Here is a 56,907-nt window from a genome sequence, read left to right as displayed (position 1 = left end):
AACCAGGTCATGCAGGGTGTCGCGCGGCAGGTCTCGCTCGATCCCAACGACGGGATGGACCTCTGAGCGTGGCGATCATGAAGATTCCGAAGAAGCAGCGTCTCTCAGTCTATCTCGATCCGGACATCATGAAGGCGCTCGCCGCTTATGCCGCGCGTCGCGATCAATCGCGATCTCTGATCGCTGAAGCGGCCATCGCATCCTTCCTCTCGCCCGACGCGGCCGAGCGCCAGGAAGCCGCGACCACCAAACGGCTGGATCAGCTCGACCGGCGCATGACGCGCATGGAACGCGACCTCGGCATTTCGGTGGAAATGTTGGCTGTGTTCGTCCGCTTCTGGCTCACGACCAATCCGCCGTTGCCGGAGCCGGCTCAGGCGGCCGCGCGCGCACAGGCGGGTGAACGCTACGACGCCTTTGTCGCCGCGCTCGGGCGGCGACTCGCAAAGGGGCCGAAGGTGCGTGAGGAGATTTCCGAGGACGTCACCGCGGTCGCAGGCACGGAATAACCATCGCGAGACGCGTCGCAAGAGTAGAGCAGTTCCGCCGCGTCCCTGTCTTTCTACGCCAGAGCACTACGACCCCATTCCGCTTGTTGTCATGCCCTGATTTCTGCCTCTTCTACTGATCCCCGATCCAGGGCCGCGTGTTTGCGGTCCCACGCAGAACGGGGACGACATGGCGGTTTCTCACCAGCAATCAGAGGCGATCCTGCGAGGCGCGCGCATGTTGCGCACGGCCCTCGGCCCCGCCATCGCCGGATTTCTGGAAGACCCGTCGATCGTCGAGGTGATGCTCAATCCCGACGGGCGGCTCTGGATCGACCGGCTCTCCGAGGGGCTCTCCGACACTGGAGAGCGGCTGTCGCCCGCTGATGGCGAACGCATCGTTCGCCTCGTCGCGCATCACGTCGGCGCCGAGGTTCATTCCGGTTCGCCGCGGGTTTCGGCCGAGTTGCCCGAGACGGGGGAGCGCTTCGAAGGCCTTCTGCCGCCCGTCGTCGCCGCGCCGGCATTCGCGATCCGCAAACCTGCCGTCGCCGTCTTCACGCTGGCTGACTACGTCGCCGCCGAGATCATGTCCGCTGAACAAGCGGAACTGCTCCGTCGCTCCGTCGCGGACCGCCGCAACATCCTCGTCGCCGGCGGCACCTCGACCGGCAAGACCACCCTCACCAACGCCTTGCTCGCCGAAGTGTCGAAGACCTTCGACCGCGTCGTGCTGATTGAGGACACGCGCGAGCTGCAATGCGCCGCGCCGAACCTGGTCGCCATGCGGACGAAGGATGGCGTCGCATCGCTCTCCGATCTCGTCCGCTCCTCGCTTCGCTTGCGCCCCGATCGCATTCCGATCGGAGAGGTGCGCGGCGCCGAGGCGCTGGATTTGCTCAAGGCCTGGGGGACGGGCCACCCGGGCGGCATTGGCACGATCCACGCCGGCACAGCGCTCGGCGCGCTGCGCCGCCTCGAGCAGCTCATTCAGGAAGCCGTCATCACCGTCCCGCGCGCGCTGATCGCCGAGACTATCGATCTCGTCGCCGTGCTCAGCGGCCGCGGATCGACCCGTCGCCTCGCCGAACTCGCCCGCGTCGAAGGCCTTCAGCCCGACGGCGACTACCGCGTCATCCCCGCAACCCAGCCCGCTCCAGGAGATTCCGCATGATCCGCCATGCCCTGCGCACGCGCCGTCATATCGCGACCGCCGTGTCCGTCACCTTTGTCAGCATGATGCTGGCCCCGGCTGCTTACGCTTCCGGCTCCTCCATGCCGTGGGAAGCGCCGCTGCAGTCGATCCTCGAATCCATCGAGGGGCCGGTCGCCAAGATCATCGCGGTGATGATCATCATCATCACCGGCCTGACACTGGCCTTCGGCGACACGTCGGGCGGAGCCCGAAAATTAATCCAGATCGTGTTCGGCCTCTCGATCGCCTTCGCCGCGTCGAGCTTCTTCCTGTCGTTCTTCTCCTTCGGCGGCGGGGCGCTTGTCTGATGGCGAGCCTGATCGACAGCGCCAGCGACGTGCCAGGTTACACCGTCCCGGTCCATCGGGCGCTCACCGAACACATCCTGCTCGGCGGCGCGCCGCGCTCGATCGCTATTCTCAATGGCACGCTGGCGGCGGCGCTCGGCCTCGGCCTGCGCCTCTGGCTGGTCGGTCTCGGGCTCTGGGCGATCGGCCATTTCGCCGCCGTGTGGGCGGCCAAGCGCGATCCGCAATTCGTCGATGTGGTGCGCCGTCACCTGCGCATTCCCGGCCACCTGAGCGCGTGAGGCCCCGATGATGAACCTCGCCGAATATCGCCGGTCCTCAACCCGCCTCGCGGACTTCCTGCCCTGGGCCGCGCTCGCGGGCGAGGGCATCGTCCTCAACAAGGACGGCAGCTTCCAACGCACCGCTCGATTTCGCGGTCCCGACCTGGATTCCGCGGTGCCGGCCGAACTCGTCGCCGTCGCCGGCCGGCTCAACAACGCCTTCCGCCGCCTCGGTTCGGGATGGGCGATTTTCGTCGAGGCGCAACGCCATGGCGCCGGGGCCTATCCGGCGAGCCGCTTTCCCGAGGCCGCGTCAGCCCTGGTCGACGCCGAGCGCAAGGCCGATTTCGAGGAAGACGCCTCGCACTTCGAGTCCAGCTACTTCCTGACCTTCGTCTATCTGCCGCCGGCCGAGGACGCCGCCCGCGCCGAGAGCTGGCTCTATGAAGGGAAGGCCGACAACGGCCTTGACCCTCATGAGGCGTTGCGCGGCTTCGCCGATCGCACCGACCGCGTGCTTCAGCTCATCGAGAACTTCATGCCGGAATGCGCATGGCTCGATGACGGCGAGACGCTGACCTATCTGCATTCGACCGTCTCGACCAAGCGCCATCGCGTGCGCGTGCCCGAGACGCCGATGTATCTCGACGCGTTGCTGGCCGATCAGCCGCTCACCGGCGGACTGGAACCGCGCCTGGGCGACACGCATCTCCGCATCCTGACGATCGTCGGTTTTCCGACCGCGACCACACCCGGGCTGCTCGACGACCTCAACCGGCTGGCCTTTCCATATCGCTGGTCGACGCGCGCCGTCCTCCTCGACAAGACCGACGCCACCAAGCTGCTCACCAAGATCCGGCGGCAATGGTTCGCCAAGCGCAAGAGCATCATGGCGATCCTCAAGGAGGTGATGACCAACGAGGCTTCGGTGCTTGTCGACACCGATGCGGCGAACAAGGCGGCCGATGCCGACCTCGCGCTGCAGGAACTCGGCGCCGACTATGCCGGTCAGGCCTATGTCACCGCGACGGTCGCCGTCTGGGACGCCGATCCACGCATCGCAGCCGAGAAGCTGCGCCTGGTGGAGAAGATCGTTCAGGGCCGCGATTTCACCGCGATGGCCGAGACCATCAACGCCGCCGACGCCTGGCTTGGCTCGTTGCCGGGCCATGTCTACGCCAACGTCCGGCAACCGCCGATCTCGACGCTCAATCTCGCCCACATGATTCCGCTGTCGGCGGTGTGGGCGGGGCCGGAACGGGACGAGCATTTCGGGCAACCCCCCTTGCTTTATGGCAGGACCGAAGGCTCGACCCCGTTCCGGTTTTCCCTTCATGTCGGCGATGTCGGGCACACGCTCGTCGTCGGACCGACGGGCGCCGGCAAATCCGTGCTGCTGGCGCTGATGGCGCTCCAGTTCCGGCGCTATCCCGGTTCACAGGTCTTCGCCTTCGACTTCGGCGGCTCGATCCGTGCGGCCGCGCTCGCGATGGGCGGTGACTGGCACGATCTCGGCGGTGGCCTGACAGAAGGGGCCGCCGACAGCGTCTCACTGCAACCGCTCGCCGGCATCCACCACGTGCCGGAACGCGCATGGGCGGCTGATTGGATCGTCGCGATCCTGCAGCGCGAGGGCGTGACGATCGCGCCGGAGGTGAAGGAATATATCTGGACGGCGCTGACCTCGCTGGCGAGCGCGCCCGTGGGCGAACGCACGCTCACCGGACTCGCCGTCCTCCTTCAATCAAACGACCTCAAACAGGCGCTTCGGCCCTATTGCGTCGGCGGCGCCTATGGCCGGCTGCTCGACGCCGAGAGCGAGCATCTTGGCGAAGCCTTCGTGCAGGCGTTCGAGACCGAGGGCCTGATCGGCACGGGCGCCGCGCCCGCCGTGCTCGCCTATCTCTTCCACCGCATCGAGGATCGCCTCGACGGCAGCCCGACGCTCCTCATCGTCGACGAAGGCTGGCTGGCGCTCGATGACGAGGACTTCGCCGGCCAGCTCCGCGAGTGGCTGAAGACCCTTCGCAAGAAGAACGCCTCCGTCGTCTTCGCCACCCAATCGCTCTCCGACATCGACAGCTCGGCGATCGCCCCGGCCATTGTCGAGAGCTGCCAGACCCGGCTGCTGTTGCCGAATGAGCGCGCGATCGAGCCGCAGATCACCGCGATCTACCGTCGCTTCGGACTCAACGATCGCCAGATCGAGATTCTCGCTCGCGCGATGCCGAAGCGCGACTACTACTGCCAATCCCGGCGGGGCAACCGGCTATTCGAACTCGGTCTGTCCGACGTGGCGTTGGCGCTCTGCGCCGCCTCCTCGAAGACCGATCAGACCGCGATCGAGCGCGTCGTGGCCGAGCACGGCCGCGAAGGATTCCTGTCGGCTTGGCTGCGTCTGCGCGGCGTCGCCTGGGCCGCCGACCTCATTCCCAACCTCAACAACCTGGAGACCCAGCCATGATCTTCCGTCGCTCACGCGCGGCGCTTCTTGCCGCATCCATCCTTTCGATCCCCGTGTCGCTGTCGCCCGTGTTGGTCCAGCCGGCGTCCGCGCAATGGATCGTCTACGACCCGACGAACTACGTGCAGAATGTTCTCTCCGCCGCCCGCGCGCTGGAGCAGATCAACAACCAGATCAGCTCGCTTCAGAACGAAGCGACGATGCTGATCAACCAGGCGCGAAACCTCGCGAGCCTGCCTTACTCCTCGCTCCAACGCCTGCAGCAGTCCGTGCAGCGGACGCAACAGCTCCTCGGTCAGGCGCAGCGTATCGCCTACGACGTCCAGCAGATCGATCAGGCCTTCACATCCACCTACGGTAATGCGTCGATGTCCGCCTCCGATCAGCAGCTCGTGGCGCAAGCCCACGAGCGCTGGCAGAACACGGTCGGCGGCTTGCAGGACGCCATGCGGGTGCAGGCCGGCGTCGTCGGCAACATCGATACCAACCGCGCCGAGATGTCGGCGCTCATCGGCCAAAGCCAGGGCGCCACCGGCGCCTTGCAGGCGTCGCAGGCCGGCAATCAGCTCCTCGCCCTCCAGGCGCAGCAGCTCGCCGATCTTACGGCCGTCGTCGCCGCGAACGGACGGGCTCAAGCGCTGTCCGAAGCGGAGCGCGCTGCGGCTGCCGAGCAGGGTCGCGAGCAGCGCCGCCGCTTCCTGACCCCCGGCAGCGGCTATCAGCCCGGCAACGCTCGCATGTTCCCGAATGGCAACTAAGGCCCCTCAAGAGGATCAGGTCATGGACGGCAAGCTTTTAGCGCGCGTCGGCGCCATCGTCTTCGTCGCCGTCGCTATCACCGCGACGGCGATCGAGCTGACCCGGAAAGAGGAAGAACCCGTCCAAGCGTCACGGCCAAGCGAACACACGCCGGCCGATCCGCTGCGCGAGGCGCAGCGGCGGTGTCAACTGTTGGGTGAGGCCGCCGCGCGCGATCCCGAATGCCTGCGCACCTGGGCCGAAACCCGCGACCGATTCCTCGGCGTTTCGCCCGCACCCGCGCCAGCGTCGCCGCAACCCAACGACGGGCGGTGATCCATGGGCGGCACCGGCGTCATCGACCAATTCCTCGAGGTCTTCACCCGCTACATCGACGGCGGCTTCGGCCTGCTCGGCGGCGAGGTGGCGTTCATCGCCACGACGCTGATCGTCATCGATGTGACATTGGCCGCGCTGTTCTGGAGCTGGGGCGCCGACGACGACATCATGGCGCGCCTCATCAAGAAGACGCTGTTCGTCGGCGTCTTCGCCTACATCATCGGCAACTGGAACAACCTCGCGCGGATCGTGTTCGAGAGCTTCGCCGGGCTCGGGCTCATGGCGTCAGGCACCGGCTTTTCCGTCGAAGACCTGATGCGCCCCGGTCGCGTTGCGCAGACCGGCCTCGACGCCGGCCGGCCGCTGCTCGATTCCATCTCCGACCTGATGGGCTGGATCGCCTTTTTCGAGAACTTCATCCAGATCGCCTGCCTGCTGTTCGCCTGGGCGCTGGTCGTCCTCGCCTTCTTCATCCTGGCCATCCAGCTTTTCATCACCCTGATCGAGTTCAAGCTGACCACCCTTGCGGGCTTCGTCCTGATCCCGTTCGGTCTGTTCGGAAAGACGGCGTTCATGGCCGAGCGCGTGCTCGGCAATGTCATCTCGTCTGGCATCAAGGTCCTCGTGCTCGCCGTCATCATCGGCATCGGTTCGACCTTGTTCAGCCAGTTCACCGCCGGCTTCGGCGGCCGGACCCCGACCATCGACGAGGCGATGGCCATCGTGCTCGCCGCGCTCTCGCTGCTCGGGCTAGGCATCTTTGGACCCGGCATCGCCAACGGCATCGTCTCAGGCGGGCCGCAGCTTGGCGCGGGCGCGGCGGTCGGAACCGGACTCGCGGCGGGCGGAGCGCTGCTGGCGGCCGGCGCAGCGGGTGGACTGGCCCTGCGCGGCGGCGCCGCCGCTCTTTCCGGAACTGCTGCCGCCGCGCGCGGTGGTGCGGCGATGGCCGGAGGCGCTTCGACTGCCTACAGCCTCGGCGCTGCCGGTCAGTCGGGCGCGTCCGCCGTCGGTTCGGGACTTGGCGGCGTTGCTCGCGCCGCTGGCGCGGCCGCCACCTCACCGCTGCGTCGCGCGGCCTCCCGAGCAGCAGACGGCATGAAGTCGAGCTTCTCCGGTGGCGCCAAATCCGCGTTCGCCGCCACTGGCGGCACGTCGACCATGGGCACGATCGGCGGAAGCACGGCCGAGGCGGCGCCACCCGCGGCGGCTGAAGGGCCGCCGGCCTGGGCCCAGCGCATGAAGCGCTCTCAGGCCTTGAGCCACGGTGTGACGGCCGCCGCCCACGCCGTTCGCAGCGGCGACAGCCATGGAGGCGGCTCCTCCATCAACCTCTCTCAAGGCGATCGCTGATGTTCAAACGACCTTCTACTCACTACGGCAAAATGCCGGAACCCGAGACACCTTATCAGCGCGCCGCTCAGGTCTGGGACGAGCGCATCGGTGCCGCGCGCGTCCAGGCGAAGAATTGGCGCTTCATGGCGTTCGGTTCGTTGATCCTGTCCGCCAGCTTCGCGGCGGCGCTGGTCTGGCAATCGGCGCGCGGCACGATCGTGCCGTGGGTGGTGCAGGTCGACAAGCTCGGCCAGGCGCAGGCCGTGGCGCCAGCGGTCGCCGATTATCGTCCGACCGATCCCCAGATCGCCTTTCATCTCGCGCGCTTCATCGAGCAGGTGCGCTCGATTCCGTCCGACGCCATCATCGTCCGCCAGAACTGGCTGCGCGCCTACGACTTCACGACCGACCGCGGCGCGATGGCGCTCAACGACTACGCGCGGTCGAACGACCCCTTCGCCAAGGTCGGCCGGCAACAGATCGCCGTCGACGTCTCCAGCGTCATCCGGGCTTCGCCCGACAGCTTCCGCGTCGCATGGGTCGAACGCCGCTACGAGAACGGCCAGCTCGCCGAGACGACCCGCTGGACCGCCATCCTCACCATCGTCGTGCAGGTGCCCCGCAACGCCGACCGGCTGCGCGCCAACCCGCTCGGAATCTACGTCAACGCCATCAACTGGTCACGGGAGCTTGGGCAATGAAGCCGTCTTTCCGTAAAGCCGGCAAACCGGCTTTTCGCACTTCCACATTTGCGATTCTGCTTTGCACGTCGGCGCTTGCCGGCTGCGCCACGGCCAACAGGCCGCCCGAAATCTCCTATGACAACGCCGTGCCGGCGGCGCTGAGCGCCGATCCTCCCGCTCCCGTGCGCGTGGTCGAAATTCCGAGGCCGCTCCCGCTGCCCGGACAATTGCAGCCCGTTGAACCAGTACGCCGAACGCCGGAGCCGACCGAGCCCACGGCGCGCGTCAACCAGGCAAATGCCGCTGCGCGCGTTCAGCCGGTCCGCGACGGCTTCATCAATGCCATGCAGGTCTATCCCTATACGGGCGGCGCGCTCTATCAGGTCTACACCGCCGTCGGCCAGATCACCGACATCGCGCTTCAGCCAGGCGAGCAGCTCGTGGGCTCCGGCCCGGTCGCCGCCGGCGACACTGTCCGCTGGATCATCGGCGACACGGTGAGCGGTTCGGGCGCGACCAGCCAAGTCCATATCCTGGTGAAACCGACCCGCGCCGACTTGATGACGAATCTCATCATCAATACCAATCTGCGCACCTATCACATGGAGCTGCGCTCGACCGAGCGCACCTATATGGCGTCGGTGTCCTGGCAGTATCCGCAGGATCAGCTCATCGCCCTGCGGCGCCAGAACGCGCAGGCCGAGGCTAGCAGTCCCGTCGCCACCGGCGTCGACCTCGCTAACATCAACTTCCGCTATGTCATCGAGGGCGACCGTGCGCCGTGGCGGCCGCTGCGCGCCTACGATGACGGGCGACAGGTCTTCATCGAGTTTCCGCGCGGCATCGGTCAGGGCGAAATGCCGCCGCTGTTCGTCGTCGGCCCGGAGGGCAACACCTCCGAACTCGTGAACTACCGCGTCCGCGCCAACTACATGATCGTCGACCGCCTGTTCGCCGCCGCCGAATTGCGCTTCGGCGCTGGCGACCGCCAGAAGCGCGTCCGCATCGTCCGCACCGATGGGAGGCCGGCGTCGTGAGCGAGCCCGAACCCCGAAAAGAGGAAGGCGAGGCGCCGCTGACCGGGTCGGCCGCCGACGCGGCCGCCCCGACGCGGCTCCGCGGCGAGGCGCCGCGCGTCACGCGGCTCTCCCGCAAAGTGCTTGCCGGCCTCGGACTCGTGGCGAGCGTCGGCATAGGCGGCGCGTTGATCTATGCGCTCCAAACCCGCGACGCGGGAAGACCGGCGGACGAACTTTACTCGACGGACAATCGGTCGACCGCCGATGGCCTGGCCGGACTGCCGCGTGATTACAGCGGCGTTCCCCAGCTCGGTCCGCCGCTCCCGGGCGATCTCGGCCGACCCATCCTCGGCGCGCAAAATCGTGGCCAGCCATTGCCGGGACAGCCCGATCCCGGCCTTAGCGCGGAAGAGCAGCGGAGGCTGCAAGAAATAGAGACCGCCCGCGTCAGCAGGCTGTTCAGCGGCGCCGAGAATCGGCCCATGGCCTTGACGGGCCCCGGCGCCGCGACGATCGCGCCGCACCCAGCGCCCGACCTCACCGGCCTCGGCCTCGCGCCGCCGCCCGCGACTCCATCGGCCCGGGATCGCCAGCTTGCCTTCCTCAACGCGGCCGCCGATCGGCGCACGGTCGCACCGGATCGCGTCGCCGCGCCGGCGTCGCCTTACATCCTTCAGGCAGGCGCCGTGATCGCCGCCGCGCTCATCACCGGCATCCACTCGGATCTCCCGGGCCAGATCACTGCGCAGGTGACTGAGAACATCTACGACAGCCCGACAGGCCGCATCCTGCTGGTGCCGCAGGGCACGCGCGTCATTGGGCAGTACAACAACAGCGTCCAGTTCGGTCAAAGCCGCGTGCTCCTGGTCTGGAACCGGCTGATCTTCCCGAACGGGCGCTCGATCGTTCTCGAGCGTCAACCGGGCGCCGACGTTGAGGGCTATGCGGGCCTTCAGGATGGCGTCGATTATCATTGGTGGGAGCTGGCGAAGGCGGCGGGACTGTCGACGTTGCTGAGCGTCGGCGCCGAACTCGCCACCAACGACGACGACCGCTTGATCCAGGCGATCCGCGACGGCGGGCAGGACACCATCAACGATGCCGGCCAGCAGATTGTGCGCCGCCAGCTCAACATCGCACCGACGCTGACGATCCGGCCGGGCTTTCCGGTTCGCGTCATCGTGACGCACGACCTGGTCCTCGAACCCTACGGAGGCTGAGCGATGGGCAAGCTAAAGCTTGGACCGCTTGAAGACGACAAGCCGGTCAAGATTTCGGTGGAACTGCCCGCCGCTCTTCACCGCGATCTCCTTGCGTATGCGGAGATCCTTGGCCGCGAAAGCGGCCAAGCTGTGGAGCCGGCTAAGCTGGTCGCACCGATGGTCGCGCGTTTCATGGCGACGGATCGGGGGTTCGCGAAGATGCGCCACGCGGCCCGTTCCCGTTCGCAACGGGCGGGCAGCGCTCCTCCAAAAGCCGAATGAAGTTCCGGAGCGCCGGGTTTTCGTTGCCGTCCCGCCAATAGGCGCAATACCCGATCCGGGTAGAGCCGTTGCCGTTGCGGGCCTCGCGATAGACGACGCCGGCATAGCTGGCGCCCATGCCCGCTTCGCACATGAGGCTCACGCCGCGACCGGCGCCGACCAGACTCTTGATATTCTCCGGACTCACATCGTGCCGGACGACGTCGGGCTGGTCGCCTGGCGAGGAGAGCTTGGCCACGAGTACGTCCTGGATTTCCGGTCCCGGATCGCGCTCGCTTAGCAGGAATCGTTCTCGCTTCAGGTCCGTCCAGTAGATAATTTCGTTTGCGATAAGCGGATGATCCTCGGGCAAGGCGACGATGATGCGCTCGCTCCACAAAACCATCGAACGATTGCAATCAGAAACTGGCTCCCCCGTGACGATGGCGATGTCGACCGTGCCGTTCTGAATTCGATCGAACAAACGCGAGCGTGATCCTTCGATGGTGCTGATCTCGACCTGAGGAAAGCGACGGCCGTACTCGACAAGGCTCGCGCGGAGATTGCCGGCCGAGAGGGAAGTGTAGAAGCCGATCGTCAGGTATCCAGCCTCGCCGCGGCCTACAGCCTTCGCCCCGTCGACCACGACCTGCAGTTCATGGAGGATCCGGCGCGCGCCATTGACAAAGTCCCGGCCAGCCGCGGTCGGCCTGACGCCGCCGTTCGTCCGTTCGAACAGCGCGATCCCGAGCTGCTCCTCAAGATGCCTGATTCGTCGGCTGAGATTGGATTGCTTGAGGGTGAGCGAATCCGCTGCCTTACGAAAGCTGCCACAGCGCTCCGCGACTTCAGCGTAGCGTAAATGTCTAAGCTCAATCGACACCTGGTCCAGTTTCCTCGCCGTCGACTTTTCTCAATCAAACAACGGCTTTCCGCCATTGACAAATTTTCTTGTCGAGGGCATTGACGGGTAAATTTGTCAACCTGAGAACAGCATGTTGGACGTTGAAGTCATTGATCGACCGAGCGCAGCGGTGGCCGCGCTGGAGCCAACGCGGAGCCAGCTTCTCTCGGAATTGCAGGAGCCCGCATCGGCTGCGACGCTCGCGACACGGCTCGGCCTCAAGCGACAGAGGATCAACTATCACCTGCACACCCTAGAACAGCATGGGCTTATCGAAGTAGCCGATACACGGATGTGGGGCGGGCTGACCGAGCGCCTCATGGTGGCGAGGGCCGCCGCCTATGCCGTGTCGCCCGAGGTGCTTGGTCCCGTGGCCGCCGACCCGGCGCGGAGCAAAGACCGTCTCGCCGCGAGCTATCTTATCGCGCTCGGCGCCCGAATCGTGCGCGAGGTCGGCGACCTGTGTCGGCGCGCCCGCCAGGCGGAAAAGGACCTCGCCACCCTCGCGATCGATACCGAAATCTGCTTCACCTCGGCGGCCGACAGGGCCGCGTTCACGCGCGAGTTGACGCAGGCAGTGGCCGAACTGGCCAGCCGCTACCACGACGGCGCGGCGCCCGGCGGGCGCCCGCATCGGCTGGTCGTCGTCGCCCATCCCATGCCAAAACCCGAAAAGGACGCATAATGCCTGTCAGGAAAGAGCCGTCGGGGCGCCGCTCCGTTCAAACCGAAGTCGAGGTGCCCGGCACGCCCGAGGCGGTCTGGGAGGCGATTGCAACAGGGCCTGGGATTTCGGCTTGGTTCGTGCCCACGACCATCGAAGGCCGAGTTGGGGGCAAAACCATCCAGCATTTCGGGCCCGATCCGAGCATGGATTCGGTAGGGGAGATCACCGAATGGCAGCCGCCGCACCGCTTCGTTGCCCAGACAGAAGAGGCAATGGGCACAGTCGCCAGCGAATGGACCGTCGAAGCCAAGGCGGGCGGCACCTGCACGGTGCGGATCGTCCATTGCTGGTTTGCCGATAGCGACGACTGGGATTCGCAGTTCGACGGGCACGCAGAAGGCTGGGTGTCGTTCTTCAAGATCCTGCGGTTCTATCTCCAGCACTTCCCCGGCCAAGAGAGCGCGCTGGTACAGGTCGCCGCGCAGTTCGACGGCGCGGTATCCGAGGCGTTCGAGCGTCTGATGAAGCCGCTGGGGGTGAAGCACGGCACGGAAGGGCAGTCAGTCAAGACAGGTGGTGACGCACCGGAGATGGGCGGCACGGTGCTCGAAGCGCAAAACACGCCCGAAGGGTTCAGCGTGATCCTGAAACTGGACACGCCCGCGCAGGCGATTGCGCATATGATTGGGTTTTCGATGGGCGGGCCGATCTATATTTCGGTGCGGTTCTATCTCTACGGAGACGAGGCCGCCGGTATCGCTAGAGAAGTTGAGGTAGCCTGGAAGACGTGGCTCGACGCGCGATTCCCGCCAGCCTGAAATGTTGCGAAAGCGGGGCACACGGCGCGGCGGTCCCGGGAGCCGCGCCTTGTCGGTCTCGCCTTCGAGGCGGGCTATTCCGACCAGGCGCATCTCACGCGCAAGGTGCGGCGCCTGTCGGGCTTCTCGCCCGTGACGGTTCTGCGGCAACTCGACGGCTGAGCTGGCCGTTTCGTTCAATACGTCCACCATCACGTCCGCATAGACTGCCTTCCTCGAAGGAGCCCGATCCCTCGAAGGAGGCGGATATGACCATTTGCACATCTCGCATCATTCACGTGTCCATCGACCGCGACTGGCGCGAAGTCTGCGACTTCGCCTCCGTCCTGGAGAATTTTCAACGCTGGGCGGCAGGCCTCGGCAGACGGTTCGAGCGATCGGGCGAGGAATGGATGGCGGAGGACCCCGATGGTCGGCCTATCCGCATACGCTTATCCCAGCCGAACGACTTCGGCGTGCTGGACCACATCGTCTTTGTCGCGAAGGTAGAAACCCATAACGCGGTGCGCGTGGTTCCCAATGGAACCGGCGCGGAGGTCATGTTTGTGCTTCTGTAGAAGCCGGACATGACGGAGGAGGTGTTCGCCGCCGACGCCGCCGCGGTAGACCGCGACCTCCATACCCTGAAAGCCCTGCTCGAACGCTGATTGCCCAAACCTCGAACGGAGAAGATCATGACCAAATCCAGCAACGACAAGCGCATCGACTATGTCGAGTTTTCCGTCGACGACATCGCGCGCTCGCGCGACTTCTATGGCAAGGCGTTCGGCTGGTCCTTCAAGGACTACGGGCCGGACTATTGTGAGTTCAACGACGGCCGTCTGACCGGCGGTTTCGCACTCGGCAGGCCGGGCAAGGCGGCCGGCGGCCCGCTGGTGATCCTCTTCGCCAAAAACCTCGACGAGACCCAGCGCCAAGTCGAGGCATCCGGCGGGAAGATCGTCAAGCCTACCTATGCCTTCCCCGGCGGCCGCCGCTTTGAGTTTTCCGATCCGGACGGCTACGAATTGGCGGTTTGGTCCGACAAGTGAGTGAGCGGGAGGGGATTACTACCCCGGTCTAGCCGACGGGCAGGGTTGCCGTCATCAGATTGCGGTCCCACGCGCCGAACTTCGTGGAGTCCAACGCACATGCCGTTCCTGCATCGCCCCAGACCGCGGCATTGGGATCGTCAAGGTCGCATTTGCAACCCGTGCGCACGCCTCCCTCGACGCCGACGGATGCCGTCGCGCATTCCGCCGCTCGGGCCCGAGGTCGCCGAGCGTGTGGGGGCATTGACGCTTCCCGATCCTTCGGGCGAAACCACTCGCTGGACCGCCGACATGACGGCGCAAACCGCCGGAATCAGCGCCAGCGCCGTCAGGCTCATCTGGAAGATGCACATGGAACCGCCTGATCTTCCCGAACGGACGCTCGATCGTTCTCGAGCGTCAGCCCGGTGCCGATGCCGAGGGCTATGCCGGCCTTCAGGACGGCGTCGACTATCATTGGTGGGAACTGGCCAAGGCGGCGGGGCTTTCCACGCTGCTGAGCGTCGGCGCCGAGCTTGCCACCAACGATGATGACCGCCTGATCCAGGCAATCCGCAACGGTGGTCAGGACACTATCAACGATGCCGGTCAGCAGATCGTGCGCCGTCAGCTTAACGTCGCGCCGACGCTGACGATCCGGCCGGGCTTTCCCGTGCGCGTGATTGTCACCCGGGATTTGGTGCTCGAACCCTACGGAGGCTGACCGATGGCGAAGCTCAAGCTCGGGCCGCTCGAAGACGACAAGCCGGTGAAGGTCTCGGTTGAACTGTCGGCGGCCGTGCATCGGGACTTGGTGGCTTACGCAGAGGTGCTAGCCAAGGAGGCGGGGCGCGCGGTTGGCGATCCGGTCAAGCTGATCCCGCCGATGGTCGAACGGTTCATGGCGACGGATCGGGGGTTCTCGAAACTCCGCCACGCGACCCGTTCCCGTTCGCAACCGGGGGGCAGCGCTCCTCCAAAAGCCGAATGAAGTTCCGGAGCGCAGGGTTGTCGTTGCCGTCCCGCCAATAGGCGCGATACCCGACCCGAGTCGAGCCGTTGCCGTCGCGGGCCTCGCGATAGACGACCCCGGCATAGGTCGCCCCCATGCACGCCTCGCACATGAGGCTGACGCCGCGGCCGGCACCAACGAGGCTCTTGATGTTCTCAGGGCTGACATCATGCCGGACGACGTCGGGCAGGTCGCCTGGTGAGGAGAGCTTAGCCACGAGGATGTCCTGGATCTCCGGACCGGGATCGCGCTCGCTCAGCAGGAACCGTTCGCGCTTCAGGTCGGTCCAGTAGATGATTTCGTTCGCGGCGAGCGGATGATCCTCGGGCAAGGCGACGATGACGCGCTCGCTCCAGAGGATCATCGAGCGACTGCAATCTGAGGCCGGCTCTCCCGTGACGACAGCGATGTCGACCGTGCCGTTCTGGATCCCTTCAAATAAGCGTGAGCGCGATCCTTCGACCGTGCTGATCTCGACCTGAGGAAAGCGGCGGCCGTACTCGACGAGACTTGCCCTGAGATTGCCGGCCGAGAGGGACGTGTAGAACCCGATCGTCAGATATCCGGCCTCGCCGCGGCCAACGGCCTTCGCTCCATCGACGACAATCTGCAGCTCATTGAGAACCCGGCGAACGCCATTGACAAAGTCCCGGCCTGCCGGGGTCGGCTTCACTCCACCATTCGTCCGTTCGAACAACGTGACCCCGAGCTGCTCCTCCAGATGTCTGATTCGTCGGCTGAGATTGGACTGCTTAAGGCCGAGCAAATCCGCCGCCTTGCGAAAACTGCCACAGCGTTCCGCCGCTTCAGCATATCGCAGATGTTTAAGCTCGATCGACACGAGAGCGCTCGTTTCGCTGCGCGGAAACAGCGCTGTCTAAGGACGCACCGCGTGCCGCATGCATCGGAAGCGCTCGGTAGACGTCGTCTACGCATTTCACCATCTCTGTGACGCTCCTCACGCAACTCGATATCGCCCCCGACCCGATGGCTACCGGACTCGGGGATTAACGTAGCCGCTCATCTATGGCGGCTTGGGCCTTCGCTCTCAAAAGCAAACAGAGTATCTCCAGGTCATTCAGAAGGTGCTCTGGATCGCGGTCTACTGCGGTCCGAAGAGCCTCCTTCAGCCAATCGCTCATGCCAGGATGGGCGAGCACCCACGCAATTTGCTTTTCGGCCTCTAGGAGAGGCTCAACGGGAGATTGGGAAGCGGCCATTCTGCTCTCCCTTCGTTCCCCTGGTCACGGGTTGCACTCCCCACAATGTCCCGGATCCGCAGTCGCCGCCTTCACCGCGCGCTCTTCCCGGTAACCGCACCCCTCACAACTATAGACATCAGCTTTCAGCGCGAGCGTTGGGCCTCCGCACCATGAGCATGGCAGGCCGGATAGCCGTTTGGTGATGGCAAATCCGGGTCGAGCGCAGATCGGGCACAGGCTCCGAAACCGGCGGACAAGGTCCAGCGTCGCGCGTTTGATGGTGCGCATGCGCGTGGGGTTGCGATGGGCGCGCATATCGGTCTCAACGAAGGCGGCGCCGCAGATCGTGATCACCTCCTCAATCGCCCTTTGCAGTTCGACCCAAGCGTCAATGTCCTTGATCAGCGCGCGCCTGGGCATCGGCTGCTGATCGACGCAGCCCATGACGATCACCCCATGTCCGGGAAATCGCGCGCGTTCGGCGAACGCACTGGCGCCGGCCAGGTCCGTAACGACCGTGTGGCCAAAATTCGTCGACAGGCCCGCATAATGACCGATCAATTCGAGACCGCTGACGCGGTCCTTCATTACGACAATCTCGCGGCCGAGCGGGACGAAGGGAATTTGGGGATGCGGCCCGAAGCTGCCTTCGCTTGCGACTGCCACACGTGCATGCGGTACGTGTTCGAACGCCGCGGCGATCTTGGCACGTGCGGCATCGAGCTGCGAACCGGTCCGCTCGATCTCACGGCTGAAGGTTCCGAAGCGGTCGGTATCGAAGGCCGAGGGCACAACGCAATCGAGGCCGAGCGCCTCAGTCAGCAACGGGGCGATCACACGCTCCTTGCCGTGCTTCGTGGCGATCACTGTCCGTGCGCCCGCCAGATGAAATTGGTCGCCGCCGACCTGATCGGGAAGCGCGTGGGCGGAGGTGTGGCGGGGATCAGACGACATGGAGGCTGAACTTCGCGTCGATTCGGAAATGGCTATCCGCTGTGCTGTACATTTTTGGCGAATGCTCCCTAGTTATCGGTTCCTTTGAGGGCGCGGCCGAGTTGCAGGAGATGGAGAACCCGATCGGCCAGCGCCTCGGCTGGCACGTCGTAAGAAGCGAGGCGCAGCTCCGGCGCCTCAGGCGTCTCGTAAGGCGCGTCGATGCCGGGGACATTTGCGATTTGTCTCGCTCTGGCCTTCGCATAGAGTCCCTTGGGATCGCGGGCTTCCGCCACCGTCAGCGGCGCATCGACGAAGATCTCATAGAATGGATGGCTGCCGGCGATCTCACGGGCGAGCGCCCGGTCGCGCGCGTAGGGTGAAATCACGCAGACCAGCACGATCAGCCCGGCATCGGCCATCAGCTTGGCGACCTCGGCCATGCGGCGGATGTTCTCGACCCGATCCACCTCGGTGAAGCCCAGATCGCGATTGAGCCCGTGCCGGATATTGTCGCCGTCCAGCACAAATGGATGGAAGCCGGCGGTCATCAGCTTGCGGTCGACAATGTTCGCAATCGTCGACTTGCCAGCCCCAGACAGGCCGGTGAACCAGAGGATCGCCGGACGCTGCCCCTTCGCTACGGCGCGTGCATCGGGAGCGGTATCGAAGGCTTGCCACGGGATATTGCCGGCGCGCCGCAGCGCGAAGTCGATCATCCCGGCACCCACCGTGGCATGGGTGATGCGATCGATGAGCACGAAGCCGCCCATGTCGCGGTTCTCGGCATAAGGGTCGAAAGCCACCGGGCGGTCCGCAGCGAAGTTCACGACCGCGAGTTCGTTCATTGCGAGCTGACGGACAGCCAGATGCGCACGCGTGTCGATGTCGATTCGATGCTTTAGCGCTGTGATGCTCACCGGCACTTCGTCCGTGCCGAGCCGCATCAGATACTGGCGGCCGGGGATCATGGGCGCCTCGCCCAACCACAGCAGATGCGCCTGACACTGATCCGCGATAGCGGGCGGCCTATCGGCCGCAGCCAGCACGTCCCCACGGCTTACGTCCAGGTCGCGGTCGAGCACCAGCGTGACGGACTGCCCGGCGGCGGCCTGGGCGGGATCACGCTCCGGGATGATCCGAGCGACGACGGCACGCGCGCCGGAGCGGGCTACAAGCACCGAGTCTCCCGGGCGCACGCTACCGCTCGCAATCCACCCGGAGAAACCGCGAAAATCCTGGCCGGCGCGACTGACCCACTGCACCGGCATGCGGAACGGTCCGATCTCAACGGCGTTGTCGACGACGACCGACTCCAGCCATCCGATGATCGTAGGGCCGTCGAACCAGGGCATCGCGGCCGAGCGGCCCAACACATTGTCGCCCTTGAGTGCCGAAACCGGGACGGCAACCGCGTCGGTGAAGCCGAGTGCTTCGGCGAGGTCGGCAATCTCGGCAGCATGACGCGCGAACGCAGTGCGGTCGAAGCCAACCAGGTCCATCTTGTTCACCGCCACGGCGACGTGGCGGATGCCCATCAAGGCGAGGATATGAGCATGACGCCGCGTCTGGGTAAGGACGCCCTTGCGTGCGTCGATCAGCAGCAGGGCGGCATCCGCCTGCGATGCGCCAGTGGCCATGTTGCGCGTGTATTGCTCGTGGCCCGGACAGTCCGCGACGACAAACTTGCGCTTGTCGGTTTCGAAGAAGCGCCAGGCGACGTCAATGGTGATGCCCTGCTCGCGCTCGGACATGAGCCCGTCGAGCAGCAGTGAGAAGTCGAGATCACCCTCCGGCACACGGCCTTTGCTGTCATTGAACAGGCGCGCGAGCTGGTCCTCGTAGACGCAGTCGGCGTCGTAGAGGATTCGCCCGAGCAGCGTGGATTTGCCGTCATCGACGCTGCCGCACGTCAACAGGCGAAGCTGCGACTTGGCTTGCTCGGCGGCGATGACGCGGGCGATTATGGCGTCCGGGCTTTCCTCTTCCGGAATCTGACGAGGCGTGTCGCGCATCAGAAATATCCTTCCTGCTTCTTGCGCTCCATCGATCCGGGTTGATCGTGGTCGATCAAACGTCCCTGACGCTCGCTCATGCGCGTCGACCGCATCTCGAGCAGGACGTCGGCGAGCGTGGCGGCGGTGCTTTCGATCGCCCCGGTATAGGGGTAGCAGCCGATCGAGCGGAAGCGGACCGATCGGAGTTCGGGGCGTTCACCGGGCTCGAACGGGATACGGTCGTCGTCCACCATGATCCAGGTGTCCTGGCGACGGATGACCGGACGGAGCTTCGCGAAATAAAGGGGGACGAGAGGGATGCCCTCGATCCAGATATAGGTCCAGACGTCGCGCTCGGTCCAGTTGGACAGCGGAAATACGCGCATCGATTCGCCGGGGGCGAGGTGCGTGTTCCAAGCGTGCCAAAACTCGGGCCGCTGGGTCTTGGGCTCCCAGCGATGGGCGGTGTTACGGTGTGAAAAGATGCGTTCCTTGGCGCGCGACTTCTCCTCGTCGCGGCGGGCGCCGCCGATGGCGGCATCAAAACCCCAGCGCGCCATCGCCTGCTTTAAGCCCTCGGTCTTCATCGCGTGGTTGTAGACGGCCGAGGAAGCGGTGAACGGTGTGATGCCGGCGCCCGCCGCTTCTCCGTTCGTATGAATCAGGAGCTCGAATCCAAGCAGCGCGACGGTGCTGTCGCGGTGGGCGATCATTTCCCGGAACTTCCATCCGGTATCGACATGCAGCACGGGAAACGGCAGCGGTGCAGGGGCGAATGCCTTTTGCGCCAGATGCAACAGGACCGAGCTATCCTTGCCGATCGAGTAGAGCAGCACGGGCCGCTGAAAACAGGCGGCAACCTCTCGGATAATGGCGATGGACTCGGCCTCAAGCCGACGTATGTGCGAGAAGTGCAGTTCATTGCGGCTGTGAGCGTCGACCAGTGTCATGCCAGACCAGAGCCTCCGAGACTTGAATTCGTTAGGCCGCAGCGCAGCTTGCGACTTCCCAACGTCGTCACGTGCCATCGCGGGAACCTCACGCGGCGGCGCGCTTGGCCGAGACGGCAAGACACTTGCGTGCAGCCGAAAAGGCGGCAGATAGGCTTTCTGTCGTGGCGGACCTCAGATATCGGCATAGGTGTGTGTCTCTGCGGCGGCGCCAGGGTGGGTGACCGCGCCTTTCGAGGCCGGCCCCACAGTCTGCGCAAATTTCCAGAGCGCGCCCGACTGGAAGTCGTGACGACGCGGTCGCCAATCCTTGCGCCGAACCTCCAGCTCCTCGGCCGAGAGCTCTACGTCAAGCGTGCCCGCCTCGGCATCGATGGCGATGATGTCACCGTCCTTCAGCAATGCGATCGGGCCGCCAACGGCCGCTTCCGGATCGACGTGCCCGATGCAGAAGCCGCGCGTGGCGCCGGAGAAGCGCCCGTCGGTGACAAGCGCCACCTTGTCGCCCATGCCCTGACCGTAAACGGCTGCCGTGGTCGCCAGCATCTCGCGCATGCCGGGACCGCCTTTCGGCCCTTCGTAGCGAATGACGATGACCTCCCCCGGCTGGTATTCACGCTTCTGGACGGCGTCGAAGGCCGCTTCCTCGGAGTCGAAGCACCGGGCCGGCCCGCGGAATTTGAGGTTCGTCATACCAGCCACCTTGACGATGGCGCCCTCCGGGGCGAGCGTACCGCGCAGACCGGCCACGCCGCCGGTGGTGGTGATCGGGTCGGAGATCGGGCGAACGATGTCCTGGTCGGTCGGGAAGGCCACGTCGGCCAGGTTCTCGGCGATCGTCTTGCCTGTCACCGTGATACAGTCGCCGTGCAGATAGCCGCCGTCGAGCAGCGCCTTCAAGAGCACCGACACACCGCCGATCTCGAACAGATCCTTGGCAAGGTAACGCCCGCCGGGTTTGAGATCGGCGATGTAGGGCGTGCGCCTGAAGATCTCGGCGACCGCATGCAGGTCGAAGTCGATGCCCGCCTCGTGCGCGATCGCCGGCAGATGCAGCGCCACATTGGTCGATCCGCCGGAGGCCGCCACCACGGCGGCGGCGTTCTCCAGCGCCTTGCGGGTGACGATGTCGCGCGGCCTGAGCTCGCGAGCCAGCAGGTTCATCACCGCCTTGCCAGACGCTTCCGCGAAGGCGTCACGGTTCTCGTAGGGTGCCGGCGCACCGGTCGAACCGGGCAGTGCGAGGCCGAGCGCCTCGGAGACGCAAGCCATGGTGTTGGCGGTGAACTGGCCGCCGCAGGAGCCTGCGGACGGGCAAGCGACACATTCGAGCGCGTGAAGCTCGTCGGCGGAGATCTGGCCGGCCTGGTAGCTTCCCACCGCTTCATAGACGTCCTGCACGGTCACATCCTTGCCGCGGAAGCGCCCCGGCAGGATCGTACCGCCGTATATGAACACGCTCGGCACGTTGAGGCGGACCATGGCCATCATCATGCCGGGCAGTGACTTGTCGCACCCGGCAAGGCCTACCAGCGCGTCGTAGCAATGGCCGCGCATGGTGAGTTCGACCGAATCGGCGATCACCTCGCGGCTCACCAGCGACGACTTCATGCCCTGGTGGCCCATGGCGATGCCGTCGGTCACGGTGATGGTGGTGAATTCGCGCGGGGTGCCGCCACCCGCCTTGACGCCGAGTTTGACAGCCTGCGCCTGGCGGCTGAGCGTGATGTTGCACGGCGCGGCCTCGTTCCAGCAGGTGGCGACGCCGACAAAGGGCTGGGCGATCTCCTTTTCGGTCAGCCCCATGGCGTAGAGAAACGAACGATGCGGCGCCCGCTCAGGGCCCAACGTCGTGTGGCGGCTCGGCAGTTTGGATTTGTCGTAGTGATGTGCCATGGGGTCGGCCTCTCGCTTTATGCTTCGATCAATTTCTCGCAGGCTGCCGGTTCGAGGAGGCGCCAACGAGCCACGCTCTCCGGGCGGAACACACGCACGCGATCATCGTCTCCAACCGGCAGCGATTCTGGCGGTTGCCACGGCGATTGCACGAGCGTGACTGTCTCGGTGTTCGGCGGCAGGCCGTAAAACCGGGCGCCGTTGAGTGACGCGAAGGCCTCGAACCTATCGAGGGCTCGTTCCTCCTCGAAAACCTGGGCGTAGAGTTCAAGGGCAACGGGCGCGGTGAAGATGCCGGCGCAGCCGCATGCCGATTCCTTGTCCTGGATCAGGTGCGGCGCCGAATCCGTGCCGAGGAAGAACCGGGGATCGCCGGAGGTCGCGGCGTCCCTTAATGCGAGGCGATGGCCCTCCCGCTTGGCCACGGGCAAACAGTACATATGCGGCCGGATGCCACCTGCGAACATCGCATTGCGGTTGATCATGAGGTGGTGCGCCGTGATGGTGGCGCCGATGGGACCCTCGGCGTGCTGCACGTAGTCCACGGCTTCGGCGGTCGTAATGTGCTCCAGGACGATCCGCAGCGCGGGGAAATCGGCTCGCAGTCGGACAAGCACCCGGTCTATGAACGCCTTCTCCCTGTCGAAAATGTCCGTTTCCTGATCGACTACCTCACCATGGATCAGGAGCGGCATGCCGATCGCCTGCATTTTTTCCAACACCCGGTAGACCCGGCGAATGTCGGTCACGCCGGCGGCGGAGTTCGTGGTGCTGCGCGCCGGGTACAGCTTGACCGCCGAGACAATCCCTTCGACGAAGCCTTGTGCGACGTCTTCGGGATCGGTCTCTTCGGTGAGGAAACAGGTCATCAGCGGTTCGAACCTGGAGCCGTCGGGCAAGACGCGCCGGATCCGATCGCGATAGGCGGCCGCCTGGGCGGCCGTCGTCACCGGCGGATCGAGGTTCGGCATGACGATGGCGCGTCCGAAAGCGCTCGCCGTCCACGGCAGCGCCATGCGCAGCAAATCGCCATCGCGAAGGTGCACATGCCAGTCATCGGGTCGACGGAAAGTTATGGTATCCACCGCGTCATCCTCGCTCCACGTCCTGTCAGACCATTCGTCTGTCCCAAACTCCACTGCCCAAGCATTCAGTCGGTCTCGCGCGTCTGCATGATGGCTCGACTGTGGAATTCGCACAGCTTGCGGCGCACTTCCTCGCGGCTGATCGAAACCCCACAACGGTTCAGGTCGCCAAACAGCTTCTCGACCACGCCGTCGCACCTCGGCTCGCCGAGGTCGGCCTGGTGAACCGCCGCCACGTAGCTCTGAATCGCATCGTCCGGGATCTGCATCAGGCGGCTGGCCCACAAACCCGCGAGCATGTTGCGATAGGCGATGACGTTGTCGCGGGGATCGGCATCGATGCCCGAGGCGGGCGCGGTGGAGGAAGCGGTGGCATGCTTCATGGCAGGAACTCTTGCATCGATGTTCATCGATCATCACCGGCAGAACGGGCGTGGGAATGCTTTTCGACGAAAGGCGGAGGCAAATCCGTTCGGCCGCGACCATGAGTTTCGTCGTGCGCGGCCGCACGTGTCTTCCAGAGCGAGAACAGCACACCGCCTGCGATGAGGGACAGGGTTACGCCAAGCGAGATCGCCGGGTCGAGTTTGCCGACGATCTGGTTCCAGAAAATCTTGGCTCCGATGAAGACGAGCACGATGGCGAGCGCGTACTTCAAGTACTCAAATCGGTGAACCATGGCGGCGAGGGCGAAGTAGAGCGCGCGAAGGCCCAGGATCGCCATGATGTTGGCCGTGTACACGATGTAGGTGTCGGTCGTGATGGCGAAGATCGCCGGCACCGAGTCGACCGCGAAGACCAGATCGGCGATGTTGATCATGACCAGCGCCAGGAACAGGGGTGTCGCGTAGCGCGCGAGCTTGCCTGTCTTCGGGTCTGGTTTGCGGACGAAGAAATGCGAACCGTGCAACTCGTCCGTCACCCGCATGCGCTTGGACAGGAAGCGCACGATCGGGTTCTTCGACACGTCCTTCTCGCCCTCGCCGACGACGAGGATCTTGATCCCCGTGGCGATCAGGAAGACACCGAAGATGTAAAGCACCCACTCGTACTGCTGCACGAGCGCTGCGCCGAGCCCGATCATGAGACCGCGCAGGACCAGCACCGCGAGAATGCCCCAGAGCAGCGCCCGGTACTGGTATTTGGCGGGGATGGCGAAGTAGCCGAAGATGAGCGAGATGACGAAGACATTGTCGATGGAAAGCGCCTTCTCCAGGGTGTAGCCCGTGAAGTACTCCATGCCCGAGGTCGGACCCATGGACCACCATATCCAGACGCCGAACACCACCGCGACCGCGATGTAGAACGCGGACAAGATCAAGCTTTCGCCGACACCGAGTTCCTTGTCCTCCTTGTGGAGAACGCCGAGGTCGAAGGCGAGCAGCGTCCCGACCACGACGAGGAACATGAGCCAGAGCCAGGTGGCTTTGCCGAGGAAATCGCTGGTCAGGAAATCGGCAAGCAGTTCCATGTGTAGTCCTTACTTTTCGGGTGTTCGGAGCACCCGTTGAATGGGTTTCGGGCTGCCCATTGCGCTTCTGCTCGACCGCCAACGGGCCCCGGGCCTTTTAGGAGCGCTTGAGACGGTGGCGAGCGGCCCCAATTGCGATTGCGCCAATGGCTTTTGCTGGCGCTGTCGTCATCGTGCTCGCCGGTGCGCTGACGTGGATGCGCCATCTCAATGTGAGAGGAGCACTGGCAGCGGTGGGTTGGCGACGATGGACCTCGTCGCGCCACCCAGGATGAAGTCGCGCAAGCGGGAGTGCCCGTAGGCCCCCATTACGAGCAGGTCTAGGGCGTGCGCGGTTGCATACTCTTCGAGAGCCTGGCCGATCGTCCGGCCGGCGGCGTCTTCCTCTTCAAGGACAGCCTCGATGCCATGACAGGCGAGATGCTCCGCGAGTTCCCCTCCCGAGCTTCTCGTATGGGGCAGCTTCTTCTGTGTGATCGTCACCACCCGCACGGTTTTGGCGCGCTGAAGGAGCGGGACAGCATCCGCCACGGCTCGCGCCGCGGACCGGCTGAAGTCCCAAGCCACTCCAACGACATCGAGGGAAAAAGAACTGCTGTTTTTTGGCGTTTCCGGGAAGACAATCGTCGGTCGCCCCGAGCCGAGTATCACGCACTCGGCGACTTGTTGCTGTAGGTCCGCGTGCCTGCCGATCGGGACCATCGTGACATCGTGCATCCTGGCGCGTTCCGTCACGATGTCCGGGAGGTGTAGGGTGGTGCATGACACAATGATCTGCCGGTGTGTGACGCCACGCTTCGTCGCCATGCTTTCGAACGCACCGATCAGATTCTGGGCATGCGCCGCGCTCCTCCGCCGCGCCGCCGCAATCATGCCCGGGATGTCGAGCAACCTGTCCGCAACTATGTTGCTGGTTAGCGGGATCTCGACTTTGAAAGTCAGCGCCGAGATGCCCGCGCCTAACGCCGCAGCGAAGTCGATCGCTTGTTCGACGGCCGCAACCGGGGTCGGATCGGGATAGCTGCTCACGTGAAGCAGGGCGTCGTTGAATGCCATTCTCTCAAATCCCAGTTGGGTCCGGATGGTTCGGGACGGCATCGCCCTCGTGCCGTCGTTGTCCGTCAGTCCGCACGGCGTCTGCTCCTTCCGTGCGTTTGCCTGTACCTTTGCCAAGCGCAGAGCCGCCTGGTGGCATCGGGGAAGGAAGCCGCTGCGCTCGATTTCAATGGCCGAAGGTTCCGACGCGATCTGACCAACGATGCCGCGGTCGGGAAGCTGATCTGCCAGTTTCAAGACGACCGTCTTGCCGATCGCCGTGATGCAGTTGGCGCGCGAGCATCATCGGTCGGTCCCTGTCGGGCGTCTGAATAACGATCATCAATCCTCCATCCACCCGGACTCTATGCACGTGCGGAGTGTGGACTTGATTGATCGTCAAAAAAAGCAGATTAATAGCGGTGCTTTGATCGAAAAAAACTGCGGATCGGAGAACAAGCAGCCACACTGCTCTGGACGGTCAAGAACCAGCATCGAGCGCGGCGCCTCGCGCCCGCACACCATCAGCGCCCAAAACGGAACGCTCAAGGAAGTCCTCGCAGCCAAGTCTCCTCGACCAGCCTATAGCTGTTGACGATTTTTCGCGTTTACGTGCGCGTTTTCGACCGTCGCGCAGCGGTGGATGCAACACCTCAGTGCGACAGGAGCACCGGCGACGGCGGGTGGGCGATGATGGTCTTCGTCGCGCCACCCAAGATGAAGTCGCGCAGCCGGGAGTGCCCATAGGCTCCCATGACGAGGAGTTCGATTTCGCGGGCGCTCACATAATCTTCGAGAGCCTGCCCGATTGTCCGTCCGGCGGCGTCTTCCTCCTCAAGGACCGCTTCGATGCCACGAAATGCAAGATGCTTCGCCAGATCAGCGGCCGAGCGCCTCGTCTCGATCGTCTTCTCCTGTGTGATCGTCACCACCCGTACCGTTTTCGCGCGCTCCAGGATCGGCAGCGCATCCGCCACGGCCCGGGCAGCCGGCCGGCTGAAGTCCCAAGCCACGCCAATGACGTTGAGAGACAAAGGATTGCTGCGTTTCGGCGCCCCGGGTAAGACAATCGTCGGTCGCCCGGAGCCAAATATCACGGTCTCCGCGACATACTGCTGAAGCCCGACCTCCTCACCTACCGGGATCATTGTGATATCGTGCATCCTGGCGTGCTCGGTCACGAGGGCTGCCAGCTGCGAAGTCGAGCACGACTCTACGGTCTGTTGGTGCGGAACGCCACGCTTCGTCGCCGTGGCTTCGAAAACACTGATGAGTTTCTGCGCGCTCGCCGCACTCCTTTGCCGTTCGGACGCGACCATCGCCGGAATGTCGAGCAGCGCATTCGCGAGCACGTTGCTGGTGCTCGGGATCTCTATTTTGAAAGTCAGGGCCGAGATGTGCGCCCCCAACGTCTCAGCGAAACCGACCCCTTGCTCGATCGCCGCAGCAGGGGTCGGTTCGGGATAGCTGCTCAACTGGAGCAGGACATCCTTGAAAGCCATTCTCTTACTCCTCAATTGATCTGGCGCTTCCGATAGACCGCGTCATGCGGATCCTTGTTTGCGTTTTGCAGCGCCGCGATCCGCTCTTCCAATGGCGGGTGGGTCATGAACAGGCGCTTCAACCCGCTGCCTACGCCGCCTGCGATGCCGAAGGCTGCCATTCTGTCGGGAAGCGGTGCCGGGTGCAGCGCGGCCAGGCGGCGGAGGGCGGCGATCATGTGCGGTCGGCCGGCGAGCTCGGCGCCGCCCTGGTCGGCGCGGAATTCCCGGTGGCGCGAGAACCACATGACGATGATCGATGCGAGGACGCCAAGCAGTACTTCGGCGACAATCATGGTGACGAAGAAAGCGGGACCGTGACCGTTCTGGGTTCTGAACACTACCCGGTCGACGGCATGTCCGATCACTCGGGACAGGAACATGACGAAGGTGTTCACCACGCCCTGGATCAGCGCCATCGTCACCATGTCGCCGTTGGCGGCGTGCGACACTTCGTGCCCCAGCACCGCCTCGGCTTCTTCCCGGCTCATCCGCTGCAGCAGCCCGGTGGACACGGCGATGAGCGAGGAGTTCTTGCTCATGCCGGTAGCGAAGGCGTTGACCTCTGGCGAATCGTAGACCGCAACCTCGGGCATCTTGATGCCGGCGGCCTGGGCCTGGCGGGCCACGGTTTGCACCAGCCATTGTTCCGTCGGTGTGCTGGGCTGGGCGATGACTTGGGCGCCGACCGCCCTCTTGGCGGTCCATTTCGAGAGGGCGAGGGAAATGAAGGCGCCGCCGAAGCCGAAGACGGCCGCGAAGATGAGCAAGGCGTTGAGATTGAGGCCCTGTTCATTGAGGTAGGGTTCGACCCCCAGCAAGCGCAGGGTGACCGACAGTACAAGCACAACCGCCAAATTGGTTGCTAGGAATAGCGCTGTGCGTTTCACCCGGCGCTCCTCACGAAATGCCCACTCGGCCAGAATCTTCGTAGCCCCACGCGCCCCGCTTGGCGCAGCGGCGAGAGATCAATCGACTCGCCGCTGGGCCTGAAGCGATGATGCTCCACCTCTGCCGTCGCCGTCCGGCCATCTTTCTACGACGAAGTCCGGCCATCGCGTGGCGCATACGGCGCCTTTCTTCAGTCGAAAAGGTCGGACAAGAAGGACCTCTTCGGCTTCTTGTGGCCGTAGCCGCGATGATCATCGTCATCGTCGTAGTGCCTTGGCTCTCGACGTTCGCGCGACCCGGTCGTGCGGGCTGCAGACGACGCATCTTCGGTGTTGCGAGCAATGATCTTGTCGAGCTCGCCCCGGTCAAGCCACACTCCGCGACAGGTCGGGCAATAGTCGATCTCGACACCTTGTCGGTCGGACAATACCAGCCCGGTCCGGCAGATCGGACAAGGCATGGCTGCGACAGCTTCTTCGGTTCGCATGGCTCAAACCCTCTCCTGCCGACCGAAACGGACCAGCAACTGCAGGCGATCTTTCACCGCGAGTCTGAGCTTTTTCAGCCGGAGCAGTCTGATGCCGTCGGGAAAACGCCGCTTGTGCTCGTGTCGAATTGCATCATCGAGCTTGCCGTGGACGACTGTCAGTTTGTATATCAAAGCACTCATACTCATAGCCTTCTCCAGTTGGTTGTCCAAACGCGGCGTCCGCCGCATCAGTGCCGCTCGCGTCGGTGGACGCGTCACGACCTCACGGAGCGCGTCCAGCTAAGGTATGTCGCGCGCATACCGTGGGCGGCGGGCCAGTGTTCGCTTGGCCCGGTCTGCAGCGTGATTGGCCGCGACGTCAAAGTCCGCCTCGGTTTCCTCGACGGCGATGTCGGACAACCCGTTCAGCCGAATGCGCAGATGGCAGCGTTTGTCTATGCCGCCTTTCGATCCGTTGATATCCGACAGGCCAACAACGACGCCGCGAATGCGGTTCTGACATCGGGACAAGGCGAACGCCAACCTCTGCTCCAAGTGCTCGCGCAGGTCGTCGGTGAGTTCGGCGTCACGCGTCTGAATCGCGATCTTCATCAATGCTCCTCGAGTTTCGACGCACTTGCGGAATATGGGCTTGCTCACACATCAAAAAAAGCAGAATAATCAGCATGCTTTGTTCGAAAAATTCTGTGAGAAGGATGGCAAGCTGTGTTGAACTACAAGCAGCTGCATTATTTCTGGAGGGTCGCGAAGGCAGGCAGCATTGCGCGAGCCGCCGAGCAGTTGCGTCTCGCGCCGCAGACCATCAGCACCCAGATCGGCACGCTGGAGGAAGCGCTCGGAACCGAGCTGTTCCGCCGCGTCGGGCGCCGGCTGGAGCTGACCGCAGCGGGACAGCTGACCCTTTCCTACGCTGACGATATCTTCCAGATCGGAAGAGAGCTGGAGGAGACGGTGCGCAACCGCCCCGGCCGCACCGACATGCTGTTCCGGGTCGGGGTGGCCGATGTCGTTCCCAAGTCGATCGCCTATCGCCTGCTGGCTCCGGCACTGAGTAGTGCCGGGCGCGTGCGGCTGATCTGCCGGGAAGACAAGCTGGATCGGTTATTCGCGGAGCTCGCCATCCACAAGATGGATCTCGTGATCGCCGACCGGCCACTGCCCTCCGAACTAGGGGTGAAAGGCTACAGCCACGCTCTCGGGCGCACACCAATCGCCTTCTATGCCGTGCGTGCACTTGCCGAACGCTATCAGGAGGGCTTTCCGCAATCCCTGGACGGCGCACCCGTGCTGATCCCGAGCGATGGCGCAACAATGAGGGGCGCGCTCACGCGGTGGTTTAGTGAACATCAGATCGAACCGCTCATTGTCGGCGAGTTCGACGACACCGCATTGATGAAGGCCTTCGGTAAGGCGGGTGCTGGCATTTTCCCTGCACCAACAGTACTGGCCGACGAGATCCGCAGCCAATATGAAGCTGATATCATCGGCCGCGCCGACAGCGTCGCAGCAAAATACTACGCCATCTCCGTCGAACGCAAACTGACCCATCCGGCAGTCGTGGCGATCAGCGAAGCAGCGAAGACGGACCTGTTCGTCGACGACAAGCGCTAGCCTCTGTCTCGTCTTAAGCGGATCGTTCGCCGCAATCGTTCACGACGAAGACAAAGATAGATGCCGTCATGCGCGGCGAGCGCCTTTGCGGGAGCGTTGGGCGTGCGCTCGTCTTCCGCTCACCATCCCGATCAGTTCGGCGATTGTGCAATGGCTTTCGACCGGATGGCGGAGGAACAAATCCTCATGGACGAGGTAGCGATTGGCGCGACCTTCACGCATGCGGCTGAGATACCCTGCCTCCTCCAATTCGGCGACGATGCGCTGCACGGCGCGCTCGGTGATCCCGACCCGGACTGCAACCTCGCGCATTCTCGCCGCCGGCTGCTCGACCAGGCAGAGCAGCACATGGGCATGGTTGGTCAGAAAGGTCCAGCTGGCAGATGAGGTATCAGATTTGGAGTTTGCCATTGCCTGCATCCACGAGAGCCCCTATAAGGAAAATGCGACACAGATTTCGTGTCTTTTGTATCGTGTTATGAAGTTCGCATGCAAGGCAGTAGCGGTTAATCATGTCCTGGTCACCCGCGTCCGGAAGGCGATGCCGCGACCTGATTGGGGTCATACCGCCGGACGCCATAGGGCAATGAAGGGGTGCTGCCGGTGTCAGACTTCGCCAACTGCTTCTTGCTCCTGGTCCGGTCCAGTGATGACGTTTCCCGCGCTTGCCGGGAGGCTGGAGAGTTTCTGGCATTTCGGCGCGCGCGGCTCCCGACAGAGCATGCGGAACAGGGCGGCAGGCTCGTCGGAATATGGATAGACCCCGTGATGGTGGACGCGCCACCGGAAATATGCGGAGTCGGATTGGCTTCTCGCCTGTGCCAATTCCAGGTTCGCGAAAGCGTCGGCATGAGTGGAATATGGTGCCTATGCTGGCTTGATGCTGATCATGCAGGGAAATCATCCGACCTTGTTACTACACGCGAAATGCTGGTGTCCGCCCTGATCGCTGACCGGCCACCACACCAACAGCCCAGGACTCTGCAGTTTATTCCTGTCTTCGATGCGGACGACAACTGCCATTTTGCTCTGCTCCATACCGAGCGGCTTCGAGAGCTGTTCCCGGGCGTGATCGCTCAAGCAATGACGTGGACCACAGCAACTGGAGCGTGGGCCGTGCTCGCTGGACTAAGCGAACGCGACTGAGCACCTTGAATTCCTTTCTCACATCTTGCCCAGCATACAATAGGAAGAGTCCTTGTGGATACGTTGCTCCAGCTTGCCATCGGCAACCTCCTGTCACCGATGGTGCTGTTCTTCGGCCTGGGTGTCGCCGCCGGCTGGCTCAAATCCGATCTCGCCATCCCCGAGGCGATCAGCAAGGGTCTGTCGCTCTATCTGATGCTGGCCATCGGCTTCAAGGGTGGCGTAGAGCTCGCCTCGAATGGTGTCGCCGGTACGATCGCGGTCGCGCTGGTCTTGGCGCTCGCACTCAGTTTCAGTCTGCCCGTGCTTGCTTATGCCTTACTCCGCACCGCCACGCGACTCGATGTGCCGAACGCAGCCGCAGTCGCGGCGCACTACGGTTCCGTCAGCATCGTGACGTTTGTTGCGGCGACCGGCTTTCTGGGATACCGGGCCATACCTTACGAGGGCTATGTGGTGGCGATGCTCGCCCTTATGGAGACGCCGGCCATCGTGACCGGGCTGCTTCTTGCGCGTCGCTCTAAGCCCGCCGGACCGACCGCGTCCCGCTCGCCTTTCCTTTCAAGAGAGGTCGCCCGGGAGGTGTTCCTGAATGGCGGCGTCGTGTTGCTCGGCGGCAGTTTCGCGATCGGCTGGATCACAGGTGACAATGGCATGACCGTGATGGCGCCGGCGGTCGTGGATCCCTTCAAAGCCGTGCTTGCGGTCTTCCTTCTCGACATGGGCCTGCTTGTCGGCCGCCGGCTGCACGACTTCAGAGCGGTGGGCTGGCCGGTCGTGGCGTTCGGCATCTACATGCCCCTGATCGGGGGCATGATCGGGCTGTTGGCAGCTTACGCCATCGGCCTGTCTCTCGGCGGCATGACGCTTGTCGCCGTGCTCGCCGCAAGCGCTTCCTATATCGTGGTTCCCGCGGCGATGCGCGTCTCACTACCTCAGGCCAATCCGGCAATTTATGTCCCGCTGTCGCTGGCCATAACCTTCCCGTTCAATCTGATCGTTGGCATTCCGCTCTATCATGCAGCCGCGCAATGGATCGCAGGCATGTGACGCAAAGGAAGTATCCCATGGTCCAGCTCTACCGAAAGAAGAGAATCGATATTGTAGTTGAGGCCGCCCGCGCCCGCGCGATCATTGAGATGATCCAGGCGGTCGGCGCCAAGGGCTACACCATCGTGCCCGACGTCTCCGGCCGCGGCAACCGCGGCGTCCGGGATGAAGGACATCTCTCGGACGTGTTCCGCAACATGCTCATCATCGTGATCGCTGCCGAAGAGATCGCGAATCTGATCGTCGAACAGTCGCAGCCGCTCCTCGAAAACTACGCCGGGATCGTGGTGGTTTCCGACGTCGAGGTTATTCGCGACGAGCATTTCTAAGCAAGCAGTTGCGGGGCATCCCTTCCAAATGCGCCACGTTTGATCACTCAAGTGGATGGATCAAACAGGGTAGGCCGTTCGCGGCAAGCACCTCTCCGGCAAGATAGAGCGAACCCGTGATGAGGATTCGCGGTGCCGGATCGAGGCCAAGAGAAGTGGCGGCGGCGAGCGCCTCACCTACACTGTCACAGTTCTCCGCCGGAATGCCGATGCGGCGGGCAATTTGTACGATCTCCTCGCTTGGCAAAGCCGTGTCCTGCCGGACTGGCACTGCGATGACGGCGCGGGCGAGCCCGGCGAACTTCATGAGAAAGCCTTGGCAGTCCTTGTTCGCGAGCATGCCGACGATGAGTATGAGCGGCCGCGCATCGCGCCTATCAAGATCGGCCAGAGCGTTCGCCACCGCAAGGCCGCCGTCAGGGTTGTGGCCGCCATCCAGCCATAGTTCAGCGCCTTCAGGCGCGAGTTCTGCGAGCCGGCCGCGGGCGAGACGCTGCATGCGAGCAGGCCATTCGACGCTGGTGAGTCCCTGCTCAATGGCCGTGTCCGGAATCCTCAGCGCATGAATGCAGCGCAGCGTTGCTATCGCCGTGCCTGCGTTATCGAGCTGATGACGGCCAAACAGACGCGGCGCAGGCAGCTCCATGACTCCGTTACCGTCCCGAAAGACCATGCGGTCGCGATCAGGCGTCGCACTCCAGTGCTTGCCACCAATCCGCAGCGGCGCGCGGAGACGCTCGGCGTGTCGCTCGATCACCGAGAGCGCCTGCTGCGACTGCGGTGCGATTATCGCCGGCACACCGCGTTTGAGAATGCCCGCTTTCTCCGCTGCGATCAGCTCGATCGTATCGCCCAGAAATTCGTGATGGTCATGCGAGACAGAAGTGATCACCGTCGCAATCGGGCGGTCCACCACATTCGTCGCGTCGAGCCGTCCGCCGAGGCCAACCTCAAGCAAGAGCACATCCGCGGGATGGCGCGCAAACAGCAGAAAAGCCGCCGCCGTGGTGATTTCAAAGAACGTGATCGGATCGCCGGCATTCAGGCGCTCGCAGGTCGCAAGGGCATCCACCAATTCGTCATCCTCAACCAGCACGCTGCCACCCGGCCGTGCAAGACGGATACGCTCGTTGAAGCGAACCAGATGTGGCGAGGTGTAAACATGCACGCCGAACCCGGCCGCTTCCAGGATCGCACGCAGAAAGGCGACCGTCGAACCCTTGCCATTGGTGCCGGCAACATGAATCACCGGAGGCAGGCGGCGCTCAGGATGGTTCAGCCGATCGAGAACGCGCCACATGCGGTCGAGCGAGAGATCGATCCGCTTGGGATGGAGCGCGAGCAGGCGCGCAAGGACGATATCAACTGGAACCACTCTGACTCACATTCGCCCGCCAATTAACAGGTCCTGAGCCTAGCGAATTCTTCATTGACCTTGACCAAGTGAGAAACCTGGCTCCCCATCAAAGTTGTAAAGATGCTCGGTCTTGATGAAGTCGACACCCGTGTAGGTGAGATTCTTGAGCAGTTCCACGATCATCGCTTTGTTGAATTGCTTGCCCGGCCGCGCGAGATACCGGCAGCGCCAGTGGTCGGTGCAGAAGGTCTCCGGCAGACCATCCGGCCAGACCTTGACGCCCCGATTTGTAATCATGGTGAGCGCGAACAATTCGTTGGCCGCCGCCTGCATTTCGCGGGCGAGTTCGTCCACGGGCTTGGTTGCATGGACGAAGACGTCGATCCCGACCAATTCCTTCTTAGCCGGCTTCGTTGGCCGGGCCTGCGGCACGGCGAAAGGCTTTGACGCAGCGCCATGCGCGACACACAACGTCTTCGGCGTCTGGTCAAGCCGCTCGATCACAGCATCGGCAAAGGCGGCTGTGCCGACCTTCTGCTTGGATATGCCTTCCTTGAAAACATCATAGGTATGAATGCCGTCCTCGATCGTCTTGAGCCAGGCATTGTGCACGCGCCTGGCGACCTTGGGTTGGCCGATATGCGCCAGCATCATGACACCGGCTAAGAGAAGGCCAGAGGGGTTGGCCACATCCTGGCCGGCTCGCCGCGGTGCGCTGCCGTGGATCGCTTCAAACATGGCGCATTGCTCGCCGATATTGGCCGACGGCGCGAGGCCGACGGAGCCTGCGATCTGGGCAGCTACGTCGCTCAGCACATCGCCATAGAGATTAGGCATCACGATCAGGTCGAAGGCCTGCGGCGTATCGGCCAGCTTCGCTGCGCCGATGTCGACGATCCAGTGCTCGTTCTCGATGCCGGGATAGTCAGCGGCGATTTCGTCGAAGACCGTGTGGAACAGGCCGTCGGTCATCTTCATGATGTTGTCTTTCGTGAAGCAGGTGACCTTCCGGCGGCCGTGCGCGCGCGCGTACTCGAAAGCGTACCGGACGATCTTCTCGCAACCCGGCCGCGAGATCAGCTTCAGGCACTGGTAGACTTCGTCGGTCTGCCGATGCTCGATGCCCGCATATAGATCCTCCTCATTCTCGCGAATGATGACCACATCCATGCCGGGATGCTTCGTCGCGATAAAGGGTTGATAGGCGACGCAGGGCCGGACGTTGGCGAACAGGCCGAGGGTCTTGCGCACCGTCACATTGAGGCTCTTGTAGCCGCCGCCCTGCGGCGTCGTGATCGGCGCCTTGTAGAAGACCCTGGTGCGCCGCAGGCTATCCCAGGCTTCCGGTCCGATCCCGGAGGTGTTGCCTGAAAGATAGAGGCGCTCTCCGATATCGATCGGTTCGATGGCGATGTCCGCCCCGGCCTGAACCAGGACCTTGAGACTGGCTTTCATTATCTCCGGCCCGATGCCGTCGCCGAAGGCGACTGTGACCGGAACGGTGCCACGCCTCCCGGACGGGTTCTCCAAGTCGGTAAGGCCTTCCGACATGAGCCGAGTGCTCATCATCGATCCTCCTAATTAGTGCGTCTCTGAACGGGGGCAGGATAGGGGCCAAGGATGAATTGTTGAAATTGATTGTTCTCGACTCTAAGATTGCGATCGTCAATGACAGCATGGATGCGTGCATGAATATCCATCCCGACCTCTTGCGTGCTTTCGTGACCGTTGTGGAATGCGGAGGGTTCTCGCGGGCCGCCGAGCGCCTGCGGCGCGGCCAATCGGCCATCTCGCTGCAAATGAAGCGCTTGGAGGACAGCCTCGGGGCGAAGCTGCTCGAACGGACGCCGCGGCACCTCTCGCTGACGAGCGAAGGAGAGCTGCTGCTCGACCACGCGCGACGTCTGCTGCGCCTGAACGACGAGCTGGTCGGGCGCTTTACCGAGCGCGAACTTTCGGGCGTCGTTCGCCTCGGGGCACCGGAGGACTTCGCGACCAGCCACCTGCCGAGCGTGCTGGCCAAGTTCGCGCGCGCCCATCCCAGGGTTGCCCTGGAAGTGACCTGCGAGCTGACGCTCGAGGTGTTTGAGCGCTTCCGAGCTGGCGGCCTCGACATCGCACTGGTCAAGCGGGAGCCTTCAGGCGCGATGGGCGGCATCCGCGTGTGGCGGGAGCCGCTGGTCTGGGTCGCCGCCGACCGGCAGATCGCAGAGACAGAGGGCCCGCTTCCGCTCATCGTCTCGCCGCGGCCGTGCGTCTACCGCAAGAGGGCAACCGATTCGCTCGACACGATGGGGCGCCTTTGGCGTGTCGCCTATACGTGCGGCTCCCTGGCCGGCACGCACGCAGCCGTTCGTGCGGGCCTCGGCATCACCGTGCTGCCAAAGGAGATGGTTCCAACTGATCTTACCATTCTCAACGATGAAGCTCTTGGACTTCCCGACCTGAAGGACACGGAGATGGCGCTGATCGAGGCGCCTGACTTAAGCCCCGCTGCTGCCCGGCTACGAGACACGATCGTTCGAGAGCTTGAACATTGACCCGCGCTTCCATTTCGATCCCGCGTCGCGCCCGTAGCTCGATGTCATGGTTTCGCTGATCGACTTCTCAAGAGTCCGCGCTTGGGCTACTGTGCATTCGGGGTGATCCGCTGCGCTGAAGCGTAGATCGGTATCTGCCCCAATCTCGCGACGGGCGGGGAGGAGGCAACGATGAATTTCTCGGACAGCAAGCTCTGGTTAGGTTTGGTCGCCTTAGCCGTGGTGTTGATCGTGATCGGCTATGCCACCGGCTGGTTCGGCTTCGGCGGCTCACCGCAACCCGCGCCGCAGCAATAGGACCCCGCCTCGACCCTTGGCAGATGCCGTTTGACAACGGCCTTCGTCGTTGATCGAGAAGTTTCTCGTTGCCATTAGGTGCGGCCTGAGCGTCCAGTAGTTCGTCGCGACCGATAGCAAGAGCGGCCGCCAAAAGCGTATCCTGCGCCAAGGTCAAGGATTGCACTGGTTGCACAGTCCAGGATCGGCCGTGGGACGTTCTGCAACCGCCCGCTCGATGCGATGTCCACACGTGACGCAGCTCAAGACCCTCCGCCTTGATCACCTGGATCGGCTCGCCGCACCATTCGCAGGGTAGCCCGGGCACGCGCTCGGTGACTGGGAGGACGATCGGATGCACATGCGTATGGCATCGCATCGTAGGGTTAGCGGTCGCAGCCTGGCGTAGGTGGCGCACCCGGCACGATTCGAACGTGCGGCCTCCACCTTCGGAGGGTGGCGCTCTATCCAGCTGAGCTACGGGTGCATCAATTGCTAAGTAGCGTAGCGACGTTCGATCGGTCAACCGAATGCGCGCTCGATCGATTTCGCCGCACGCGATTCCTATGCATGCATTGCGCGAGCGCACGCTCGCTACGAAGCACTGCGATGTGCCACGCCACAGTACGCGTCGAACTGCTTCCGTAGTGCTTCCGCGAGTATTTCGAGCGCCACGAGAACGAAAAACGATCTTGTTAAGTGCCCGGAAATATGAGAGAAAATGGCGCACCCGGCGAGATTCGAACTCACGACCTCTGCCTTCGGAGGGCAAAGCTAGCGCGTGCTCCGGCGTCGATCAGGCGACCCGGACGAGCAGCTTCCCGGTATTGCCGCCAGTATAGAGGAGGTTGAGCGCATCGGGTGCGTTCTCCAGCCCTTCGATCATGTGCACCGGCATTTTGATCCGGCCTTCGCGCAACCAGCCGGCAAGATCGTGCAGCGCGGCAGGAATGAGATCCACATGGTCAAGGATCACAAAGCCCCGCATCGTGAGGCGGCGCATGATGACGTTGCGGAACATGTAAGGGCCGGGCACGGGCTCGCGGCTGTTGTAGGTCGAGATAAGACCGCAAACCACGACCCGCCCAAAGTCCTTCATGTGCGTCAACGAAGCATCGAGACTATCGCCGCCGACGTTTTCAAAGCACAGATCAATGCCGTCAGGGCATAGCTGCCCCAGCCGCTCGCTCACGTTCTCGGCGCGATAATCTATGGCTTCGTCGAAGCCCAAGTCATCCCGCAGCAGCGCGCATTTCGCGGCTGAGCCGGCAATGCCGATCACCCGCGCCCCGGCGATGCGCGCGATCTGGCCCACCATCATGCCCACTGCACCGGCAGCGCCGCTCACCACCACGGTATCGCCCGATTTCAGAGCGCCGATATGGTGCAGACCCACATGCGCGGTCGGCCCTGCAATGCTCATGGCGGCGAATGCCTCGGCCAAGTCTACGCCGCCGAGCGCGGGAAAAGGAGAAAAACCGGTGCCGTCGCTGACGATCAGGCTGGACCAGCTATGCAGGCCGCTGGCATGGCAGCCCACGGGATAGTCGGGGTGGCGGCTGGCGATGACTTCGCCAAACACGAAGCCGCGCATGGGATCGCCGATATGCACCGGCTCCATGTAAATATCCCAGTTGCTGATCCACACGCGGTTGGTCGCATCGAGCGAGAGATACAGCGTTTTCAGCAGGAACTCGCCCTCCGCGAGATCAGGCACGGGATCTTCGCGCCATTCAAAGGTATGGCTATCAACCTTCTCCGCGGGTTGCTGCCGGAAATACCAGCGCTGTGCCATCAATTGCCGATTCATATTCCCTCCCTTTGGATGGACTTCACACGCGGCCAGCCATGCTTTCATACAATGTCACGACACAGGCGCCGCCCAGGCCGATATTATGTGCGAGCGCCAGACGAGCACCGTCCACCTGCCGGGCACCCGCCGAACCACGCAACTGGCCGAAAAGTTCATGACATTGTGCGAGCCCGGTTGCACCCAGTGGATGCCCCTTGGCGAGAAGCCCGCCGGATGGATTGACGACCACCTTGCCGCCATAGCTGTTATCGCCATCGCGGATGAAACGTTCAGCTCCGCCTTCAGGCACCAGCCCCAGCGCCTCGTAGCTCAGCACTTCGTTGCTGGTGAAGCAATCATGCAATTCGACAACGTCCACATCCTCGGGGCCTATCGCCCGCGACTCATAAACCTGAAGCGCCGCGCGCCTGGTCATGCCCGTTCCGACGGTCGCGCCGAGGTCATCGCCCACAAAGCTGTCCGCAGCGTCAGTTGTGACGGCTTGAGCCGCGATTCTCACATCGTCCGCTATTCCGTGCCGCCGCGCAAAATCCGGCGAACACAAGATCGCGGCCGCTGCTCCGCAGGTGGGCGGACAGCATTGCAAGCGCGTAAGGGGACCATAAAGACGTGGAGCCGCCAGAACCTCTTCGATGCTGAGCGGTTCCCGGAATAAAGCCAGCGGGTTGCCGGCCGCATGGCGACGGGCCTTGCACACGATCGCGGCAAAGACATCATCCGGGGTTCCATGGCGTTCCTGATAATCAAGCGCTGCGCCTCCGAACAGGCGCAGCGCCATGGGCGCATCGGAAGGACCGAAGCGGCTGTCGATTACGGACAGCAATTTTTCAAGCGGATCGGTGCGATCATTCCACTGAGATTGAAGAGCCCCCCGACGCATCTGCTCAAATCCGAGAGCGAGGACACACTCGGCGGCTCCGGACACTATCGACTGCCGCGCCAGAAACAGCGCCGAAGACCCGGTCGCGCAATTGTTGTTGACGTTGAATATCGGGATCGCCGTCAATCCGGCCGGATAGAGGGCGGCCTGTCCCGAAGTGCTGTCGCCATAGACATAACCGGCATAGGCCTGATCGAGGTCACCATAGCTCAGCCCGGCTTCCTTCAGCGCCTCACTGACGGCCGCCTCGGCCAGTTTCACATAGTCCGGCGAATTGGCGGGCGAACGAAAGGGCGTCATGCCCGTTCCCGCTACGATGATGCTGCTTCTTGTCACGGACGCCTCCCTTGCCGGCTTCATGAGGAAGGCGAGGGGAGGGGTGCCCACCCGAAAGGGTGGGGCAAAGAAGGGCGCACAAGCGGAAATGTCTTTACCGTGAGGCAAACCCTACCCAATCAGGTGTCGAGGAACCGCGTGTCGGAGAGGACAAGAGTGGATCTGCGACGGGAAAAGCTGCTCGAGCGCATCAGCGGCGCAGCGCAGGCGCAGCTCGTGCTGGTCCATGCGCCGGCCGGATATGGGAAATCCACCCTGCTGCGCCAACTCGCTCAGCAGGAACTGGAAGCGGGCGGCAAGGTCGGGTGGATCACGCCGATGTCGCAGGATGCGGATATCTCTCGTCTCGTGCAGCTGTTTTCCGCAGCCTGTGAACGCCTGTTGCAGGAAGGGGACACTGCCCCGCCGACTCGCGATCTGCCCGCGCTGCTGGGTGCGATAAAAGGCCCGGCGCTGTTCCTGCTCGATGAATATGATCATTTCGCCGGGGCGGAAACGGATACATTCCTCGCCCGGCTGATCGAGACGTTGCCGCCAGGCATTCGCATCGCCATTGCATCGCGGATCATGCCCGATCTGGCTGCGGCGCGCCTGAAGCTGAGCGGGCGGGCGGTGGTGCTGGGGAGCGTTGACCTGCGCTTCGATCTGGGTGAAGCGCACCTGTTCTTCGCCGAGCGCCCCGGCCTGGGCGCGGAGGAAGTGCGCAGGCTGCACAGCCGCCTGGATGGGTGGCCTGCGGCATTCCAGTTCATCAGCCTGGCGCTGCAATCGCCGGGGTGCCCGCCGAGCGACGCGCTGGGCCGCGCGATGGCGAAGGACATGGTGGAATATCTTGCGCAGGAGGTTTTCGCTCTCCAGTCAGAAAAGGTGCAGCGCCTGCTGCTCGATGCGTGCCTGCCCGACCGTATCAGCGCGTCCCTGCTCACCCATATCATGGTCGATGCCGAAGAGGAGCTGCCGCTCGATGCGCTATGGGCGGCCGGGCTTTTTCTCGATCCGGTGGATGGCGACCGGCACTGGTACAGGTTCCACCCATTGTTCGGTGATTTTCTGCGCGCGCGTTATCGCGGCAACGTCTCGACCGGAGAATTGGCGCAGCGCCACCGCCTGATCGCCGACTGGTTTGCCGCCAACGCCATGACGGAAGCGGCTGTCGATCATTATCTTGCCGCCGATGCCCAGGCGGAGGCCGCTGATCTGCTGAGCGCCATCGCCCGGCGGCTGGTCAGCGAGGAGCGGCTGGGTCTGCTGCTGTCGCTGATCGAGCGGCTGGAGCCGGAAATTTTCCTCGCTCGCCCCTCGCTCGTTTCACATGCGATCATCGCCTATGGCTTTCGCCGCAATTTCGGGCGGGCGCATCATCTGCTCGACTGGATACAGCGGCACGAGCCGGATGTGCCGCCAGAGGTTCAGGCCGAACGGGAAGTGCAGCGGTGCTATATCCTCGCCGCCGAGGATCATGTCGAAGATATGGGCGCCCGCGCACGCGACGCCGCCAAATGGCTGGGGCCGGACAGGCCGTTTTTCCATGGCGTTGCCTTGAACGCCTATGCGTTCTGGCTGACGGCACAAAGCCAGTTCACGGAGGCTGCCGATTTGATGCTGCGCGCGCGCCCGCTGCATGAACAGGCCGAAAATTATTTCGGCGGCAGCTACGCCGAATCGATATTGGCCAGCACCAAAATGTCGCAGGGGCTGGCCGAAGAAAGCTGCGCGCTGCTGTCGCGCTCATTGCAGAGGGTAGAGCAGGAAGCCCCAAGCGGGACATGGGCGGGCGCCGTCATCGCCGCCCATCTGGGCGATGCCCGCTACGAGATGAACCGGCTGGCGGAGGCGCGCACGGTCATCGAGAAATATCTCCCGTTCATCCAGCAACAGTGCATCGTCGATCCGCTATGCCTGAGCACAGTCGCGCTCGCGCGGATCGCCGCGCTGGAGGGTGATGCGGTCAAAGCACATGAGCTTTACGAGAGCCTGATAACGGCAGGGCACAAATATGGCCTTGAGCGGCTGGTCGCCTGCGGGCGGGCGGAACTGGTGCGCGAGGCGACGCTGGCGGGCGATACTGAGGCGGCGGAGCGGCGTATGCGCGCGGTTGGCACGGAGGCGCGCCTTTCCACCGAAGGGCAGCTCATCTTCGCCAGCGGCGAGACAGAGGTGCAGCGGATCACCTATCTGCGCCTGCTGGTGCATAGCGGACGCCATGCCGAAGCGCGGGCAGGCTTGCAGGGAGAAATCCGCATAGCAGGGGTGCGGCGACGCATCCGGCGGCTGGCCAGGCTCAAAACACTGCTTGCGATATGCCTCGAAAAGGAAGGCAATCAGCCGCTTGCCCGGCGCACGATCATGGAAGCGGCAAGCCACGCGGCGAGCGGCGGCATGATGCGGGTTATTCTTGATGAAGGCCCGGCAGCGATGCGCCTGCTCAACGAACTGGCGGCCGAAAATCTGGCGCAGAATGTCAAATGGGCCGAAGATCCGGTAGCGGATTGGGTTCGCAGGCTCGTGGATATCAAGAAACCCGCGCCTGAGGAAAGCGGCGGCGCGCCCGACCAGCCGATCGAAACGCTGACCCCGCGCGAGCAGGACCTGCTGCGCTTTCTGGCTCTGGGCCACAGCAATACCGACCTGTCCGACCGGCTGGCCGTTTCGGAAAACACGATCAAGTTCCACCTGCGCAACATCTACGCAAAGCTGAACGTCAGCAACAGGATGCAGGCGGTGCAGGCCGCACGGCATTTCCGCCTGATCAAACAATAATCCCCACCCCTACCCGTCCGGGTGGGCAGAAGCACCGGAAGCGATTCCAAGCACAGCATCATCGACACACTGCGGGTAGGAAACCCGCCGAGGGGAGGATGATGCCATGGGCCTGCTGGTCAATATCGACAACGGCGGGACTCTGACCGATATCTGCGCCTTCGATGGCGAGAAAATCTATCACGCCAAGACGCTGACCACGCCGCACGACCTGACCGAATGTCTGATGACGGGGCTGGCTGCACTTGCGGAAAAAACCGACGCGCAGGGCGACCTGCTGAAGCTGGTCTCGTCAATCGACCATCTGCGCTATTCGACGACTCAAGGCACCAACGCCATCGCGCAGCGCAGGGGGCCGCGCCTGGGCCTGCTGGTGCAGATGGAAGTGGACGCTATCGGCCTGCGCGCCGCTTCGCCGGATTTATATGACACGCTGGTCGGTACGCGAATGGCCGCGCTGAACCGTCGCGATGATCATGCGATCATACAGGCGGTGCGTGCTCTGGTGGCGGACGGGGCGAGCCGGCTGGTGATCTGTCTTGACGGCGCTGATGCGCCCGATGGCGAGATGCGCCTGCGCCGTCTGCTTTACGGGGCCTTCCCGCGGCATCTGCTCGGCGCCGTGCCGTTGCTGTTTTCAACCGAGCTGGCGCCCGGGGCGGATTTCGACCGCCGTGGCTGGTCCAGTCTGCTCAATGCGTTCCTGCATCCGTCCATGGAACAATTTCTGCATCATGCGGAGGACAGGCTGCGCCAGCAGCGCATTCGCAATCCACTGCTGATTTTTCGCAACGACGGCGGATCAACCCGCGTCGCGCGCACGATCGCACTGCATACCTATTCCTCCGGTCCGCGCGGCGGCGCGGAAGGCGGCGGCGTCATGGCGGCGCACTACGGGCTGGACCGTGTGGTTTCCATCGACATCGGCGGTACGACGACCGACCTCGCCCTGTTCGAGAGAGGCCGCGTGGCCGAACACGCGCAAGGCTATGTAGAAACCGCGCCGATCGCCTTTCCCGTCGCCGATGTGCGGAGCATAGCGGCGGGCGGCGGCTCGATATTCGCGGTACGCGACGGTGCGATCGCCGTCGGCCCGGAAAGCATGGGCGCGCTGCCCGGCCCCGCCTGCTTCGCGCGCGGCGGAACGCAGGCGACGATTACGGATGTGATGCTGCTGCTCGGCATTATCGACCCGGCGAGTTATTTCGGCGGGCGCATGACGCTGGACCGCGAGCGGGCCGAGCGGGCGGTGCGCGAGCATATTGCCGAACCACTGAGTATATCGCTGGAGGACGCGCTCGACAGGGCGGAAGCGGCGTATGACAGCGCGATTGCTGACGCGGTCGGCAAGCTGGGCGGCGAAAGCGGCGCCGGCGCATTGCTGGCGTTTGGCGGCGCAGGGCCAATGAGTGCCTGCGGCATCGCAGAGCGGGCGGGCATTTCGAAGGTGCTTGTTCCCCGCTACGCCGCTGTGTTCAGCGCCTTTGGCATCGGCTTCAGTCCGATCCGCCATGAGCACCGTATGGAAATGGCAGGCTTCGCGCCGGATCAGATCAGGCAGGCGCAGGAGAGCCTGACGCGCCGCGCCGCACGCGCGATGCATAGCGAGGGCTTCGATCTGGCCGATTGCACCATTGAATGGAGCGTGGTGCTGAAGGACGGCGGCGCCTGCCCGATCAAGAGTGTGCCGCACAGTGCCCAAGGCATGCTGGGAATGGAAGTGGTGCGGCCCTTGGCCTCACCTTCGCTCGGCGCGATCAGCGACGGGGCCATCCGCGCGGCGACCGCATGGGGCACCCGCGACGCTCGTGGCGGCATGCCGCTCTACCGGGTGGAGGACATGACGCCCGGCGACAGCGCGCCTGGCCCATGCCTTGTCGAGGAACAGTTCTTCACCTGTCAAGTCCGCGCGGGTTGGCGCTTCACCATGACCGGCAACACCGATCTGATGATCGAACGCGAGGATTGAGGCATCATGAAAATCTATGTCACCGATGCTCTGGTCATAGACCTGGACAGTGAACAATGGGAATGCCGCGCCTGCAGCGCAGTGCTTGGCTCCGCGCGCGAGAATTACAAGCGGTTCATGGTGCTGCGCCCGCACGACCCAAGCGAGATCCACGCGCCGATCATCGACCCGGAGCGCTATGAATTCACCTTCGCGCCGGACCCGCAGTGGCTGAGCATTGTCGAATATTATTGCCCGCAGTGCGGCCATATGGCCGAGGCCGAATATCTGCCGCCGGGCCATCCGCCTGTGCACGATATCGAGTTCGACATTGACGCGCTGAAAGCGCAGTGGGCAGCGCGCGAAGCGTTGACCGCGCCCGTTCTGGGGCCGGATTTCGTCACCCCGGCCCATCACCATCACAAGGGAGGGCACTGAGCGATGCGGCGCGTTTCCGTGGATATAGGCGGCACCTTCACCGACTGCTTTCTGGTGTGGGATGATAAGTATGTGGCCGCGAAAGCCCTGACCACGCATCAGAATCTGGCGCTGGGATTCAACGCTTCACTGACGCAAGCCTATGGCCAGCTCGGCCTGAGCCTGGAGGATGTGATGGCCGATGTGGACAGCGTGCGCTACGCCACCACGCTCGGCACCAATGCCCTGATCGAACGGCGTGGCCCGGTGGTCGGCCTGATAACGACCGCAGGTTTCGAGAGCACGGTGCCGCTGAGCCGTGGGCGCGGCTATGGCGAGGGCCTTTCGGAAAGGATGCGCAAGGATCTGCCGATGGCGGAGAGGCCGGAGCCGATCGTGCCGATTCCCCTCATCACCGGCGTGCGCGAACGCATGGCCCAGAACGGCGAAATCATCATGGCACTCGACGAGGACGATCTGCGCGCGCAGGTGCACCGTCTTGTCGATCGCGGCGCGCAGGCCTTTGTCGTGAGCCTCGTCAATTCGGTGGTCAATCCGGCACACGAGCTGCGTGTCGAGGAGGTGATCCGCGAGGAATATCCCGAGCACATGCTTGGCTCTGCGCCGATCCTCCTCGCGCACAAGGTGGTGGGCCGGAAGGGCGAATATGCCCGCACATCTTCCGCCATCCTCGATGCATTCCTGCACAAGGCGATGTATCTCGGCCTTTCGAGCCTGGAACTGAACCTGCGCGAAAACGGGCATCAGCGCCCGATGCAGGTGGTGCACAATTCCGGCGGCATGGCCCAGCTCAACTCGACCGATGCGCTGCAAACGATCCACAGCGGGCCGGTCGCGGGGATCGCCGCTTCGGAGCATCTCGCCGCGGAAACCGACCTCGGCAATATCGTGTGCACCGACATGGGCGGCACCAGCTTCGACATCGGTCTTGTCGTCGAGGGCGGGATCAAATTTTACGATTACAACCCGGTCATAGAGCGGTGGATGGTCAATATCCCGATGGTCCACCTCGTCACGCTGGGGGCGGGCGGAGGCTCGATCGCGCGCTTCGACCGGCTGCGCCAGACCGTCGCGGTCGGGCCGCAAAGCGCCGGATCGGACCCTGGCCCCGCGTGCTATGACAAGGGCGGGCGCGAGGCGAGCGTGACGGATGCCGACCTTTTGCTCGGCTATCTGCGCACCGACAATTACGCCGGCGGCCGTATCGTTCTCAATGAAAAGCGCGCTGCCAGCGTGATCCGCCGCACTCTGGGCGAGGCGCTTGGCACCGATACGATTGCCGCCGCCAAACTCGTCAAGCAGCGGGTCGACAATGACATGGCGAACGGAATCGCGCAGGAGCTGCGCGCCCGTGGCTATGAACCGAGCCAGTTCACGATGCTGGCCTATGGCGGCAACGGCGCGCTGCATGCATGCGGCATAGCGAGCGCCATCGGCATCACGCGCGTGCTGGTGCCGCCCTTCAGCTCAGTGTTTTCGGCAGTCGGGGCGGGCAATATGGACCAGCTCCATATTCATGAGAAATCGCTGTATCTTCAGATCTACGACAGCGTGACCCGCTCGCTTCTCTCCAGGTTTGAGGGCTTCAACGCGATTGTCGCCGAGCTGGAGGCAAAGGGCCGGGCAGACCTGCTGCGGCAGGGCTTTGCCGAAACCGATATCGAGCACCGGCTGGAAGTCGACATGCGCTACGGCAACCAGCTGGCGCAGACCGCCGTGGTCGTGGGGCGCAACCGCATCGGCAACAGTGACGAGCTGCTGGAGCTGATCGACGTGTTCGGGCGGGATTACGGCAAGCGCTACGGCGAAGGCAGCCAGTCGCCCGAGGCAGGAATCCGTATCAATACCGTGCGCGTGGCTTCCTATGTCACGACGCCGAAGCTGCGGTTTGCCGATATTCTGCCGCCAGAAGACAGCCTGCATGGAGCGCCCGAAGCAGAGGCGGTTCGCCCCTGTCACTTCGTCGGGGTGGAAGGCCCGATAGAGACCGCATTCCACACACTGGAAAAGCTGGCGCTGGGCGCGGTCGTGACCGGCCCCGCCGTCGTGATTTCGCAATCGACCACGTTCCTCGTCGAACCGGGCTGGCGTCTGTCCGTCGGGCGCTATGGCGCGGGGTGGCTGCAACGCAATGAACCCGGCTCAGGAGGCGCGCAATGAGCACAGTGAACACCAATGTCAGCGAGTTCCTTCAGGACGCAACGCTGTTTCTCGCGCCCGACCCGGAGATCATGAACAATCATGGCTTTGCGCCGCGCACGCCGCTGGAAGAGCGATGCATGGCGAAGGAGAGCGACCCCGCCCGACTTGCAATCGTGCGCGAGCGGCTGATGGCCGGGGCCAATGAAAGCTTCGAGATGCTGGAGAACATGGGCGCGGCGCCGGGCGCGAAATGGGGGGACTGCGTTTCCGCCATGTTTACAGCGGCCGGCGACCTCAGCCTCGCCAGCACCGGCGGCGTCGTGATCTTCGTCAATCTCGTGCAGTATCCGATCAAGTTCATCAACAGATACTGGGCGAAAGATCCCAGTGTCGGTATCCGCGAGGGCGACGCCTTTCTGGTGAACGACGCCCATTATGGACAGGCGCACAATACCGATCAGTCGCTGATGATGCCGGTATTCTGGGAAGGCGAACATGTCGCGTGGGTCGGCGCGACCGTGCATGAAGGCGAGAACGGCGCGATCGAGCCGGGCGGCATGCCCTCCATCGCCGAACAGGTTTGGGATGAGGGGCTGAGGATGCCCCCTTTCCGTGTCGCTGAAAACTACAGGCTGCGGCGCGATATCGTCACCTTCCTGCAGAATTCGGTGCGCGAGCCGAAGCTGCAATATGCCGACATGAAGGTGAAGATGTATACCTGCCGCCGGCTGGAGCAGCGCATTCACGAAGCCATCCACGAATTCGGCCTGGAAGCCGTCGTTTCCTGCCTGCGCCGCAACCTTGAAGATACAGACGCCGAGGTACGCCGCCGCCTGATGGAATGGCCGGACGGCACCACACGGCACAGCTGGTGGACGGACGGCACGCTGCGCGAAAACGCGCTTATCAAGATCAACCTCGCGGTGACGAAAAAGGGCGAGACTCTTACCTTCGATTATCGCGGGTCATCGCCGGAATTTTCCAACCGTGCGAACAACACGCTCGACATCACGCTCAAGGGGATGCTCTCGCAGCTGATGCTGGCCTATGTCTGGCCCGATCTGCCTCGCAATCAGGCGGTTCTCAATTCGGTGAAGTTCCTGTTCGACGAACATTCGATCATGCGTCCGGCGCCCAGCGCGCCGATTTCCCAGTGCATGATGTCCGTGTTCACATCCTGGAGCGTGGCCCAGGTTTCGGTGATGAAGTTCCTCTACAGCGTGCCCAGCAAATATACGCGGGTGATCGCTCCCTGGTATTGCATGATCAACACCTTCCTGTTTGGCGGCATAACCCAGCATGGCGAGATGGTGGGCAATGTCTGCGCCGATATCAACGGCATGGGAGGCGGCGCGCTTGCCGACAGGGACGGCCAGCACAGCTGCGCCCCGATCTTCGCCACCATGGCCGATCTTGGCGAGCAGGAGTTCATGGAGGAGGAAATGCCCTTCGTGCAGCTCGTTTCGAAGAAGCTGATGCGCGACAATCAAGGCTTTGGCCGCCAGCGCGGCGGCATGGGCTATCAGATGATGCTCGCACTGCGCGACAGCCCTGCCTGGGGATTCATGCTGACCGCCATCGGATCGAAATTCCCGAATGTGCCGGGGCTGTTCGGAGGTTACGGATGCCCCACCTACCCGCTGGCGCGGGTACGCGGCGTCGATGTGTTCGAGGCGATGAAGACGGACCCAGGCCGGTTCCGCTTTTCCATCGCGGAGATGATGAACGAGCGCCCGTTCGACGACGCGGAATATAGCACGCATCCGATGTCCCTCCCCTATGCGCTCGCCTCGCGCGGCGAGCTGTATATGATCGCTCAGGGCGCGGGCGGCGGCTTTGGCGACCCGCTGGAGCGCGACCCGGCCGACGTGATGCGCGATTATGAGGAAGATCTGATCTCGCCGGATGTCGCCTGGCGCATCTATCGCGTCGTATTCGATCGGCAGACGCGCATTGTGGATGAGGCGGCAACCGCTCAGGCCCGCGATACCGTACGTCAGGAGAGGCTTGCGGGCGCGATGAGTTATGACGCGTTTTGTGCGCGTCATGTTACGCCGGAGCCGCCGGCCAACCTGCCCTATTATGGCAGTTGGGGGGATCCGGGAACGATCTACGGCGGCGGCCCGGACCGCTGCTTCCCGGCTGGGCACGCCAACTCGCCCGTCGTCATGCCCAACCCGATGCAGGTGAAGATCGAGGCGCTGGAGAAGCAGATTGCCGAGCTGAAAGGGGCAGCAAAGTGACGCGGCTCTGGCTGGACGCGCATGATTATGGCGCGCAGCTTCTGCGCGGGGGGGATGAGCCATGGCGAACCCCCTCCTCGCTGGGGCCGTTTTACGGCGAGCTGGCCGGCCTGTTGCGGCCGTGGCGGTTGGTGGTGCCGGTTGAGCCGCTGCTCATGTCTTCGCTGCCCCGGAGCGGGGACACCATGGACTGCGCAGGCGCACTGGACCGTCTCGTCGGATCGGCAGGATTTGCGCAGAGCCTGGCGACAGGCCTGGCCACGCTGGCGCACAGCCCGGCGGCGCCGCTGTGCGCGCCGCGCCTTCCCGGCCCTTCCCGGCTGGGCAGCGGGCTGGAGGATGAGGACGCGCTCGACGACGTTGTCGCGGCTCTGGGGCATATTCTGCGGCAGATCGCAGGCGCCGCACTCAGCGGCACAATCCTTCTCGACGAGCCGGAAGCCGAAGCACTGGGCAGCGTTTCGCCTCTGCTGCGCATCGCTGAACATGCCGGCGTTACGCTCAGGCTGATCGGCAGGGATATTGCCACAGCGGACTGGGATGCACTGCCCGAGGGTGCGGATGACCGGGAAAACATCACCGTGATACCAGCCGATGCGCAGCCCGAAGCGACGCTGACCCGACTGGCGGCATCGCGTCAGGGAGACACGCCATGATAGCGACTCCGCTGTTTCACGACATGTTCGATTTCCTTGTGCGGTCGCGCCCCGGACAGACCTGCGTCGTTGATGAACGGCGCAGCCTGAGCTTTGCAGAGGCAGGCATGGAGGTGAACCGCATTGCAAACGGGTTGCGGGGGCTAGGTCTGCACAAAGGCGAGTGCTTCGGCTATGTGGCGAAAAACTGCGCGGACATGTGGCTGATGTATCTGGCGGCCGCGCGTACCGGCGCAGTGCCCGTCCCCCTCAATTATCGGCTTGCGCCGGTGGAATGGCTGCACATCCTTAAAGATGCGCGCGCCAGGGCGCTGTTCATCGGACCGGGTTACGATGCCCCGGTCGCGCAGATCCTTGGGGATCTACCCGAAATCGCGGCTTTGATTTCCTTCGACGGAGCGACGGCAGGAGCGCCGCGATATGACGCATGGCTGGCCGCGCAGCCGGACACGCCTGTGGACTGCGGCATAACGGGCGAGGACATATTCTACCAGATGTACACGAGCGGCACGACCGGCCTGCCCAAGGGTGTGGTCGTTACCCATGCCAACTATGCCGCGAATATCAGCCAGTGCCTGCAGATGGTTACATGCCTGCCTGATACCGGCGAAAGCGCGCTGGTCGTAACGCCGCTCTATCATGCGGCAGCCGTATGGATCGCCGCTTTCAGCACCGCACGCGGGCTGACAATCCACCTGAAGGGCGATTTCGATGCACGCGGTGTCGTGGATACGCTGGAGCGCGAAAAGGTGAGTTTTACCTTTCTTGTCCCGGCCATGATCCAGGCATGTCTCACCGGGGTGGAGGATATCGCGCAGCGCGACTGGTCGCATCTCAAGATCCTGATGTATGGCGCATCGCCGATCGCGGAGGATGTGCTGCGCCGCACGGTCACAGTGTTCGGCTGTGATATGTATCAGGCCTATGGCATGACCGAAACGACCGCGATCCTCACCCTGCTGGGCGCGGACGAGCATCGCCGGGCGCTGGCTGGTGAACAGCACTTGCTGCTCTCATGCGGGCGGGCCTTGCCTGGATCGCAGATCATCACTGCCGATGACGACGACCAGCCTGCCGGCCCGGGCGCGGTGGGGCAGATACTTGCGCGCGGGCCGCAGATTGTGCCGGGATACTGGAATTTGCCGGAGGCCACGGCGGCCTTTCTCAAGGACGGATGGGCGCACACCGGCGATGCCGGAGAACTGGACGAGGAAGGCTATCTCTACATCCGCGACCGCATCAAGGACATGGTCGTGAGCGGCGGGGAGAATATCTATCCGCGCGAAGTCGAGAATGCGCTGTTCGCCCACCCCGACATCATTGATGCCGCCGTGATCGGGGTGCCCGATGTGCGCTACGGCGAGGCCTTGCTGGCGTTTATCGTGACCGCCGGCAACACGCCTCTGCCCTCGCAGGATGTGATTGCCTTCTGCCGCACGAAGCTGGGCGGATACAAAGTGCCCCGCCGGGTCGAACAGATAGACGCGCTACCCCGAAACGCCAGCGGCAAGGTGCTCAAGCACGTGCTGCGCGCACCGTATTGGAACGGGGAAAAGCGGATGGTGGGATGATGAACGCCCTCGCTTGCTACCCCGCTTTTTCTGGCGCGCACGCGGCAAGGCCGGGCTGCTGCCACCCTTTCGGGTGGGGGGAATTGCGCACCAAGGATTATGCCGGAAACAGCCGAGACGGGGCACGAAAGATGCCCCCGCGAAAAGTGCGCAAAAAGCCCGCGCAGACGGGATGATCTACAGGAAAATGTGGGAGGGAGTGACAAAATCATGAATAGCATGAAAACCTATTTTCTGGCCGGATGCGGGGTCGCCGCGATGCTGGGGGCGCCGGCGGTGCATGCGCAGCAGGCGGAAACGCAGGAAGTGGACGGCATCGCCGACATCGTCGTGACCGCACAGCGCCGCTGGGAATCATTGCAGGATGTGCCGCTTGCGGTTTCGGCGCTCGATTCTGAGCGCATCAAGGAAGCGGGCTTCAAGGATGTCGAGGATTTGACCTCGACCGTCCCGAACCTGAACATCTCCGCATTGTGCGGCACATCAAGTCCCAAGATTTTCATGCGCGGCATCGGCAACAACAACTTCAACCAGACCGCCGAAAGCAAGGTCGCGGTGTATCTCGATCAGGTCTATCTCTCGGCGCCGTCCGGCCAGCTGTTCCAGATGTATGATCTGGAACGGATCGAGGTGCTGCGCGGCCCGCAGGGCACGCTCTATGGGAAGAACGCAACGGGCGGCGCGATCTCGGTCTATTCCAAGCTGCCGGGGCGCGATGCAGAGGGCTATGTCCGCGCGGGTTATGGCAATTATGACGCCTACGAACTCGAAGGCGCGGCAACCCTGCCCCTTTCCGACACGCTCTCCGCACGTGTGGCCGGCACCTGGTCCAAACGCGATGGCTATGTGAAGGATCTGGGCACCGGCAAGAAGGTCAACGATGCAGACCAGTGGGCCGCGCGCGCGATATTACGCTGGCAGCCGAGCGACGCCGTCGACATCAAGCTGAATATTCATGGCGGCAGCTCGGATTCCACGCACAACAACAGCGTGCATCGCGGCATATTCGATCCCGCGCAACTGGCGCTCGGCAACTTCGTGAAGATGTCCGCAAACGATATTATCGCCGGCAACGGTGTTGATATACTGGGTTATGCGGACCCGAACCCGGACCCTTATGTGAACACATATGAGCGGGATACCTTCGCCAAGGTCGATCTGGTGGGGGTCTCGCTCGTCAGCGATTTCGAACTGGGCGATGGCTATACGCTCACCTCGGTCAGCGGTTATGAAAAATCCAAGCGGCATGTGCTGCAGGAAGGCAATGGCGCACCCAGCACGATCTTCACGATCAACTGGGGGCCTTCGACGTTCGAGTCCATCTCCCAGGAGCTGCGGCTCAGCTCACCCACCGAAAGCAGCTTCAGCTGGCTGGTCGGTGCCTTTGCCTTCCACGAGAAAGGCACAGTGCACAATTTCTACAATCTGGCCTCTGTCAGCTTCGCGCTCGGTTTCGATGCATTCGACCAATATTATACGCAGAAAACCAATACGTTTGCTGCCTTTGTCCAAGGGAGCCTGGAGCTGACCGACCGCCTGAACCTGACGCTGGGCGGGCGCATCAATTACGAAAAGCGCAACCTCGACCATCGCACATTTGCAACGACGGCAGCGGGCGTTTCCGTATTCCCCGGCCCACTGTTCGATCTGCAGCTTTCAGAAAGCTGGACAGAATGGTCTGGCCGCGCCGCCATCGACTACGAAGTTGCTGATGACGTGCTGCTGTTCGCCAGTGTCAACCGCGGCTTTACCAGCGGGGGCTTCAACACCGGCGCCTTCAACGACCCCGTCGGGGCGGAACGTATATTCAATCCGGAAACGGTCGTCAGCTACGAAGCCGGCATTAAATCGACGTTGTTCGACCGGCGCCTGCGCATCAACGCAACGGCATTCCTCTATGACTACAGCGACCTGCAGGTGTTCACCTTCACCGCAGGCGGCCTGCAGTTCATCGAGAATGCCTCCAACGCAACGATCAAGGGCATCGAGCTTGAAGTGCAGGCCATGCCGGTCAATAATCTTGAACTCGGCGCCAGCATTGGCCTGCTCAAAAGCGAGTATAAGGACTTTATCCGCGAAACCGGCGGCGTCACCGAAGACCTGAGCGGAAATCGCCTGATCGGCGCGCCCAACAGCCAGTTCAATATCGTCGGCAAATATACCGTGCCGACGAGCAGGGGCGACTTCTGGTTGCGCGGCGACTACACCTATTCCGGCCACCGCTATTATGACGAGCGTGAGCTGCGGGAACTGAGCAGCCAGGGCGGCACGGAAAACCTGAATGCCTCGATCGGTTATACCGGAATGGACGACAAGCTGGAGGTCAGCTTCTGGGTGAAAAATCTGACTGACGAAGTGACGATCATCGACGTCGTGGAGGTCGGCCTCTTCGGTTACCAGAATGTGTGGTATAATATGCCGCGCACCTATGGTCTGAGCCTCGAATACAGGTTCTGAAGACAGGACATTGCAGGTGGCCAGCTCCGCCCATGAGCCGGAGCTGGCCATTGTCTTGTCAACACGCTGTGGAAGCAGGAAACCGACTGCAGCTGCGGCGCCGAGGCAAACGAGCGCGCGCCGATCGTGACGCATGGCCCGGCACCATCGCCTCTTCTCGCCAGTACGTTCAGCAGCGCCCGGCGATGTGTATCGAGACCACGATGGCATCGCTTGCGTTTGCGAAGTCCAGCGTGTCTCCAGGCTCCGCGCCCATCAGTGCGCGGCTGAGCGGCGCGGCGAACGAGAGCAGCCCGGCGGCGGGGTCTGCTTCATCGTGTCCGACAATGGTGACGGTGCGCTCAGCGCCTTTCAACCGGAAGGTGACGGTGGAGCCAAAGGCCACGCAGGCGCCGTCTGCGTCTTCCATCAGTTGCATGGTGGCCTGCCGGTTGCGCCAGTAGCGCAGGTCGCGCCGTGTCGCCTTGATCGCGTCTTCGTCGCTCAGGCCCTGCATCACGGCTTCCAGCGCGGTGACTCGGGCACGTATCTGCGCCTGCCCGCGCACGGTCACGAGGTTCGGCCCCGGCGGGATCGGCAGCTCGAACTTGGGTTCGAGATGTTCGTCGTCGCTTTCGCGACGAAAGGCGACACTCATGCTCCGCTCTCCTCCGGGGCGATCCAGTCCGCGATGTCGTCTGTCCCGCCGATAAGTGCAAGCCCAAGCGCGATCGAGGTGAGCTCTGCGCCTCCCGCAAGTGGTGGCGCAGAGTTGAAGCCGGATCGCTCTTTCGCCCGTCCTATGCGGCGTGACGCTCGGTCTTATTCACGGCAGACAGTCCCATGCCATCGTCATGGGCTCCAGAAGCCCCTGAAGATCAGGAGTGGTCCCTTCCCTTTTATCCGGCTTTGCGCCACGTTTGCGCGCAGTTCGGAAAGGCGAAAATTTTGCGAACTTTTTTTGAAGTTTGTTTTACGGGTTTTCATCCCTCGCCAGTCTTCGTTTGCAGGGCTGGTGTGGAAATCCGATACGCGCCGTTATGTCCGGTCGGAATAAGGAGGGGCTGAGTTTGCGGTGGCGGCTCACGCTTGGCGGCGCATTCGTCGTCTACGTGGCTGCGGTCGCGAGCGCTCAGGCTTTGCCGGAAGTTCGCTCGTTCGATATTCGCATCGAAGAGGAAACTCTCGGGGAAGCGTTGTCGTCACTGGTGCGTGTTACCGGTGTGCAGCTTCTGTACCCTCCTGATCTGGCCGATGTCCGGGACACTCCACATGTCCTGGGACGGCATACTGTTGATGAAGCGCTCTCGATCCTGCTTCAACGCACAGGGTTTTCCGCCCGCCTCACCAGAAAAGGGGTGATCGTCATCACCTCGAAATCAAGCGGTGACGCGCAAGGCAGGGAGATGAATGTGTTGTCAAAACGGGGAATAAAGGCGTCCTTCTTCGCGGGCGTATCGACATTTCTGTTCGGGGCGGGCGGCGCGGCGGCGCAGGATGCGGTCATCGAAACCAACGACCGCGAGGAGATTGTCGTCACCGCGCGGTTCCGCCAGGAATCCATCCAGAACATCGGCGGCAGCGTCGCTGCGCTCGACGGGCGGGAGCTTCGTCGTTCCGGCATCGTCGATTTCGAGGATCTTGCGAACCGTGTGGCGGGCGTCGAGCTTCTCGATCGCGGACCCAACACCAATGAAATCAATATTCGCGGCGTGACGAACAGCACGCAGGTTTCCGGAAACCAGCTGCAGCCGCTGGTTTCGATCCTGGTGGACGACATTCCCGTGGCCTCGGCCTCGGCCTCGCAGCGCGATTTCAACTTCTTCGATTTCGACCGAGTGGAAATCCTGCGCGGACCGCAGCCGACCTATTTCGGTGAAGGCGCGATGGGCGGCGCGATCCGGTACTTCTCGGCCGATCCGGATCTCGATAGCGGCAAGGTGGCCGAAGGCATGTGGAGTGGCGGCCTCGGCGCGACGAAGAGCGGCGGGTTCAACTACCGCGTTGAAAACGCGACGAGCTTCATCCTCGTTCCGGGCAAGCTCGGCGTGCGTGTCGTCGGCTTTTACCGCGACGACGACGGCTATATCGACAATGTCGGCCTCAACAAGAAGGACATGAATTCGTTCGAATCCTACGGTGGGCGCGTGGTCGTTCTTTACAAGCCGACGGACGACCTGAGCATGCGCTTCTCCGCGCATTTCGGGCGCGACGATATCGGCGAACTCAACTTCATCGAGCCGACGACGATCGGCTCCTCTGTCGGCACCGAAGACCTGATTGCCCCTTCGCTCAGCCTCATCGATGGCCTCAACGAGGATGATTTCGAGCTCTACAGCGGCAAGATTTCCTATGATGCGGGTCCCGTGACGGTCGAGTCGATCACCGGCCTCTACAACCGCAACCGCAAGGCGGAAACATTCAGCTCCGCCTACACATACGGGTTCGCAGGCTTTTTCAACGCGTTCCCGCCCTTCAACACGGCGAGCAACCTTCTGTCTTCCGATCTGACGGCGATCGCGCAGACGCGGGGCAAGGAAAAGAGCGTCTCGCAGGAGTTCCGCTTCATTTCGGACTTCGAATCGCCGCTGAACTTTGTCGCCGGCGCATTCTATCAGGATACGAAAGCGACCAGCACGGCGCTCGTATCGGGCCCGGGATACGCCAACATCACGGAAAGCGGGACGACGGAAATCGAGCGGACCACCACGCGAACCGATACCCGCCAGTTCTCGGCCTTCGCCGAACTCAACTATGACGTCAGCGAACGCTTCCGGGTTTTCGCGGGCGCGCGTTATGTCAACGAAAAGGTGACATCGACGCTGGTTGAATCCTATGTGATCGGCATCTTTTCTCCCATCCTTACCGATCCTGACGACATCTTTGCGCCGGTCTATTTCCCGGTTCCCAACGATGTCGAGGCGTTGACCGCGCCGGGCGGCCCCGGCGTCAGCTTCGATTTCAAACTCAGCACGTTCCTGCCGCGTGCGGGATTTGAATTCGACGTGACGGACAGCGCCATGTTTTACGGCACTGTTGCGCGCGGCGTCCGCAACGGCGGGCTGAACAGCCCGTTCTCGGCGCTAGGTGTTTAGTCCCTCGTTTTGATGGTGCGGTTCTCTGATAAACCGTTTTGGCTGCTCGGACCATATTTTGCAGACATATTCATATGGGGTGA

Annotated in this window: 54 protein-coding genes, 1 tRNA gene and 1 pseudogene (1 of these 56 only partly in view); 34 read left to right on the top strand and 22 right to left on the bottom strand. The window is 63.3% G+C overall.

Annotated elements, in window-relative coordinates; translation table 11 throughout:
• The 13 genes from GGQ98_RS01665 to GGQ98_RS01605 form a co-directional block, all read left to right on the top strand.
• Window positions 1-66, top strand: the 3' portion of a protein-coding gene (locus GGQ98_RS01665; protein ID WP_184064131.1) for an IncP-type conjugal transfer protein TraG. It extends 1,920 nt beyond the left edge of the window; the window shows 66 of its 1,986 coding nt (coding positions 1,921-1,986); the start codon falls outside the window, past its left edge; the stop codon is at window positions 64-66.
• A gap of 11 nt (window positions 67-77) precedes the next feature.
• Window positions 78-509: a ribbon-helix-helix protein, CopG family gene (locus tag GGQ98_RS01660; protein WP_207791202.1), complete on the top strand. Its 432-nt coding sequence runs from the start codon at window positions 78-80 to the stop codon at window positions 507-509.
• A gap of 169 nt (window positions 510-678) precedes the next feature.
• On the top strand, window positions 679-1,662 hold the full coding sequence (gene trbB, locus GGQ98_RS01655; protein WP_184064127.1) for a P-type conjugative transfer ATPase TrbB: 984 nt from the start codon (window positions 679-681) through the stop codon (window positions 1,660-1,662).
• On the top strand, window positions 1,659-1,991 hold the full coding sequence (locus tag GGQ98_RS01650) for a TrbC/VirB2 family type IV secretion system protein (protein ID WP_184064124.1): 333 nt from the start codon (window positions 1,659-1,661) through the stop codon (window positions 1,989-1,991). The genes trbB and GGQ98_RS01650 overlap by 4 nt, the downstream gene beginning before the upstream one ends.
• Window positions 1,991-2,272, top strand: a complete 282-nt coding sequence (locus GGQ98_RS01645) for a VirB3 family type IV secretion system protein (RefSeq protein ID WP_184064121.1) — start codon at window positions 1,991-1,993, stop codon at window positions 2,270-2,272. The genes GGQ98_RS01650 and GGQ98_RS01645 overlap by 1 nt, the downstream gene beginning before the upstream one ends.
• Window positions 2,273-2,279: 7 nt before the next feature.
• Window positions 2,280-4,718 carry a conjugal transfer protein TrbE gene (trbE, locus tag GGQ98_RS01640; protein ID WP_184064119.1) on the top strand — a complete coding sequence of 813 codons (2,439 nt, stop codon included), beginning with the start codon at window positions 2,280-2,282 and terminating at the stop codon, window positions 4,716-4,718.
• Window positions 4,715-5,476 carry a P-type conjugative transfer protein TrbJ gene (trbJ, locus tag GGQ98_RS01635; protein WP_184064116.1) on the top strand — a complete coding sequence of 254 codons (762 nt, stop codon included), beginning with the start codon at window positions 4,715-4,717 and terminating at the stop codon, window positions 5,474-5,476. The genes trbE and trbJ overlap by 4 nt, the downstream gene beginning before the upstream one ends.
• A gap of 22 nt (window positions 5,477-5,498) precedes the next feature.
• Window positions 5,499-5,792 carry a putative entry exclusion protein TrbK-alt gene (trbK-alt, locus tag GGQ98_RS01630; RefSeq protein WP_184064113.1) on the top strand — a complete coding sequence of 98 codons (294 nt, stop codon included), beginning with the start codon at window positions 5,499-5,501 and terminating at the stop codon, window positions 5,790-5,792.
• 3 nt (window positions 5,793-5,795) lie between these two features.
• A complete protein-coding gene (gene trbL / locus GGQ98_RS01625) occupies window positions 5,796-7,148 on the top strand; it encodes a P-type conjugative transfer protein TrbL (RefSeq protein WP_184064110.1) in 1,353 nt (450 codons plus the stop codon).
• A complete protein-coding gene (gene trbF, locus GGQ98_RS01620; protein WP_184064107.1) occupies window positions 7,148-7,831 on the top strand; it encodes a conjugal transfer protein TrbF in 684 nt (227 codons plus the stop codon). Before trbL ends, trbF begins: the two co-directional genes overlap by 1 nt.
• Window positions 7,828-8,850: a P-type conjugative transfer protein TrbG gene (gene trbG, locus GGQ98_RS01615; RefSeq protein ID WP_184064104.1), complete on the top strand. Its 1,023-nt coding sequence runs from the start codon at window positions 7,828-7,830 to the stop codon at window positions 8,848-8,850. The genes trbF and trbG overlap by 4 nt, the downstream gene beginning before the upstream one ends.
• Window positions 8,847-10,052 (top strand): TraB/TrbI/VirB10 family type IV secretion system protein, encoded by a 1,206-nt coding sequence (locus GGQ98_RS01610; protein WP_184064101.1) that lies wholly within the window; start codon window positions 8,847-8,849, stop codon window positions 10,050-10,052. The genes trbG and GGQ98_RS01610 overlap by 4 nt, the downstream gene beginning before the upstream one ends.
• Window positions 10,053-10,055: 3 nt before the next feature.
• Window positions 10,056-10,316: a DUF2274 domain-containing protein gene (locus GGQ98_RS01605; RefSeq protein WP_184064098.1), complete on the top strand. Its 261-nt coding sequence runs from the start codon at window positions 10,056-10,058 to the stop codon at window positions 10,314-10,316.
• On the opposite strand, the gene GGQ98_RS01600 is transcribed toward GGQ98_RS01605, so the two are convergent.
• Entirely contained in the window at window positions 10,225-11,178 is a 954-nt protein-coding gene (locus GGQ98_RS01600) for a LysR substrate-binding domain-containing protein (RefSeq protein ID WP_184064095.1), read from the bottom strand. The genes GGQ98_RS01605 and GGQ98_RS01600 overlap by 92 nt on opposite strands.
• 112 nt (window positions 11,179-11,290) lie before the next feature.
• On the opposite strand from GGQ98_RS01600, the gene GGQ98_RS01595 reads away from it, so the two are divergent.
• The 6 genes and pseudogenes from GGQ98_RS01595 (at window position 11,291) to GGQ98_RS01570 (ending at window position 14,685) form a co-directional block, all read left to right on the top strand.
• Window positions 11,291-11,884 (top strand): ArsR/SmtB family transcription factor, encoded by a 594-nt coding sequence (locus GGQ98_RS01595; RefSeq protein ID WP_184064092.1) that lies wholly within the window; start codon window positions 11,291-11,293, stop codon window positions 11,882-11,884.
• Window positions 11,884-12,684, top strand: coding sequence for an SRPBCC family protein (locus tag GGQ98_RS01590; protein WP_184064089.1), 801 nt, complete (start codon window positions 11,884-11,886; stop codon window positions 12,682-12,684). Before GGQ98_RS01595 ends, GGQ98_RS01590 begins: the two co-directional genes overlap by 1 nt.
• A 248-nt stretch (window positions 12,685-12,932) precedes the next feature.
• Window positions 12,933-13,241 (top strand): single stranded DNA-binding domain-containing protein, encoded by a 309-nt coding sequence (locus GGQ98_RS01585; RefSeq protein WP_207791190.1) that lies wholly within the window; start codon window positions 12,933-12,935, stop codon window positions 13,239-13,241.
• Window positions 13,242-13,358: 117 nt separating this feature from the next.
• Window positions 13,359-13,715, top strand: coding sequence for a VOC family protein (locus tag GGQ98_RS01580; protein WP_184064086.1), 357 nt, complete (start codon window positions 13,359-13,361; stop codon window positions 13,713-13,715).
• 352 nt (window positions 13,716-14,067) lie between these two features.
• Window positions 14,068-14,418: pseudogene (locus GGQ98_RS01575) on the top strand (TraB/TrbI/VirB10 family type IV secretion system protein); the annotation flags it as partial.
• A 3-nt stretch (window positions 14,419-14,421) separates the two neighbouring features.
• Complete coding sequence (locus GGQ98_RS01570; protein ID WP_184064084.1) at window positions 14,422-14,685, top strand: DUF2274 domain-containing protein; 264 nt, start codon at window positions 14,422-14,424, stop codon at window positions 14,683-14,685.
• On the opposite strand, the gene GGQ98_RS01565 is transcribed toward GGQ98_RS01570, so the two are convergent.
• The 9 genes from GGQ98_RS01565 to GGQ98_RS01525 all read right to left on the bottom strand — a co-directional run bounded on the left by GGQ98_RS01565 (window position 14,594) and on the right by GGQ98_RS01525 (window position 25,533).
• Window positions 14,594-15,547, bottom strand: a complete 954-nt coding sequence (locus GGQ98_RS01565) for a LysR substrate-binding domain-containing protein (RefSeq protein WP_207791189.1) — start codon at window positions 15,545-15,547, stop codon at window positions 14,594-14,596. The genes GGQ98_RS01570 and GGQ98_RS01565 overlap by 92 nt on opposite strands.
• Before the next feature lie 403 nt (window positions 15,548-15,950).
• Window positions 15,951-16,862: a DUF6671 family protein gene (locus GGQ98_RS01560; RefSeq protein WP_243451620.1), complete on the bottom strand. Its 912-nt coding sequence runs from the start codon at window positions 16,860-16,862 to the stop codon at window positions 15,951-15,953.
• Between the two features lie 68 nt (window positions 16,863-16,930).
• The gene (gene cysC, locus GGQ98_RS01555; protein ID WP_184064081.1) at window positions 16,931-18,856 is read right to left on the bottom strand and encodes an adenylyl-sulfate kinase; all 1,926 of its coding nucleotides are present in this window, start codon (window positions 18,854-18,856) and stop codon (window positions 16,931-16,933) included.
• A complete protein-coding gene (gene cysD / locus GGQ98_RS01550; protein ID WP_184064079.1) occupies window positions 18,856-19,788 on the bottom strand; it encodes a sulfate adenylyltransferase subunit CysD in 933 nt (310 codons plus the stop codon). Before cysD ends, cysC begins: the two co-directional genes overlap by 1 nt.
• 174 nt (window positions 19,789-19,962) lie before the next feature.
• A complete protein-coding gene (ilvD, locus tag GGQ98_RS01545) occupies window positions 19,963-21,684 on the bottom strand; it encodes a dihydroxy-acid dehydratase (RefSeq protein WP_184064076.1) in 1,722 nt (573 codons plus the stop codon).
• Between the two features lie 17 nt (window positions 21,685-21,701).
• Window positions 21,702-22,769: a dihydroorotase gene (pyrC, locus tag GGQ98_RS01540; RefSeq protein WP_184064073.1), complete on the bottom strand. Its 1,068-nt coding sequence runs from the start codon at window positions 22,767-22,769 to the stop codon at window positions 21,702-21,704.
• Between the two features lie 65 nt (window positions 22,770-22,834).
• Complete coding sequence (locus GGQ98_RS01535; RefSeq protein WP_184064070.1) at window positions 22,835-23,152, bottom strand: ATPase inhibitor subunit zeta; 318 nt, start codon at window positions 23,150-23,152, stop codon at window positions 22,835-22,837.
• A 23-nt stretch (window positions 23,153-23,175) separates the two neighbouring features.
• Window positions 23,176-24,240, bottom strand: a complete 1,065-nt coding sequence (locus GGQ98_RS01530) for a TerC family protein (RefSeq protein WP_184064067.1) — start codon at window positions 24,238-24,240, stop codon at window positions 23,176-23,178.
• 207 nt (window positions 24,241-24,447) lie between these two features.
• Window positions 24,448-25,533 (bottom strand): universal stress protein, encoded by a 1,086-nt coding sequence (locus tag GGQ98_RS01525; protein ID WP_184064064.1) that lies wholly within the window; start codon window positions 25,531-25,533, stop codon window positions 24,448-24,450.
• 10 nt (window positions 25,534-25,543) lie between these two features.
• Here GGQ98_RS01525 and GGQ98_RS01520 point away from each other — a divergent pair, with 10 nt between their 5' ends.
• Window positions 25,544-25,870, top strand: coding sequence for a hypothetical protein (locus GGQ98_RS01520; protein ID WP_184064062.1), 327 nt, complete (start codon window positions 25,544-25,546; stop codon window positions 25,868-25,870).
• Window positions 25,871-25,928: 58 nt separating this feature from the next.
• On the opposite strand, the gene GGQ98_RS01515 is transcribed toward GGQ98_RS01520, so the two are convergent.
• From GGQ98_RS01515 to GGQ98_RS01495, 5 genes are all read right to left on the bottom strand, one after another.
• Entirely contained in the window at window positions 25,929-26,777 is an 849-nt protein-coding gene (locus tag GGQ98_RS01515) for a universal stress protein (RefSeq protein WP_184064059.1), read from the bottom strand.
• 11 nt (window positions 26,778-26,788) lie between these two features.
• Window positions 26,789-27,706, bottom strand: a complete 918-nt coding sequence (gene htpX, locus GGQ98_RS01510) for a protease HtpX (protein ID WP_184064056.1) — start codon at window positions 27,704-27,706, stop codon at window positions 26,789-26,791.
• 191 nt (window positions 27,707-27,897) lie between these two features.
• Window positions 27,898-28,194 (bottom strand): TFIIB-type zinc ribbon-containing protein, encoded by a 297-nt coding sequence (locus GGQ98_RS01505; RefSeq protein WP_184064054.1) that lies wholly within the window; start codon window positions 28,192-28,194, stop codon window positions 27,898-27,900.
• A 3-nt stretch (window positions 28,195-28,197) separates the two neighbouring features.
• Entirely contained in the window at window positions 28,198-28,383 is a 186-nt protein-coding gene (locus tag GGQ98_RS01500; RefSeq protein WP_243451619.1) for a DUF465 domain-containing protein, read from the bottom strand.
• A gap of 93 nt (window positions 28,384-28,476) precedes the next feature.
• A complete protein-coding gene (locus tag GGQ98_RS01495) occupies window positions 28,477-28,788 on the bottom strand; it encodes an HPF/RaiA family ribosome-associated protein (protein ID WP_184064051.1) in 312 nt (103 codons plus the stop codon).
• Window positions 28,789-28,902: 114 nt separating this feature from the next.
• On the opposite strand from GGQ98_RS01495, the gene nhaR reads away from it, so the two are divergent.
• On the top strand, window positions 28,903-29,808 hold the full coding sequence (gene nhaR / locus GGQ98_RS01490; protein ID WP_184064048.1) for a transcriptional activator NhaR: 906 nt from the start codon (window positions 28,903-28,905) through the stop codon (window positions 29,806-29,808).
• Window positions 29,809-29,874: 66 nt separating this feature from the next.
• Here nhaR and GGQ98_RS01485 read toward each other — a convergent pair whose 3' ends face one another.
• Window positions 29,875-30,219, bottom strand: a complete 345-nt coding sequence (locus GGQ98_RS01485; protein WP_184064045.1) for a helix-turn-helix transcriptional regulator — start codon at window positions 30,217-30,219, stop codon at window positions 29,875-29,877.
• A gap of 789 nt (window positions 30,220-31,008) precedes the next feature.
• Between GGQ98_RS01485 and GGQ98_RS01480 the strand changes: the two genes are divergently transcribed.
• Window positions 31,009-32,004: a sodium-dependent bicarbonate transport family permease gene (locus GGQ98_RS01480; RefSeq protein WP_184064042.1), complete on the top strand. Its 996-nt coding sequence runs from the start codon at window positions 31,009-31,011 to the stop codon at window positions 32,002-32,004.
• 17 nt (window positions 32,005-32,021) lie between these two features.
• Window positions 32,022-32,333 (top strand): P-II family nitrogen regulator, encoded by a 312-nt coding sequence (locus GGQ98_RS01475; protein ID WP_184064039.1) that lies wholly within the window; start codon window positions 32,022-32,024, stop codon window positions 32,331-32,333.
• A gap of 43 nt (window positions 32,334-32,376) precedes the next feature.
• On the opposite strand, the gene GGQ98_RS01470 is transcribed toward GGQ98_RS01475, so the two are convergent.
• Window positions 32,377-33,708 (bottom strand): bifunctional folylpolyglutamate synthase/dihydrofolate synthase, encoded by a 1,332-nt coding sequence (locus GGQ98_RS01470; protein WP_341534103.1) that lies wholly within the window; start codon window positions 33,706-33,708, stop codon window positions 32,377-32,379.
• Between the two features lie 51 nt (window positions 33,709-33,759).
• Window positions 33,760-35,256 (bottom strand): NADP-dependent isocitrate dehydrogenase, encoded by a 1,497-nt coding sequence (locus GGQ98_RS01465; protein ID WP_207791188.1) that lies wholly within the window; start codon window positions 35,254-35,256, stop codon window positions 33,760-33,762.
• Between the two features lie 62 nt (window positions 35,257-35,318).
• Between GGQ98_RS01465 and GGQ98_RS01460 the strand changes: the two genes are divergently transcribed.
• Window positions 35,319-36,230 (top strand): LysR substrate-binding domain-containing protein, encoded by a 912-nt coding sequence (locus GGQ98_RS01460; protein ID WP_243451618.1) that lies wholly within the window; start codon window positions 35,319-35,321, stop codon window positions 36,228-36,230.
• A 171-nt stretch (window positions 36,231-36,401) separates the two neighbouring features.
• A complete protein-coding gene (locus GGQ98_RS18600; protein WP_279380203.1) occupies window positions 36,402-36,527 on the top strand; it encodes a hypothetical protein in 126 nt (41 codons plus the stop codon).
• A 389-nt stretch (window positions 36,528-36,916) separates the two neighbouring features.
• On the opposite strand, the gene GGQ98_RS01455 is transcribed toward GGQ98_RS18600, so the two are convergent.
• The 3 genes from GGQ98_RS01455 to GGQ98_RS01445 all read right to left on the bottom strand — a co-directional run bounded on the left by GGQ98_RS01455 (window position 36,917) and on the right by GGQ98_RS01445 (window position 39,535).
• A tRNA-Arg gene (locus tag GGQ98_RS01455) sits at window positions 36,917-36,993 on the bottom strand.
• 309 nt (window positions 36,994-37,302) lie between these two features.
• Window positions 37,303-38,316, bottom strand: coding sequence for an NADP-dependent oxidoreductase (locus GGQ98_RS01450; protein ID WP_207791187.1), 1,014 nt, complete (start codon window positions 38,314-38,316; stop codon window positions 37,303-37,305).
• A 22-nt stretch (window positions 38,317-38,338) separates the two neighbouring features.
• Entirely contained in the window at window positions 38,339-39,535 is a 1,197-nt protein-coding gene (locus GGQ98_RS01445; protein WP_341534102.1) for a lipid-transfer protein, read from the bottom strand.
• Window positions 39,536-39,691: 156 nt separating this feature from the next.
• Between GGQ98_RS01445 and GGQ98_RS01440 the strand changes: the two genes are divergently transcribed.
• The 8 genes from GGQ98_RS01440 to GGQ98_RS01405 all read left to right on the top strand — a co-directional run bounded on the left by GGQ98_RS01440 (window position 39,692) and on the right by GGQ98_RS01405 (window position 53,750).
• Entirely contained in the window at window positions 39,692-42,295 is a 2,604-nt protein-coding gene (locus GGQ98_RS01440) for a winged helix-turn-helix domain-containing protein (RefSeq protein ID WP_184064033.1), read from the top strand.
• A 106-nt stretch (window positions 42,296-42,401) separates the two neighbouring features.
• Window positions 42,402-44,264, top strand: a complete 1,863-nt coding sequence (locus GGQ98_RS01435; RefSeq protein ID WP_184064030.1) for a hydantoinase/oxoprolinase family protein — start codon at window positions 42,402-42,404, stop codon at window positions 44,262-44,264.
• Window positions 44,265-44,270: 6 nt separating this feature from the next.
• Entirely contained in the window at window positions 44,271-44,681 is a 411-nt protein-coding gene (locus tag GGQ98_RS01430) for an acetone carboxylase subunit gamma (protein WP_184064027.1), read from the top strand.
• Window positions 44,682-44,684: 3 nt separating this feature from the next.
• On the top strand, window positions 44,685-46,841 hold the full coding sequence (locus tag GGQ98_RS01425; protein ID WP_184064024.1) for a hydantoinase/oxoprolinase family protein: 2,157 nt from the start codon (window positions 44,685-44,687) through the stop codon (window positions 46,839-46,841).
• Window positions 46,838-49,066 carry a hydantoinase B/oxoprolinase family protein gene (locus GGQ98_RS01420; RefSeq protein WP_184064021.1) on the top strand — a complete coding sequence of 743 codons (2,229 nt, stop codon included), beginning with the start codon at window positions 46,838-46,840 and terminating at the stop codon, window positions 49,064-49,066. The genes GGQ98_RS01425 and GGQ98_RS01420 overlap by 4 nt, the downstream gene beginning before the upstream one ends.
• Window positions 49,063-49,722 (top strand): hypothetical protein, encoded by a 660-nt coding sequence (locus tag GGQ98_RS01415; RefSeq protein WP_184064018.1) that lies wholly within the window; start codon window positions 49,063-49,065, stop codon window positions 49,720-49,722. The genes GGQ98_RS01420 and GGQ98_RS01415 overlap by 4 nt, the downstream gene beginning before the upstream one ends.
• Window positions 49,719-51,293: a long-chain-fatty-acid--CoA ligase gene (locus GGQ98_RS01410; protein WP_184064015.1), complete on the top strand. Its 1,575-nt coding sequence runs from the start codon at window positions 49,719-49,721 to the stop codon at window positions 51,291-51,293. The genes GGQ98_RS01415 and GGQ98_RS01410 overlap by 4 nt, the downstream gene beginning before the upstream one ends.
• Window positions 51,294-51,503: 210 nt before the next feature.
• Window positions 51,504-53,750 carry a TonB-dependent receptor gene (locus tag GGQ98_RS01405; protein WP_184064012.1) on the top strand — a complete coding sequence of 749 codons (2,247 nt, stop codon included), beginning with the start codon at window positions 51,504-51,506 and terminating at the stop codon, window positions 53,748-53,750.
• Window positions 53,751-53,919: 169 nt separating this feature from the next.
• Here GGQ98_RS01405 and GGQ98_RS01400 read toward each other — a convergent pair whose 3' ends face one another.
• On the bottom strand, window positions 53,920-54,387 hold the full coding sequence (locus GGQ98_RS01400; RefSeq protein ID WP_184064009.1) for a GreA/GreB family elongation factor: 468 nt from the start codon (window positions 54,385-54,387) through the stop codon (window positions 53,920-53,922).
• 757 nt (window positions 54,388-55,144) lie between these two features.
• On the opposite strand from GGQ98_RS01400, the gene GGQ98_RS01395 reads away from it, so the two are divergent.
• Window positions 55,145-56,824 (top strand): TonB-dependent receptor, encoded by a 1,680-nt coding sequence (locus GGQ98_RS01395; RefSeq protein ID WP_184064006.1) that lies wholly within the window; start codon window positions 55,145-55,147, stop codon window positions 56,822-56,824.
• Window positions 56,825-56,907: the final 83 nt, after the last annotated feature.

This window comes from Sphingosinicella soli, assembly GCF_014199685.1.
Taxonomy (GTDB): Bacteria; Pseudomonadota; Alphaproteobacteria; order Sphingomonadales; family Sphingomonadaceae; genus Sphingosinicella; species Sphingosinicella soli.
The sequence above is the reverse complement of the archived record's forward strand: the minus strand, read 5'-3'. Positions and strand labels throughout refer to the sequence as shown.

What these genes read in the sequence shown, in the direction of transcription:
- GGQ98_RS01570 (WP_184064084.1), top strand. Translation starts at nt 14,422, where the DNA reads ATGGCGAAGCTCAAGCTCGGGCCGCTCGAAGACGACAAGCCGGTGAAG.
- GGQ98_RS01530 (WP_184064067.1), bottom strand. Translation starts at nt 24,240, where the DNA reads ATGGAACTGCTTGCCGATTTCCTGACCAGCGATTTCCTCGGCAAAGCC.
- GGQ98_RS01645 (WP_184064121.1), top strand. Translation starts at nt 1,991, where the DNA reads ATGGCGAGCCTGATCGACAGCGCCAGCGACGTGCCAGGTTACACCGTC.
- trbG (WP_184064104.1), top strand. Translation starts at nt 7,828, where the DNA reads ATGAAGCCGTCTTTCCGTAAAGCCGGCAAACCGGCTTTTCGCACTTCC.
- trbL (WP_184064110.1), top strand. Translation starts at nt 5,796, where the DNA reads ATGGGCGGCACCGGCGTCATCGACCAATTCCTCGAGGTCTTCACCCGC.
- GGQ98_RS01595 (WP_184064092.1), top strand. Translation starts at nt 11,291, where the DNA reads ATGTTGGACGTTGAAGTCATTGATCGACCGAGCGCAGCGGTGGCCGCG.
- trbE (WP_184064119.1), top strand. Translation starts at nt 2,280, where the DNA reads ATGATGAACCTCGCCGAATATCGCCGGTCCTCAACCCGCCTCGCGGAC.
- cysD (WP_184064079.1), bottom strand. Translation starts at nt 19,788, where the DNA reads ATGACACTGGTCGACGCTCACAGCCGCAATGAACTGCACTTCTCGCAC.
- GGQ98_RS01505 (WP_184064054.1), bottom strand. Translation starts at nt 28,194, where the DNA reads ATGCGAACCGAAGAAGCTGTCGCAGCCATGCCTTGTCCGATCTGCCGG.
- GGQ98_RS01660 (WP_207791202.1), top strand. Translation starts at nt 78, where the DNA reads ATGAAGATTCCGAAGAAGCAGCGTCTCTCAGTCTATCTCGATCCGGAC.
- ilvD (WP_184064076.1), bottom strand. Translation starts at nt 21,684, where the DNA reads ATGGCACATCACTACGACAAATCCAAACTGCCGAGCCGCCACACGACG.
- GGQ98_RS01515 (WP_184064059.1), bottom strand. Translation starts at nt 26,777, where the DNA reads ATGGCTTTCAAGGATGTCCTGCTCCAGTTGAGCAGCTATCCCGAACCG.
- GGQ98_RS01535 (WP_184064070.1), bottom strand. Translation starts at nt 23,152, where the DNA reads ATGAAGCATGCCACCGCTTCCTCCACCGCGCCCGCCTCGGGCATCGAT.
- GGQ98_RS01585 (WP_207791190.1), top strand. Translation starts at nt 12,933, where the DNA reads ATGACCATTTGCACATCTCGCATCATTCACGTGTCCATCGACCGCGAC.
- trbJ (WP_184064116.1), top strand. Translation starts at nt 4,715, where the DNA reads ATGATCTTCCGTCGCTCACGCGCGGCGCTTCTTGCCGCATCCATCCTT.
- GGQ98_RS01560 (WP_243451620.1), bottom strand. Translation starts at nt 16,862, where the DNA reads ATGTCGTCTGATCCCCGCCACACCTCCGCCCACGCGCTTCCCGATCAG.
- GGQ98_RS01430 (WP_184064027.1), top strand. Translation starts at nt 44,271, where the DNA reads ATGAAAATCTATGTCACCGATGCTCTGGTCATAGACCTGGACAGTGAA.
- GGQ98_RS18600 (WP_279380203.1), top strand. Translation starts at nt 36,402, where the DNA reads ATGAATTTCTCGGACAGCAAGCTCTGGTTAGGTTTGGTCGCCTTAGCC.
- GGQ98_RS01400 (WP_184064009.1), bottom strand. Translation starts at nt 54,387, where the DNA reads ATGAGTGTCGCCTTTCGTCGCGAAAGCGACGACGAACATCTCGAACCC.
- GGQ98_RS01485 (WP_184064045.1), bottom strand. Translation starts at nt 30,219, where the DNA reads ATGGCAAACTCCAAATCTGATACCTCATCTGCCAGCTGGACCTTTCTG.
- GGQ98_RS01580 (WP_184064086.1), top strand. Translation starts at nt 13,359, where the DNA reads ATGACCAAATCCAGCAACGACAAGCGCATCGACTATGTCGAGTTTTCC.
- cysC (WP_184064081.1), bottom strand. Translation starts at nt 18,856, where the DNA reads ATGCGCGACACGCCTCGTCAGATTCCGGAAGAGGAAAGCCCGGACGCC.
- GGQ98_RS01420 (WP_184064021.1), top strand. Translation starts at nt 46,838, where the DNA reads ATGAGCACAGTGAACACCAATGTCAGCGAGTTCCTTCAGGACGCAACG.
- GGQ98_RS01425 (WP_184064024.1), top strand. Translation starts at nt 44,685, where the DNA reads ATGCGGCGCGTTTCCGTGGATATAGGCGGCACCTTCACCGACTGCTTT.
- GGQ98_RS01650 (WP_184064124.1), top strand. Translation starts at nt 1,659, where the DNA reads ATGATCCGCCATGCCCTGCGCACGCGCCGTCATATCGCGACCGCCGTG.
- GGQ98_RS01435 (WP_184064030.1), top strand. Translation starts at nt 42,402, where the DNA reads ATGGGCCTGCTGGTCAATATCGACAACGGCGGGACTCTGACCGATATC.
- GGQ98_RS01450 (WP_207791187.1), bottom strand. Translation starts at nt 38,316, where the DNA reads ATGAATCGGCAATTGATGGCACAGCGCTGGTATTTCCGGCAGCAACCC.
- GGQ98_RS01475 (WP_184064039.1), top strand. Translation starts at nt 32,022, where the DNA reads ATGGTCCAGCTCTACCGAAAGAAGAGAATCGATATTGTAGTTGAGGCC.
- trbB (WP_184064127.1), top strand. Translation starts at nt 679, where the DNA reads ATGGCGGTTTCTCACCAGCAATCAGAGGCGATCCTGCGAGGCGCGCGC.
- GGQ98_RS01405 (WP_184064012.1), top strand. Translation starts at nt 51,504, where the DNA reads ATGAATAGCATGAAAACCTATTTTCTGGCCGGATGCGGGGTCGCCGCG.
- trbK-alt (WP_184064113.1), top strand. Translation starts at nt 5,499, where the DNA reads ATGGACGGCAAGCTTTTAGCGCGCGTCGGCGCCATCGTCTTCGTCGCC.
- GGQ98_RS01590 (WP_184064089.1), top strand. Translation starts at nt 11,884, where the DNA reads ATGCCTGTCAGGAAAGAGCCGTCGGGGCGCCGCTCCGTTCAAACCGAA.
- GGQ98_RS01495 (WP_184064051.1), bottom strand. Translation starts at nt 28,788, where the DNA reads ATGAAGATCGCGATTCAGACGCGTGACGCCGAACTCACCGACGACCTG.
- GGQ98_RS01605 (WP_184064098.1), top strand. Translation starts at nt 10,056, where the DNA reads ATGGGCAAGCTAAAGCTTGGACCGCTTGAAGACGACAAGCCGGTCAAG.
- GGQ98_RS01465 (WP_207791188.1), bottom strand. Translation starts at nt 35,256, where the DNA reads ATGAGCACTCGGCTCATGTCGGAAGGCCTTACCGACTTGGAGAACCCG.
- trbF (WP_184064107.1), top strand. Translation starts at nt 7,148, where the DNA reads ATGTTCAAACGACCTTCTACTCACTACGGCAAAATGCCGGAACCCGAG.
- GGQ98_RS01500 (WP_243451619.1), bottom strand. Translation starts at nt 28,383, where the DNA reads ATGAGTATGAGTGCTTTGATATACAAACTGACAGTCGTCCACGGCAAG.
- GGQ98_RS01410 (WP_184064015.1), top strand. Translation starts at nt 49,719, where the DNA reads ATGATAGCGACTCCGCTGTTTCACGACATGTTCGATTTCCTTGTGCGG.